This is a genomic window from Pseudomonas trivialis (assembly GCF_036864995.1).
GTDB classification, from domain to species: Bacteria; Pseudomonadota; Gammaproteobacteria; order Pseudomonadales; family Pseudomonadaceae; genus Aquipseudomonas; species Aquipseudomonas trivialis.
In genome coordinates, this window is sequence record NZ_CP142151.1 from 4,821,501 (window position 1) to 4,877,431 (window position 55,931).

Annotated in this window: 60 protein-coding genes, 6 tRNA genes, 3 rRNA genes and 1 pseudogene (2 of these 70 cut by a window edge); 10 read left to right on the top strand and 60 right to left on the bottom strand. The window is 56.4% G+C overall.

Annotated elements, in window-relative coordinates:
- The 53 genes and pseudogenes from rpsM to tyrS all read right to left on the bottom strand — a co-directional run.
- A protein-coding gene (gene rpsM, locus VRB54_RS21265) for a 30S ribosomal protein S13 (RefSeq protein ID WP_003210063.1) crosses the window boundary here: on the bottom strand, positions 1-53 show its start. It extends 304 nt beyond the left edge of the window; the window shows 53 of its 357 coding nt (coding positions 1-53); it begins with the start codon at positions 51-53; its stop codon lies beyond the left edge, outside the window.
- A gap of 129 nt (positions 54-182) precedes the next feature.
- Positions 183-299: a 50S ribosomal protein L36 gene (gene rpmJ / locus VRB54_RS21270; RefSeq protein WP_002555468.1), complete on the bottom strand. Its 117-nt coding sequence runs from the start codon at positions 297-299 to the stop codon at positions 183-185.
- A 28-nt stretch (positions 300-327) separates the two neighbouring features.
- Positions 328-1,656 carry a preprotein translocase subunit SecY gene (gene secY / locus VRB54_RS21275; RefSeq protein WP_338478659.1) on the bottom strand — a complete coding sequence of 443 codons (1,329 nt, stop codon included), beginning with the start codon at positions 1,654-1,656 and terminating at the stop codon, positions 328-330.
- Positions 1,657-2,094: a 50S ribosomal protein L15 gene (gene rplO, locus VRB54_RS21280; protein WP_003176407.1), complete on the bottom strand. Its 438-nt coding sequence runs from the start codon at positions 2,092-2,094 to the stop codon at positions 1,657-1,659.
- A gap of 3 nt (positions 2,095-2,097) precedes the next feature.
- Positions 2,098-2,274, bottom strand: a complete 177-nt coding sequence (gene rpmD, locus VRB54_RS21285; RefSeq protein ID WP_003176408.1) for a 50S ribosomal protein L30 — start codon at positions 2,272-2,274, stop codon at positions 2,098-2,100.
- A 2-nt stretch (positions 2,275-2,276) separates the two neighbouring features.
- A complete protein-coding gene (rpsE, locus tag VRB54_RS21290; protein WP_003176409.1) occupies positions 2,277-2,777 on the bottom strand; it encodes a 30S ribosomal protein S5 in 501 nt (166 codons plus the stop codon).
- Between the two features lie 3 nt (positions 2,778-2,780).
- Positions 2,781-3,131 (bottom strand): 50S ribosomal protein L18, encoded by a 351-nt coding sequence (gene rplR, locus VRB54_RS21295; RefSeq protein ID WP_003176410.1) that lies wholly within the window; start codon positions 3,129-3,131, stop codon positions 2,781-2,783.
- Positions 3,132-3,141: 10 nt separating this feature from the next.
- Positions 3,142-3,675, bottom strand: a complete 534-nt coding sequence (rplF, locus tag VRB54_RS21300) for a 50S ribosomal protein L6 (RefSeq protein ID WP_003176412.1) — start codon at positions 3,673-3,675, stop codon at positions 3,142-3,144.
- 11 nt (positions 3,676-3,686) lie between these two features.
- Positions 3,687-4,079: a 30S ribosomal protein S8 gene (gene rpsH / locus VRB54_RS21305; RefSeq protein ID WP_003176413.1), complete on the bottom strand. Its 393-nt coding sequence runs from the start codon at positions 4,077-4,079 to the stop codon at positions 3,687-3,689.
- A 208-nt stretch (positions 4,080-4,287) separates the two neighbouring features.
- On the bottom strand, positions 4,288-4,593 hold the full coding sequence (gene rpsN / locus VRB54_RS21310; RefSeq protein ID WP_003176414.1) for a 30S ribosomal protein S14: 306 nt from the start codon (positions 4,591-4,593) through the stop codon (positions 4,288-4,290).
- 13 nt (positions 4,594-4,606) lie between these two features.
- Positions 4,607-5,146: a 50S ribosomal protein L5 gene (gene rplE, locus VRB54_RS21315; protein WP_003176415.1), complete on the bottom strand. Its 540-nt coding sequence runs from the start codon at positions 5,144-5,146 to the stop codon at positions 4,607-4,609.
- Positions 5,147-5,166: 20 nt separating this feature from the next.
- Complete coding sequence (gene rplX, locus VRB54_RS21320) at positions 5,167-5,481, bottom strand: 50S ribosomal protein L24 (RefSeq protein WP_003176416.1); 315 nt, start codon at positions 5,479-5,481, stop codon at positions 5,167-5,169.
- Positions 5,482-5,492: 11 nt separating this feature from the next.
- On the bottom strand, positions 5,493-5,861 hold the full coding sequence (rplN, locus tag VRB54_RS21325; RefSeq protein WP_002555479.1) for a 50S ribosomal protein L14: 369 nt from the start codon (positions 5,859-5,861) through the stop codon (positions 5,493-5,495).
- Positions 5,862-5,884: 23 nt separating this feature from the next.
- The gene (gene rpsQ / locus VRB54_RS21330) at positions 5,885-6,151 is read right to left on the bottom strand and encodes a 30S ribosomal protein S17 (protein ID WP_003176419.1); all 267 of its coding nucleotides are present in this window, start codon (positions 6,149-6,151) and stop codon (positions 5,885-5,887) included.
- Between the two features lie 2 nt (positions 6,152-6,153).
- Positions 6,154-6,345 (bottom strand): 50S ribosomal protein L29, encoded by a 192-nt coding sequence (gene rpmC, locus VRB54_RS21335; protein WP_102673696.1) that lies wholly within the window; start codon positions 6,343-6,345, stop codon positions 6,154-6,156.
- Positions 6,345-6,758, bottom strand: coding sequence for a 50S ribosomal protein L16 (gene rplP, locus VRB54_RS21340; RefSeq protein WP_003232424.1), 414 nt, complete (start codon positions 6,756-6,758; stop codon positions 6,345-6,347). Before rplP ends, rpmC begins: the two co-directional genes overlap by 1 nt.
- A gap of 12 nt (positions 6,759-6,770) precedes the next feature.
- A complete protein-coding gene (rpsC, locus tag VRB54_RS21345; protein WP_003176422.1) occupies positions 6,771-7,457 on the bottom strand; it encodes a 30S ribosomal protein S3 in 687 nt (228 codons plus the stop codon).
- Between the two features lie 13 nt (positions 7,458-7,470).
- Positions 7,471-7,803, bottom strand: coding sequence for a 50S ribosomal protein L22 (gene rplV / locus VRB54_RS21350; protein ID WP_003103908.1), 333 nt, complete (start codon positions 7,801-7,803; stop codon positions 7,471-7,473).
- A gap of 11 nt (positions 7,804-7,814) precedes the next feature.
- Complete coding sequence (gene rpsS, locus VRB54_RS21355; protein WP_003232420.1) at positions 7,815-8,090, bottom strand: 30S ribosomal protein S19; 276 nt, start codon at positions 8,088-8,090, stop codon at positions 7,815-7,817.
- Positions 8,091-8,106: 16 nt separating this feature from the next.
- The gene (rplB, locus tag VRB54_RS21360; protein WP_057010373.1) at positions 8,107-8,931 is read right to left on the bottom strand and encodes a 50S ribosomal protein L2; all 825 of its coding nucleotides are present in this window, start codon (positions 8,929-8,931) and stop codon (positions 8,107-8,109) included.
- Positions 8,932-8,945: 14 nt separating this feature from the next.
- A complete protein-coding gene (gene rplW, locus VRB54_RS21365; protein ID WP_338478660.1) occupies positions 8,946-9,245 on the bottom strand; it encodes a 50S ribosomal protein L23 in 300 nt (99 codons plus the stop codon).
- Entirely contained in the window at positions 9,242-9,844 is a 603-nt protein-coding gene (rplD, locus tag VRB54_RS21370) for a 50S ribosomal protein L4 (RefSeq protein ID WP_003176424.1), read from the bottom strand. The genes rplW and rplD overlap by 4 nt, the downstream gene beginning before the upstream one ends.
- Before the next feature lie 12 nt (positions 9,845-9,856).
- Positions 9,857-10,492, bottom strand: a complete 636-nt coding sequence (rplC, locus tag VRB54_RS21375) for a 50S ribosomal protein L3 (protein WP_003194649.1) — start codon at positions 10,490-10,492, stop codon at positions 9,857-9,859.
- Between the two features lie 81 nt (positions 10,493-10,573).
- On the bottom strand, positions 10,574-10,885 hold the full coding sequence (gene rpsJ / locus VRB54_RS21380) for a 30S ribosomal protein S10 (protein ID WP_003232414.1): 312 nt from the start codon (positions 10,883-10,885) through the stop codon (positions 10,574-10,576).
- A gap of 159 nt (positions 10,886-11,044) precedes the next feature.
- Positions 11,045-12,238 (bottom strand): elongation factor Tu, encoded by a 1,194-nt coding sequence (tuf, locus tag VRB54_RS21385; protein WP_057010371.1) that lies wholly within the window; start codon positions 12,236-12,238, stop codon positions 11,045-11,047.
- Positions 12,239-12,268: 30 nt separating this feature from the next.
- A complete protein-coding gene (gene fusA, locus VRB54_RS21390; protein WP_003232412.1) occupies positions 12,269-14,374 on the bottom strand; it encodes an elongation factor G in 2,106 nt (701 codons plus the stop codon).
- Between the two features lie 30 nt (positions 14,375-14,404).
- Positions 14,405-14,875: a 30S ribosomal protein S7 gene (rpsG, locus tag VRB54_RS21395; protein ID WP_002555493.1), complete on the bottom strand. Its 471-nt coding sequence runs from the start codon at positions 14,873-14,875 to the stop codon at positions 14,405-14,407.
- 118 nt (positions 14,876-14,993) lie between these two features.
- Positions 14,994-15,365, bottom strand: coding sequence for a 30S ribosomal protein S12 (rpsL, locus tag VRB54_RS21400; RefSeq protein WP_002555494.1), 372 nt, complete (start codon positions 15,363-15,365; stop codon positions 14,994-14,996).
- A 216-nt stretch (positions 15,366-15,581) separates the two neighbouring features.
- The gene (rpoC, locus tag VRB54_RS21405; RefSeq protein ID WP_209985410.1) at positions 15,582-19,781 is read right to left on the bottom strand and encodes a DNA-directed RNA polymerase subunit beta'; all 4,200 of its coding nucleotides are present in this window, start codon (positions 19,779-19,781) and stop codon (positions 15,582-15,584) included.
- A gap of 64 nt (positions 19,782-19,845) precedes the next feature.
- Complete coding sequence (rpoB, locus tag VRB54_RS21410) at positions 19,846-23,919, bottom strand: DNA-directed RNA polymerase subunit beta (RefSeq protein WP_338478661.1); 4,074 nt, start codon at positions 23,917-23,919, stop codon at positions 19,846-19,848.
- Between the two features lie 219 nt (positions 23,920-24,138).
- Positions 24,139-24,504, bottom strand: a complete 366-nt coding sequence (rplL, locus tag VRB54_RS21415) for a 50S ribosomal protein L7/L12 (RefSeq protein WP_053138313.1) — start codon at positions 24,502-24,504, stop codon at positions 24,139-24,141.
- 78 nt (positions 24,505-24,582) lie between these two features.
- Positions 24,583-25,083, bottom strand: a complete 501-nt coding sequence (rplJ, locus tag VRB54_RS21420) for a 50S ribosomal protein L10 (RefSeq protein WP_003232405.1) — start codon at positions 25,081-25,083, stop codon at positions 24,583-24,585.
- A gap of 199 nt (positions 25,084-25,282) precedes the next feature.
- Positions 25,283-25,978, bottom strand: coding sequence for a 50S ribosomal protein L1 (gene rplA, locus VRB54_RS21425; RefSeq protein ID WP_003232403.1), 696 nt, complete (start codon positions 25,976-25,978; stop codon positions 25,283-25,285).
- Complete coding sequence (gene rplK / locus VRB54_RS21430) at positions 25,978-26,409, bottom strand: 50S ribosomal protein L11 (protein WP_003176435.1); 432 nt, start codon at positions 26,407-26,409, stop codon at positions 25,978-25,980. The genes rplA and rplK overlap by 1 nt, the downstream gene beginning before the upstream one ends.
- Positions 26,410-26,526: 117 nt before the next feature.
- Positions 26,527-27,060, bottom strand: a complete 534-nt coding sequence (gene nusG / locus VRB54_RS21435) for a transcription termination/antitermination protein NusG (RefSeq protein ID WP_003232401.1) — start codon at positions 27,058-27,060, stop codon at positions 26,527-26,529.
- A gap of 9 nt (positions 27,061-27,069) precedes the next feature.
- A complete protein-coding gene (gene secE, locus VRB54_RS21440; protein ID WP_003232399.1) occupies positions 27,070-27,438 on the bottom strand; it encodes a preprotein translocase subunit SecE in 369 nt (122 codons plus the stop codon).
- 45 nt (positions 27,439-27,483) lie between these two features.
- Positions 27,484-27,559, bottom strand: a tRNA-Trp gene (locus VRB54_RS21445).
- Positions 27,560-27,720: 161 nt separating this feature from the next.
- Positions 27,721-27,796: transfer RNA gene (locus tag VRB54_RS21450), tRNA-Thr, on the bottom strand.
- A 25-nt stretch (positions 27,797-27,821) separates the two neighbouring features.
- Positions 27,822-27,895 (bottom strand) — tRNA-Gly (locus tag VRB54_RS21455).
- Positions 27,896-27,919: 24 nt separating this feature from the next.
- Positions 27,920-28,004: transfer RNA gene (locus tag VRB54_RS21460), tRNA-Tyr, on the bottom strand.
- A 142-nt stretch (positions 28,005-28,146) separates the two neighbouring features.
- Complete coding sequence (locus VRB54_RS21465) at positions 28,147-28,593, bottom strand: hypothetical protein (protein WP_338478662.1); 447 nt, start codon at positions 28,591-28,593, stop codon at positions 28,147-28,149.
- 7 nt (positions 28,594-28,600) lie between these two features.
- Positions 28,601-29,349, bottom strand: a pseudogene (locus VRB54_RS21470) (pantothenate kinase).
- On the bottom strand, positions 29,339-30,298 hold the full coding sequence (gene birA / locus VRB54_RS21475) for a bifunctional biotin--[acetyl-CoA-carboxylase] ligase/biotin operon repressor BirA (RefSeq protein ID WP_338478663.1): 960 nt from the start codon (positions 30,296-30,298) through the stop codon (positions 29,339-29,341). The pseudogene VRB54_RS21470 and the gene birA overlap by 11 nt, the downstream one beginning before the upstream one ends.
- 113 nt (positions 30,299-30,411) lie before the next feature.
- Positions 30,412-30,990 carry a plasmid pRiA4b ORF-3 family protein gene (locus VRB54_RS21480; protein ID WP_338478664.1) on the bottom strand — a complete coding sequence of 193 codons (579 nt, stop codon included), beginning with the start codon at positions 30,988-30,990 and terminating at the stop codon, positions 30,412-30,414.
- A 3-nt stretch (positions 30,991-30,993) separates the two neighbouring features.
- Entirely contained in the window at positions 30,994-32,499 is a 1,506-nt protein-coding gene (gene tnpC / locus VRB54_RS21485; protein ID WP_338478665.1) for an IS66 family transposase, read from the bottom strand.
- A gap of 37 nt (positions 32,500-32,536) precedes the next feature.
- Positions 32,537-32,881, bottom strand: a complete 345-nt coding sequence (gene tnpB, locus VRB54_RS21490) for an IS66 family insertion sequence element accessory protein TnpB (RefSeq protein WP_078824259.1) — start codon at positions 32,879-32,881, stop codon at positions 32,537-32,539.
- Positions 32,878-33,255 (bottom strand): IS66-like element accessory protein TnpA, encoded by a 378-nt coding sequence (gene tnpA / locus VRB54_RS21495; protein ID WP_338478666.1) that lies wholly within the window; start codon positions 33,253-33,255, stop codon positions 32,878-32,880. Before tnpA ends, tnpB begins: the two co-directional genes overlap by 4 nt.
- Positions 33,256-33,427: 172 nt before the next feature.
- Positions 33,428-33,543 (bottom strand): 5S ribosomal RNA (gene rrf, locus VRB54_RS21500).
- Positions 33,544-33,716: 173 nt separating this feature from the next.
- Positions 33,717-36,608 (bottom strand): 23S ribosomal RNA (locus VRB54_RS21505).
- A 247-nt stretch (positions 36,609-36,855) separates the two neighbouring features.
- Positions 36,856-36,931: transfer RNA gene (locus tag VRB54_RS21510), tRNA-Ala, on the bottom strand.
- A gap of 30 nt (positions 36,932-36,961) precedes the next feature.
- Positions 36,962-37,038, bottom strand: a tRNA-Ile gene (locus tag VRB54_RS21515).
- Positions 37,039-37,201: 163 nt separating this feature from the next.
- Positions 37,202-38,738: ribosomal RNA gene (locus VRB54_RS21520) — 16S ribosomal RNA — on the bottom strand.
- Together the 16S, 23S and 5S rRNA genes with 2 tRNA genes alongside form the textbook arrangement of a ribosomal RNA operon.
- A gap of 552 nt (positions 38,739-39,290) precedes the next feature.
- Positions 39,291-40,490 (bottom strand): tyrosine--tRNA ligase, encoded by a 1,200-nt coding sequence (tyrS, locus tag VRB54_RS21525; RefSeq protein ID WP_338478667.1) that lies wholly within the window; start codon positions 40,488-40,490, stop codon positions 39,291-39,293.
- A 209-nt stretch (positions 40,491-40,699) separates the two neighbouring features.
- On the opposite strand from tyrS, the gene VRB54_RS21530 reads away from it, so the two are divergent.
- Together VRB54_RS21530 and VRB54_RS21535 are read left to right on the top strand one after the other, a co-directional pair.
- Complete coding sequence (locus tag VRB54_RS21530; protein WP_338478668.1) at positions 40,700-42,109, top strand: peptidoglycan DD-metalloendopeptidase family protein; 1,410 nt, start codon at positions 40,700-40,702, stop codon at positions 42,107-42,109.
- Between the two features lie 3 nt (positions 42,110-42,112).
- A complete protein-coding gene (locus tag VRB54_RS21535; protein WP_338478669.1) occupies positions 42,113-43,204 on the top strand; it encodes an anhydro-N-acetylmuramic acid kinase in 1,092 nt (363 codons plus the stop codon).
- 91 nt (positions 43,205-43,295) lie between these two features.
- On the opposite strand, the gene erpA is transcribed toward VRB54_RS21535, so the two are convergent.
- Together erpA and argC are read right to left on the bottom strand one after the other, a co-directional pair.
- Complete coding sequence (gene erpA / locus VRB54_RS21540) at positions 43,296-43,646, bottom strand: iron-sulfur cluster insertion protein ErpA (protein ID WP_003176443.1); 351 nt, start codon at positions 43,644-43,646, stop codon at positions 43,296-43,298.
- Between the two features lie 163 nt (positions 43,647-43,809).
- Positions 43,810-44,844: an N-acetyl-gamma-glutamyl-phosphate reductase gene (argC, locus tag VRB54_RS21545; protein WP_209985429.1), complete on the bottom strand. Its 1,035-nt coding sequence runs from the start codon at positions 44,842-44,844 to the stop codon at positions 43,810-43,812.
- Between the two features lie 133 nt (positions 44,845-44,977).
- Between argC and hemJ the strand changes: the two genes are divergently transcribed.
- The 6 genes from hemJ to coq7 all read left to right on the top strand — a co-directional run bounded on the left by hemJ (position 44,978) and on the right by coq7 (position 49,407).
- A complete protein-coding gene (hemJ, locus tag VRB54_RS21550) occupies positions 44,978-45,406 on the top strand; it encodes a protoporphyrinogen oxidase HemJ (protein WP_003232547.1) in 429 nt (142 codons plus the stop codon).
- 24 nt (positions 45,407-45,430) lie between these two features.
- Positions 45,431-46,381: a nitronate monooxygenase family protein gene (locus VRB54_RS21555; protein WP_338478670.1), complete on the top strand. Its 951-nt coding sequence runs from the start codon at positions 45,431-45,433 to the stop codon at positions 46,379-46,381.
- Positions 46,382-46,449: 68 nt separating this feature from the next.
- Positions 46,450-47,406, top strand: a complete 957-nt coding sequence (locus VRB54_RS21560) for a DUF805 domain-containing protein (RefSeq protein WP_338478671.1) — start codon at positions 46,450-46,452, stop codon at positions 47,404-47,406.
- A 61-nt stretch (positions 47,407-47,467) separates the two neighbouring features.
- Positions 47,468-48,256: an SDR family oxidoreductase gene (locus VRB54_RS21565; RefSeq protein WP_338478672.1), complete on the top strand. Its 789-nt coding sequence runs from the start codon at positions 47,468-47,470 to the stop codon at positions 48,254-48,256.
- Positions 48,257-48,302: 46 nt separating this feature from the next.
- On the top strand, positions 48,303-48,641 hold the full coding sequence (locus tag VRB54_RS21570) for a histidine triad nucleotide-binding protein (protein ID WP_338478673.1): 339 nt from the start codon (positions 48,303-48,305) through the stop codon (positions 48,639-48,641).
- Positions 48,642-48,759: 118 nt separating this feature from the next.
- Complete coding sequence (gene coq7 / locus VRB54_RS21575; protein ID WP_057006692.1) at positions 48,760-49,407, top strand: 2-polyprenyl-3-methyl-6-methoxy-1,4-benzoquinone monooxygenase; 648 nt, start codon at positions 48,760-48,762, stop codon at positions 49,405-49,407.
- A 28-nt stretch (positions 49,408-49,435) separates the two neighbouring features.
- Here the strand turns inward: coq7 and VRB54_RS21580 are convergent, their stop codons facing one another.
- The gene (locus tag VRB54_RS21580) at positions 49,436-49,858 is read right to left on the bottom strand and encodes an OsmC family protein (RefSeq protein ID WP_003210947.1); all 423 of its coding nucleotides are present in this window, start codon (positions 49,856-49,858) and stop codon (positions 49,436-49,438) included.
- A gap of 215 nt (positions 49,859-50,073) precedes the next feature.
- Here VRB54_RS21580 and crp point away from each other — a divergent pair, with 215 nt between their 5' ends.
- Positions 50,074-50,718 carry a cAMP-activated global transcriptional regulator CRP gene (crp, locus tag VRB54_RS21585; RefSeq protein ID WP_338478674.1) on the top strand — a complete coding sequence of 215 codons (645 nt, stop codon included), beginning with the start codon at positions 50,074-50,076 and terminating at the stop codon, positions 50,716-50,718.
- Here crp and VRB54_RS21590 read toward each other — a convergent pair.
- From VRB54_RS21590 to VRB54_RS21605, 4 genes are all read right to left on the bottom strand, one after another.
- Positions 50,715-51,410 (bottom strand): lipoate--protein ligase family protein, encoded by a 696-nt coding sequence (locus VRB54_RS21590; protein ID WP_338478675.1) that lies wholly within the window; start codon positions 51,408-51,410, stop codon positions 50,715-50,717. The genes crp and VRB54_RS21590 overlap by 4 nt on opposite strands.
- A 139-nt stretch (positions 51,411-51,549) precedes the next feature.
- Entirely contained in the window at positions 51,550-52,386 is an 837-nt protein-coding gene (trpC, locus tag VRB54_RS21595; protein WP_209985449.1) for an indole-3-glycerol phosphate synthase TrpC, read from the bottom strand.
- Positions 52,383-53,432, bottom strand: coding sequence for an anthranilate phosphoribosyltransferase (gene trpD, locus VRB54_RS21600; RefSeq protein WP_338478676.1), 1,050 nt, complete (start codon positions 53,430-53,432; stop codon positions 52,383-52,385). Before trpD ends, trpC begins: the two co-directional genes overlap by 4 nt.
- A 9-nt stretch (positions 53,433-53,441) precedes the next feature.
- Positions 53,442-54,035 (bottom strand): aminodeoxychorismate/anthranilate synthase component II, encoded by a 594-nt coding sequence (locus VRB54_RS21605; RefSeq protein ID WP_338478677.1) that lies wholly within the window; start codon positions 54,033-54,035, stop codon positions 53,442-53,444.
- A gap of 418 nt (positions 54,036-54,453) precedes the next feature.
- Here VRB54_RS21605 and estP point away from each other — a divergent pair, with 418 nt between their 5' ends.
- Positions 54,454-55,931 carry the 5' portion of an esterase EstP gene (gene estP / locus VRB54_RS21610; protein ID WP_338478678.1) on the top strand. 445 nt of this gene lie beyond the right edge of the window, so only the first 1,478 of its 1,923 coding nucleotides appear in the window; the start codon lies at positions 54,454-54,456; the stop codon falls past the right edge of the window.

The following is a 55,931-nucleotide window of genomic DNA, read 5'->3' on the forward strand; positions in this document are numbered from 1 at the left end:
GAGATAACAGTGTGCTTGTTATCTGGAATGTTAACGCCTGCAATACGGGCCATTCAGTGGGACTCCAATTGACAGCTACCTACGCCCCGGAAGCCAAGAAATAGGGCGCGAGATAATATCGCTGTAATAACAAATAATCAACCCGGCAGCGCACTAGCTGCCGGGCTTCAAGCGGATCACACTCAGCCTTGGCGCTGTTTGTGACGCGGTTCCGCGCTGCAAATTACTCGAACAACACCTTCGCGGCGAATAATCTTGCAGTTACGGCACAGCTTTTTCACCGATGCACGAACTTTCATCACCAACTCCTCGAACCTTATGGGGTACTCAGCGCAACATGCCGCTGCCGTAGCCCTTCAGGTTGGCTTTCTTCATCAGGGATTCGTACTGGTGCGAAACGAGGTGCGATTGTACTTGGGACATGAAGTCCATCACAACCACGACCACGATCAGCAACGAGGTCCCGCCAAGGTAGAACGGAACGTTTGCTGCAACCACCAGGAACTGGGGCAACAGGCACACGGCCGTCATATATAGAGCACCGAACAGGGTCAAGCGAGTCAAAACGCCATCAATGTAGCGTGCAGACTGCTCACCTGGACGGATGCCCGGAATAAAGGCACCGGACTTCTTCAGGTTTTCCGCTACGTCTTTCGGATTGAACATCAACGCCGTATAGAAGAAGCAGAAGAAAATAATCCCTGCACTAAACAGCAGAATATTCAACGGCTGACCAGGAGCGATCGACTGAGAGAGGTCCTGCAGCCAGCCCATATTTTCAGACTGACCAAACCAGGTACCCAACGAAGCCGGAAACAGCAAAATGCTGCTCGCGAAAATTGCCGGGATAACACCGGCCATATTCACTTTCAGCGGCAAGTGGCTGGTCTGCGCAGCAAAGACCTTGCGGCCCTGCTGACGCTTGGCGTAGTGAACAGCAATACGACGCTGGCCACGCTCAATGAACACCACAAAACCGATAATCGCTACTGCCAGCAAACCGATAGCAACCAAGGCGAAGATATTGATATCACCCTGACGTGCAGACTCGAAAGACTGCCCGATCGCTCTCGGAAGACCGGCGACGATACCTGCGAAAATCAACATCGAGATACCGTTACCAACACCACGTTCAGTAATCTGCTCACCCAGCCACATCATGAACATCGCACCAGCCACAAAAGTGGATACCGCGACGAAATGGAAGCCAAAGTCACCAGTGAACGCAACGCCCTGCCCTGCCAGGTCAACGGACATGCCGATAGCTTGAACAAGGGCGAGGACGACAGTGCCGTAGCGGGTGTACTGGCTAATCTTGCGACGACCAGCTTCACCTTCCTTCTTCAACTGCTCCAGCTGCGGGCTGACGGCGGTCATCAGTTGCATGATGATCGATGCCGAAATGTACGGCATGATCCCCAGTGCAAAGATGCTCATCCGCTCCAGCGCGCCGCCGGAAAACATGTTGAACAAGCTAAGAATGGTCCCCTCATTCTGTCGAAACAGGTCTGCGAGTCGGTCCGGGTTGATACCTGGAACCGGGATGTGTGCGCCTATTCGGTAGACGATAATCGCCAGGAACAGAAAACGCAGACGAGCCCAAAGTTCAGACATACCGCCTTTGCCGAGCGCTGAGAGAGCACCTTGCTTAGCCATTTATTCCTCGAACTTGCCGCCAGCTGCTTCGATAGCCGAACGCGCACCTTTGGTGGCGCCGATTCCCTTGCCGATAGTGACAGCGCGAGTCACTTCACCGGACAGCATGATTTTCACACGCTGTACGTTGACGTTGATCACGTTGGCATCTTTCAGGGTCTGCACAGTAACGATGTCGCCTTCCACTTTAGCCAGCTCGGACAGACGCACTTCTGCGCGATCCATGGCTTTCAGGGAAACGAAACCGAACTTGGGCAGGCGACGATGCAGCGGCTGTTGACCGCCTTCAAAGCCTGGAGCGATGGTGCCACCGGAGCGGGAGGTTTGACCTTTGTGGCCACGGCCACCAGTCTTACCCAAACCGCTACCGATACCACGGCCCGGACGATGCTTTTCGCGACGGGAACCCGGCGCTGGACTCAGATCATTGAGTTTCATCGATTAACCCTCTACACGCAGCATGTAGTAAGCCTTGTTGATCATCCCGCGATTCTCGGGAGTATCCTGGACTTCTACAGTGTGACCGATGCGACGCAGACCCAAACCTTTAACACACAGTTTGTGGTTAGGAATGCGGCCGGTCATGCTTTTGATCAGCGTTACTTTAACGGTAGCCATGATCAGAAGATCTCCTTGACGGTCAAGCCACGCTTGGCGGCAATGGACTCAGGAGATTGCATGGCTTTCAGACCCTTGAACGTGGCGTGAACCACGTTTACCGGGTTAGTCGAGCCGTAGCACTTGGCCAGAACGTTCTGAACGCCAGCAACTTCGAGGACAGCGCGCATAGCGCCGCCAGCGATGATACCGGTACCTTCAGAAGCAGGCTGCATGTACACCTTCGAAGCGCCATGGGCGGACTTCATTGCGTACTGCAGGGTGGTGCCGTTCAGATCAACTTGGATCATGTTGCGACGAGCAGCTTCCATTGCCTTCTGGATCGCAGCAGGCACTTCACGTGACTTGCCACGGCCGAAGCCAACACGCCCTTTACCATCACCCACCACGGTCAACGCGGTGAAAGTGAAGATACGGCCGCCTTTAACGGTTTTGGCTACGCGGTTAACTTGAACCAGCTTCTCAATGTAGCCTTCGTCGCGCTTTTGGTCGTTATTTGACATAACTTAGAACTCCAGCCCAGCTTCACGAGCAGCATCAGCCAGCGCTTTAACGCGGCCGTGGTACTTGAAGCCAGAGCGGTCGAAAGCCACTTGCGAGACGCCAGCGGCCTTAGCACGCGTAGCGACCAGCTGGCCAACCTTTGTGGCCGCGTCGATGTTGCCGGTGGCACCATCACGCAGTTCTTTATCCAAAGTCGAGGCGCTTGCCAGGACCTGGTTGCCGTCGGCCGAGATGACCTGGGCGTAAATGTGCTGCGACGAGCGATACACGCAGAGACGCACGACTTCGAGTTCGTGCATTTTCAGGCGTGCTTTGCGAGCGCGACGCAGTCGAGTAACTTTTTTGTCGGTCATTTGCTATGCCCTACTTCTTCTTGGCTTCTTTACGACGGACGACTTCGTCCGCGTAGCGCACACCTTTGCCTTTGTACGGCTCTGGTGGACGGAAGTCGCGGATCTCAGCGGCCACCTGACCTACCAGCTGCTTATCGATGCCCTTGATCAGGATATCGGTTTGGCTAGGGGTCTCAGCGGTGATGCCTTCCGGCAGTTCGTAATCCACTGGGTGCGAGAAGCCAAGGGCCAGGTTCAAAACCGTGCCTTTTGCTTGCGCTTTGTAACCAACACCGACCAGCTGGAGCTTGCGCTCGAAGCCTTGGCTTACGCCTTGGACCATGTTATTTACCAACGCACGCGTGGTACCGGCCATTGCGCGAGTTTGTTGATCGCCATTGCGAGCAGCGAAACGCAACTCACCAGCTTCTTCAACGATCTCAACGGACGAATGGATGTTCAGTTCAAGAGTGCCCTTGGCACCCTTCACCGAAAGCTGTTGGCCTGCGAATTTGACTTCGACACCGGCTGGCAGCTTAACGGGGTTCTTAGCGACGCGAGACATGCTTATCCCCCTTAGAACACAGTGCAAAGAACTTCGCCGCCGACACCGGCAGCGCGCGCAGCACGATCCGTCATCACACCTTTGTTGGTGGAGACGATAGACACGCCCAGACCGCCACGAACTTTCGGCAGATCTTCAGCGGACTTGTACTGACGCAGGCCTGGACGGCTAACGCGCTTCACTTCCTCGATGACCGAACGGCCTTCGAAGTACTTCAGCTCGATGGACAGCAGTGGCTTGATTTCGCTGCTGATCTGATAACCCGCAATGTAGCCTTCGTCTTTCAGGACTTTGGCAACAGCTACCTTCAACTTGGAAGATGGCATGCTTACGACGGACTTTTCAGCCATCTGGGCATTACGGATACGAGTTAGCATGTCCGCTAACGGGTCCTGCATACTCATGGGCTAGACGCTCCTAATACAAAAAAATTAGCCTTGCGGCTACATATGTCGCCGAGAATCTCCGGCCATAAAAAACACGGGCTCAGGCGAGCCGCGTATTTTAGACACACTCCGGAAATGAAACAAGCCCCAAAAGGGGCTTGTTCCAGATTCAAGGTCACCGGCGGTCAGTATCTTGCGATAAAGGACGCCCGGACGCTGAACGTACTTACCAGCTGGCTTTAACCAGACCTGGTACGTCACCACGCATTGCCGCTTCACGCAGCTTGTTACGGCCGAGGCCGAACTTGCGGTAAACGCCGTGTGGACGACCAGTCAGGCGGCAGCGGTTACGCATGCGCGAAGCGCTTGCGTCACGTGGCTGCTTCTGCAGAGCTACTGTCGCTTCCCAACGTGCTTCTGGACTTGCGTTCAGATCCACGATGATTGCTTTCAGTGCTGCACGCTTCTTGGCGTACTTGGCAACCGTGAGCTGACGCTTCAGCTCGCGGTTTTTCATGCTCATCTTGGCCATGGTCCTACTCCAATCAGTTGCGGAACGGGAATTTGAAAGCACGCAGCAGGGCGCGACCTTCATCATCGTTCTTGGCAGTGGTGGTCAGGGTGATGTCCAGACCGCGGAGAGCATCGATCTTGTCGTAGTCGATTTCCGGGAAGATGATCTGCTCTTTCACGCCCATGCTGTAGTTACCACGACCATCGAAGGACTTGGCATTCAGGCCGCGGAAGTCGCGAACCCGAGGCAGGGAGATCGACAGCAGACGATCCAGGAATTCATACATACGCTCACGGCGCAGAGTCACTTTGACGCCGATCGGCCAACCTTCACGGACTTTAAAGCCAGCGATGGATTTCCGAGCGTAAGTCACAACGACTTTCTGACCGGTGATCTTTTCCAGGTCAGCAACAGCGTGCTCGATGACTTTTTTGTCACCGACCGCTTCGCCCAGACCCATGTTCAGGGTGATTTTGGTAACGCGTGGAACTTCCATCACGTTCGAAAGCTTAAGTTCTTCCTTAAGTTTCGGTGCGATTTCTTTCCAGTAAATCTCTTTTAGTCGTGCCATGGTCTTCTACCTAGCAGTGTTCAAGCATCAACCGCTTTTTGGGTCGACTTGAAGACACGAATTTTCTTGCCGTCTTCTACTTTGAAACCAACGCGATCAGCCTTGTTGGTTTCGCCGTTGAAAATGGCGACGTTAGAAGCGTCCAGTGGAGCTTCTTTTTCGACGATACCGCCTTGCACGCCCGACATCGGGTTTGGCTTGGTATGACGCTTGACCAGGTTCAGACCACCGATAACCAGACGGTTATTAGCGAGAACCTTGAGCACCTTACCGCGCTTACCTTTGTCTTTGCCGGCGATCACGATGATCTCGTCGTCACGACGAATCTTTTGCATGTCGGATCTCCTTACAGCACTTCTGGGGCGAGCGAGACGATCTTCATGAACTTCTCAGTACGAAGTTCACGGGTCACTGGCCCAAAGATACGGGTGCCGATCGGCTCTTGCTTGTTGTTCAGAAGAACAGCAGCGTTGCCATCAAAGCGGATAATGGAGCCATCAGCACGACGTACGCCGTGACGAGTGCGGACTACAACAGCAGTCATCACTTGGCCTTTTTTCACTTTACCGCGAGGAATTGCTTCCTTGACGGTAACCTTGATGATGTCACCGATACCAGCGTAACGACGATGGGAGCCACCCAGCACCTTGATGCACATAACACGGCGAGCGCCGCTGTTATCGGCCACATCGAGCATGGATTGAGTCTGAATCATATAATTTCTCCGACCCCTAGTCCTTAGACTTCCACAGCGCGTTCGAGAACATCAACCAGTGCCCAAGACTTGGTCTTGGCCAGCGGACGAGTTTCACGAATAGTGACTTTGTCGCCGATGTGGCACTGATTGGTTTCGTCGTGCGCGTGCAGCTTAGTCGAACGCTTAACATATTTACCGTAGATCGGGTGCTTAACGCGACGCTCGATCAAAACGGTGATGGTTTTGTCCATCTTGTCGCTGACAACACGGCCAGTCAGCGTACGGACAGTCTTTTCGGCTTCAGCCATGATCACTTACCTGCCTGCTGGTTGAGCACAGTCTTCACGCGAGCGATGTCACGCTTAACTTGCGAGAGCAGATGAGACTGCCCCAACTGGCCAGTTGCTTTCTGCATACGCAGATTGAACTGGTCGCGCAGCAGGTCGAGCAGTTGCTCGTTCAGCTGCTGTGCGGATTTTTCACGAAGTTCATTCGCTTTCATCACATCACCGTCCGTTTAACAAAGGCGGTGGCGAGCGGCAGCTTTGCAGCAGCCAGGGCAAAAGCCTCACGCGCCAGCTCTTCAGTTACACCCTCGATTTCATACAGGACTTTGCCTGGCTGAATCTGGGCTACCCAGTATTCCACGTTACCCTTACCTTTACCCATCCGAACCTCGAGAGGTTTTTTGGAGATCGGCTTGTCCGGGAATACACGGATCCAGATCTTGCCGCCACGTTTAACGTGACGGGTCAGAGCACGACGCGCTGACTCGATCTGACGAGCGGTGAGACGACCACGAGCTACAGACTTCAGCGCGAACTCGCCGAAGCTGACTTTGCTACCGCGCTGAGCCAGACCACGGTTGTGGCCTGTCATCTGCTTGCGGAACTTCGTACGCTTTGGTTGCAACATTTGGCGTACCCCTTACTTAGCAGCTTTTTTACGAGGCGCTGGTGCTTGTGGTTTCAGTTCTTCTTGGCGACCACCAATTACTTCGCCTTTGAAGATCCAAACCTTTACACCGATCACACCATAAGTGGTGTGAGCTTCGTAGTTGGCATAGTCGATGTCGGCACGCAGGGTGTGCAGTGGCACACGACCTTCGCGATACCATTCAGTACGTGCGATTTCAGCACCGCCGAGACGACCGCTCACTTGGATTTTGATGCCTTTGGCACCAATGCGCATGGCGTTCTGTACAGCGCGCTTCATAGCGCGACGGAACATTACACGACGCTCCAGCTGCTGAGCTACGCTCTGCGCAACCAGCATACCGTCGAGCTCCGGCTTGCGGATCTCTTCGATATTGATGTGCACAGGCACACCCATTTGCTTGGTCAGGTCCTGACGCAGTTTCTCAACATCTTCACCTTTCTTCCCGATAACGATACCTGGACGAGCGGTGTGGATGGTGATACGTGCGGTTTGCGCCGGGCGATGGATATCGATACGGCTTACGGACGCGCTTTTTAGTTTGTCTTGGAGATACTCACGCACCTTCAGATCAGCGAACAAATAGTCCGCATAAGTCCGGCCGTCTGCATACCAGACGGAGGTGTGTTCCTTGACGATTCCCAGGCGAATGCCAATGGGATGTACTTTCTGACCCATCTCTTCGACTCCGTTACTTGTCAGCAACCTTGACAGTGATATGGCAAGACCGCTTGACGATGCGATCAGCACGGCCTTTGGCACGTGGCATGATTCGCTTCAGCGAACGCCCTTCGTTGACGAAAACGGTGCTGACCTTCAGGTCATCAACGTCTGCGCCTTCGTTATGCTCGGCGTTGGCTACGGCCGACTCCAGCACTTTCTTCATGATCTCGGCGGCTTTCTTACTGCTGAAAGCCAACAGGTTGAGCGCTTCGCCCACCTTCTTCCCGCGGATCTGGTCGGCGACCAAGCGGGCTTTCTGGGCGGAGATTCGAGCGCCCGACAACTTAGCGGCTACTTCCATTTCCTAACCCCTTAACGCTTGGCTTTCTTGTCTGCCACGTGCCCACGATAAGTGCGGGTACCGGCAAACTCGCCTAGTTTGTGGCCGACCATGTCTTCGTTCACGAGAACTGGGACGTGCAAGCGACCGTTGTGTACAGCGATGGTCAGACCGACCATTTGTGGCAGGATCATCGAACGACGCGACCAGGTTTTCACCGGCTTGCGATCATTCTTTTCCGCCGCCACTTCGATCTTCTTCAGTAGGTGAAGATCAATAAAAGGACCTTTTTTCAGAGAACGTGGCACTGTCGTATCCCTCTATTTACTTGCGACGACGGACGATCATTTTGTCGGTACGCTTATTACCACGAGTCTTCGCGCCCTTAGTCGGGAAGCCCCATGGCGATACCGGATGACGACCACCAGAGGTACGACCTTCACCACCACCGTGTGGGTGGTCAACCGGGTTCATGGCAACACCACGAACGGTTGGGCGAACGCCACGCCAGCGTTTGGCACCGGCTTTACCCAACGAACGCAGGCTGTGCTCGGAGTTCGAGACTTCGCCCAGGGTCGCACGGCATTCAGCCAATACTTTACGCATCTCACCAGAACGCAGACGCAGGGTCACGTAGACACCTTCACGAGCGATCAGCTGAGCCGAAGCACCAGCGGAACGAGCGATTTGCGCGCCTTTACCTGGCTTCAATTCGATGCCGTGTACGGTGCTACCAACTGGAATGTTACGCAGCTGCAGAGCGTTGCCCGGCTTGATCGGTGCCAGGGCACCTGCGATCAGCTGGTCGCCAGCACTCACGCCTTTAGGCGCGATGATGTAGCGACGCTCGCCATCTGCGTACAACAGCAGAGCGATGTGAGCAGTACGGTTTGGATCGTATTCAATACGCTCAACAGTGGCAGAGATGCCATCTTTGTCGTTGCGACGGAAATCGACCATACGATAATGCTGCTTATGGCCACCACCGATGTGACGAGTGGTAATGCGACCATTGTTGTTACGACCACCAGTCTTCGATTTCTTCTCGAGCAGCGGTGCGTGAGGAGCGCCTTTATGCAGCTCCTGGTTGACCACCTTGACCACGAAACGGCGGCCAGGGGAAGTCGGTTTGCATTTAACGATTGCCATGATGCACCCCTTCCTTACTCAGCACTGCTGCTGAAATCGAGATCTTGGCCTGGCTGAAGGGAGATAACTGCCTTCTTCCAGTCATTACGCTTGCCCATACCGCGAGCAGTGCGCTTGCTCTTACCCAGAACATTCAGGGTAGTAACACGCTCTACTTTCACGCTGAACAGGCTTTCGACGGCCTTCTTGATTTCCAGCTTGGTTGCGTCAGTTGCAACCTTGAAAACGAACTGGCCTTTCTTGTCAGCCAGAACCGTAGCCTTTTCGGAAACGTGCGGGCCAAGCAGAACTTTAAATACGCGTTCCTGGTTCATCCCAGCAGCTCCTCGAATTTCTTCACGGCCGACACGGTGATCAACACCTTGTCGTATGCGATCAGACTAACTGGATCGGAACCTTGCACGTCACGTACATCAACGTGTGGCAGGTTGCGAGCAGCCAGGTACAGGTTCTGATCAACAGCTTCAGACACGATCAAAACGTCGGTCAGGCTCATGTTGTTCAGTTTGCCCAGCAGATCTTTGGTTTTTGGACTTTCAACAGCGAAGTCCTGAACCACGACCAGACGATCAGTACGCACAAGTTCAGCAAGGATGGAGCGCAGAGCTGCGCGGTACATCTTCTTGTTGAGCTTCTGAGAGTGATCCTGTGGGCGTGCTGCGAAAGTGGTACCGCCGCCACGCCAGATTGGGCTACGGATAGTACCGGCACGAGCACGGCCAGTGCCTTTCTGACGCCAAGGGCGCTTACCGCCACCACGTACGTCGGAACGGGTCTTTTGCTGCTTGCTACCTTGACGGCCGCCGGCCATGTAGGCCACGACTGCTTGGTGAACCAGCGTCTCGTTGAATTCGCCGCCAAATGTCAGTTCGGAAACTTCGATCGCTTGAGCGTCATTTACATTTAATTGCATGTCAGCTTCCCCTTAACCGCGAGCCTTGGCCGCTGGACGTACAACCAGGTTGCCGCCAGTAGCGCCAGGAACAGCACCCTTGACCAACAACAGATTGCGTTCAGCGTCGACGCGCACTACTTCGAGGGACTGCACGGTCACGCGCTCAGCGCCCATATGACCGGACATTTTTTTGCCCTTGAATACACGACCAGGAGTCTGGCACTGGCCAATAGAGCCCGGGACGCGGTGGGAAACGGAGTTACCGTGAGTGTTGTCTTGACCACGGAAATTCCAACGCTTAATCGTACCCTGGAAGCCTTTACCTTTGGACTGACCGGTCACATCAACCAGTTGACCAGCGGCGAAGATTTCAGCGTTGATCAGATCGCCAGCCTGGTAGTCGCCGTCTTCAAGACGGAACTCCATGACAGTACGACCAGCTGCAACGTTTGCTTTAGCGAAGTGACCTGCTTGAGCAGCAGTCACACGCGAAGCGCGACGCTCGCCGACAGTGACTTGCACTGCACGATAGCCATCGGTTTCTTCAGTTTTGAACTGGGTGACGCGATTCGGCTCGATCTCAATGACCGTGACCGGAATGGAGACACCTTCTTCGGTGAAAATACGGGTCATACCGCATTTACGACCGACTACACCAATAGTCATGTTGTAAACCTCATGAGTGTACGGGGCTTTCACCCGCTATGGCCGCCCATTTCAGAGCGTTACACGACTAAGACCCAAGTCTTAGCCGAGGCTGATCTGTACTTCCACACCGGCTGCCAGATCTAGCTTCATAAGTGCATCAACGGTTTTATCCGTTGGCTGGACGATGTCCAGTACGCGCTTATGAGTACGGATCTCGTACTGGTCGCGCGCGTCTTTGTTGACGTGCGGAGAGACCAGAACGGTGAACCGCTCTTTACGAGTAGGCAGTGGGATAGGACCACGCACCTGAGCCCCAGTACGTTTCGCGGTTTCCACGATTTCCTGGGTGGATTGGTCGATCAGGCGATGGTCGAAAGCCTTCAACCTGATACGAATTTTCTGATTTTGCATTGGATTTCAGACTCCGGCTGCTTTTCCCAGCGAGCGCAATACGCCCGTTAAAAGGAGGCGCAATTCTATAGACGCTCCAGATAGGTGTCAACTCAATAAAAAAGGCCCCCGCTGAGCGGGGGCCTTCTCAAACATCCGAAGCTATCTCAGAAGAGATGCTTACTCGATGATTTTAGCTACAACACCAGCACCAACAGTACGGCCGCCTTCACGAATCGCGAAGCGCAGACCGTCTTCCATTGCGATGGTCTTGATCAGGGTAACTTCCATTTGGATGTTATCGCCTGGCATTACCATTTCAACGCCTTCTGGCAACTGGCAGTTACCAGTCACGTCAGTAGTACGGAAGTAGAACTGTGGACGGTAGCCTTTGAAGAACGGAGTGTGACGACCGCCTTCTTCCTTGCTCAGAACATAAACTTCTGCGGTGAACTTGGTGTGCGGCTTAACCGAACCTGGCTTAACCAGAACCTGGCCACGCTCAACGTCGTCACGCTTGGTACCACGCAGCAGAACGCCGCAGTTCTCGCCAGCACGACCTTCGTCGAGCAGCTTGCGGAACATTTCAACACCAGTGCAGACGGTGTTGGTGGTGTCACGCAGACCAACGATTTCCAGTGCATCCTGCACGCGAACGATACCGCGCTCGATACGACCAGTGACAACAGTACCGCGACCGGAGATCGAGAATACGTCTTCGATTGGCATCAGGAACGGCTTGTCGGTCAGACGAACTGGTTCTGGGATGTAGCTGTCCAGAGTCTCTACCAGCTTCTTAACAGCGGTAGTGCCCATTTCGTTGTCGTCTTTGCCTTCCAGAGCCATACGAGCAGAACCGATGATGATCGGAGTGTCGTCGCCTGGGAAGTCGTAAGTGCTCAGCAGATCGCGCACTTCCATCTCAACCAGTTCCAGCAGCTCAGCGTCGTCTACCAGGTCAGCCTTGTTCAGGAAAACCACGATGTACGGAACGCCTACCTGACGGGACAGCAGGATGTGCTCACGGGTTTGTGGCATCGGACCATCAGCGGCCGAGCAAACCAGGATTGCGCCGTCCATCTGGGCAGCACCGGTGATCATGTTCTTCACATAGTCAGCGTGACCTGGGCAGTCAACGTGAGCGTAGTGACGAATCGAAGAGTTGTACTCTACGTGCGCGGTGTTGATGGTGATACCACGAGCTTTTTCTTCTGGAGCGCTGTCGATTTTATCGAAATCAACGACTGCGGAACCGAAAACTTCGGAGCAGACGCGAGTCAGAGCTGCGGTCAGAGTGGTTTTACCGTGGTCAACGTGACCGATAGTGCCAACGTTGACGTGCGGTAGGGAACGATCAAATTTTTCTTTAGCCACGACAATTAACTCCTTGCCTAAAGGACTGAATCAGCCTTGTTTTTTGGATACAGTTTCAGCGATGTGCGCCGGAGCTGTGTTGTATTTTTTGAATTCCATAGAGTAGCTTGCGCGACCCTGGGACATGGAGCGAACGTCGGTCGCATAACCGAACATCTCACCCAACGGAACCTCGGCGCGAATCACTTTGCCGGAAACCGTGTCTTCCATACCCAAGATCATGCCGCGACGACGGTTAAGGTCGCCCATGACATCACCCATATAGTCTTCAGGTGTAACAACTTCTACCGCCATGATTGGCTCAAGCAACTCACCACCGCCCTTCTGGGCCAGTTGCTTGGTTGCCATGGAAGCAGCCACCTTGAACGCCATCTCGTTGGAGTCGACGTCGTGGTAAGAACCGTCAAAAACGGTTGCTTTCAGGCCGATCAGCGGATAGCCGGCAACAACACCGTTCTTCATCTGCTCTTCGATACCCTTCTGGATAGCAGGGATGTATTCCTTGGGAACAACACCACCCACTACTTCGTTCACGAATTGCAGACCTTCCTGACCTTCGTCAGCAGGAGCAAAACGGATCCAGCAGTGACCGAACTGACCACGACCGCCGGACTGACGAACGAACTTGCCTTCGATTTCACAGTTCTTCGTGATGCGCTCACGATAGGAAACCTGAGGCTTACCGATGTTGGCTTCGACGTTGAACTCACGGCGCATCCGGTCAACCAGGATGTCCAGGTGAAGCTCGCCCATGCCGGAGATGATCGTTTGACCAGTCTCTTCATCAGTCTTGACGCGGAAAGATGGATCTTCCTGAGCAAGCTTGCCCAGAGCGATACCCATTTTTTCCTGGTCATCCTTGGTCTTGGGCTCTACGGCAACCGAAATAACCGGCTCCGGGAAGTCCATGCGAACGAGGATGATTGGCTTGTCAGCGTTGCACAAGGTTTCACCAGTGGTGACGTCCTTCATGCCGATCAGGGCCGCGATGTCACCAGCGCGTACTTCCTTGATCTCTTCACGGGCGTTTGCGTGCATTTGCACCATACGACCCACGCGCTCTTTCTTGCCTTTAACCGAGTTGATCACGCCGTCGCCGGAGTTCAACACGCCCGAGTAAACACGGACGAAGGTCAAGGTACCCACGAATGGGTCAGTGGCAATTTTAAATGCCAGAGCGGAGAACGGTTCTGCGTCGTCTGCATGACGCTCCAGCTCGATAGTCTCGTCATCAGGGTCGGTACCCTTGATGGCCGGAATATCAACCGGGGCCGGCAGATAGTCGATAACAGCATCGAGAACCAGGGGAACGCCCTTGTTCTTGAACGAGGAACCGCAAACAGCCAGGACGATTTCGCCAGCGATAGTACGCTGACGCAGAGCGGCCTTGATTTCCACGTTGGTGAGTTCTTCACCTTCGAGGTACTTGTTCATCAGTTCTTCATTGGCTTCGGCGGCAGCCTCAACCATATTGTTGCGCCACTCGTCAGCCAGCTCCTGCATATCAGCAGGGATAGGCTTACGAACAGGAACCATACCCTTGTCAGCATCGTTCCAGTAAACAGCTTCCATGGTCAGCAGATCGATCTGGCCCTGGAAGTTGTCTTCGGAACCGATAGCCAACTGGATAGGCACCGGAGTGTGACCCAGACGCTGCTTGATCTGACCGATCACGCGCAGGAAGTTGGCACCAGCACGGTCCATCTTGTTTACATAAACAAGACGTGGAACGCCGTATTTGTTGGCTTGACGCCATACGGTTTCCGACTGCGGCTCAACACCCGAGGTACCGCAGAACACAACGACAGCGCCGTCGAGTACGCGCAGGGAACGTTCAACTTCAATGGTGAAGTCTACGTGGCCAGGGGTATCGATTACGTTGAAGCGGTGCTCATCTTTGTACTGCTTCTCGGAACCTTTCCAGAAGGCGGTAATAGCAGCAGAAGTAATGGTAATACCACGCTCCTGCTCCTGAACCATCCAGTCTGTGGTCGCGGCGCCGTCATGCACCTCGCCCATTTTGTGACTTTTGCCGGTGTAAAACAGCACGCGCTCGGTGGTGGTGGTTTTACCAGCATCCACGTGAGCGACGATACCGATGTTACGGTAACGGCTAATCGGTGTAGTACGAGCCATAAAGCCCTCGCAAAATTAGTGAAGCTAAGATTAGAAGCGGTAGTGCGAGAAAGCTTTGTTGGCTTCAGCCATACGGTGCACGTCTTCACGCTTCTTAACAGCAGCACCTTTACCTTCAGCAGCGTCCAACAGCTCGCCGGCCAAACGCAGAGCCATAGACTTCTCGCCGCGCTTGCGGGCGAAGTCTACCAACCAGCGCATTGCCAGGGCGTTACGACGGGACGGACGAACTTCGACCGGAACCTGGTAAGTAGCACCGCCTACACGGCGCGACTTCACTTCGACCAGCGGAGCGATGGCGTCGAGAGCTTTCTCGAAGATTTCCAGGGGATCGCTGTTCTTGCGTTCTTTAACCTTTTCCAGCGCGCCATAAACGATACGCTCGGCAACGGCTTTTTTACCGCTTTCCATTACGTGGTTCATGAACTTGGCCAGAATTTGGCTTCCGTATTTTGGATCGTCAAGCACTTCGCGCTTGGCTGCTACGCGTCTTCTTGGCATGGATAAGCCCTCAAACGGTCTTCAGGTTCGCTCGGAATCAGTGCCCTCTCGGGGCGCCTCCGACCTTACTCTTATCGACTCAGAAAATAAGATGATTCAGTTTTACAAAAAGCCGCTACTACTTAGGCTTCTTGGTACCGTACTTCGAACGACCCTGGTTACGGCCTTTAACGCCGGAAGTATCCAAGGAGCCGCGTACGGTGTGGTAACGAACACCTGGCAAGTCTTTTACACGACCGCCGCGGATCAGTACCACGCTGTGCTCTTGCAGGTTGTGACCTTCACCGCCGATGTACGAGGAAACCTCGAAACCGTTGGTCAGGCGCACACGGCATACTTTACGCAGTGCCGAGTTAGGTTTTTTCGGCGTGGTGGTATACACACGGGTGCATACGCCACGACGTTGCGGGCAGTTCTGCAGCGCAGGCACGTCGGATTTCTCGACGATACGCTTACGCGGCTGACGTACCAGCTGGTTGATAGTTGCCATCTACTAGCTCCACTGTTGTCTTGCGACGCTATTGTCTTGCAAGAAAAGCAAAATGGCAGGAACGAATTCCCGCCAAATTTAGGGGTACAAGAGTCTAAAGAGGATCTTGCCCCCAGTCAAGGCAAGGCCCCGACCTCCCCGCCCGTCGAATCGGGGCATAAATGCCTCGATCCGACGAATGGAGCTGCCAGGGCCCAGTCTCATCTATCGCAGAACTCAGTTACCGCTTGAGTTCAGCGCTTCGGTCAGCGCAGCTTCCACTTCACTGGCGCTTACGCGCAGCGGCTTGTCAGCATCACGGCGGCGCTTGCGCTCGCTGTGGTAAGCCAAACCGGTACCAGCCGGGATCAGACGACCCACGACCACGTTTTCTTTCAGGCCACGCAGGTAATCGCGCTTGCCGGTTACCGCTGCTTCGGTCAGTACGCGAGTGGTCTCCTGGAAGGAGGCCGCCGAGATGAACGATTCAGTGGACAACGACGCCTTGGTTATACCCAGCAACACACGAGTGAACTTGGAGACAAACTTGTCATCCGCGCCCAGACGCTCGTTCTCTACCAGCACGTGAGTCAGTTCCATCTGGTCGCCCTTGATGAAACTGGAATCGCCGGATTCAGCGATTTCAACTTTACGCAGCATCTGACGCAGGATGGTCTCGATGTGCTTGTCGTTGATCTTCACGCCTTGCAGGCGGTAAACGTCCTGGATCTCGTTGACGATGTACTTGGCCAGCGCACTCACACCCAGCAAACGCAGGATGTCGTGTGGATCGCTCGGGCCGTCGGAGATAACTTCGCCGCGGTTTACCTGTTCGCCTTCGAAGACGTTCAGGTGACGCCACTTCGGAATCAGCTCTTCGTACGGATCGGTACCGTCGTTCGGGGTAATGACCAGACGGCGCTTGCCCTTGGTCTCTTTACCGAACGCGATGGTGCCGCTGACTTCAGCCAGAATCGACGCTTCCTTCGGACGACGCGCTTCGAACAAGTCGGCAACACGCGGCAGACCACCGGTGATGTCGCGGGTCTTCGAAGTTTCCTGCGGGATACGCGCGATAACATCACCGATCGCGATCTTCGCACCATCCGCCACACCGACCAGGGCGTTGGCTGGCAGGAAGTACTGAGCGATTACGTCAGTGCCTGGCAGCAACAAGTCCTTGCCGTTGTCGTCGACCATCTTCACGGCAGGACGGATGTCTTTACCGGCAGCTGGACGATCTTTCGCATCGAGTACTTCAATGTTGGTCATACCGGTCAATTCGTCGGTCTGACGCTTGATCGTGATGCCTTCTTCCATGCCCACGTAGGTCACGGTACCTTTCATTTCGGTAACGATTGGGTGAGTGTGCGGATCCCACTTGGCCACGATTGCGCCAGCGTCGACCTTGTCACCCTCTTTAACCGAAATCACAGCACCGTACGGCAGCTTGTAACGCTCACGCTCACGACCGTAGTCATCAGCGATTGCCAGCTCACCGGAACGGGACACAGCAACCAGGTGGCCATCCACTCGCTCAACGTGTTTCAGGTTGTGCAGACGGACAGTACCGCCATTCTTCACCTGAACGCTGTCGGCTGCAGAGGTCCGGCTTGCCGCACCACCGATGTGGAACGTACGCATGGTCAGCTGGGTACCCGGCTCACCGATGGACTGGGCAGCGATAACGCCGACCGCTTCACCGATGTTCACCTGGTGACCACGAGCCAAATCACGGCCATAGCACTTGGCGCAGATGCCGTAGCGGGTTTCGCAGCTGATCGGCGAGCGAACGATCACTTCATCGATGCTGTTGAGTTCGATGAACTCGACCCACTTCTCGTCAACCAGGGTGCCAGCAGGAACGATAACTTCCTCAGTACCCGGCTTGAACACGTCACGGGCAATGACTCGACCCAGTACGCGCTCACCCAGCGGCTCTACAACGTCACCGCCTTCAATGTGCGGCGTCATTAGCAAGCCGTGTTCGGTGCCGCAGTCGATCTCGGTAACAACCAGATCCTGTGCAACGTCTACCAGACGACGAGTCAGGTAACCGGAGTTAGCCGTCTTCAACGCGGTATCCGCCAGACCTTTACGAGCACCGTGAGTGGAGATGAAGTACTGAAGTACGCTCAAACCTTCACGGAAGTTCGCAGTAATCGGCGTTTCAATGATGGAGCCGTCCGGCTTGGCCATCAGGCCACGCATACCGGCGAGCTGACGGATCTGCGCAGCAGAACCCCGTGCGCCCGAGTCGGCCATCATGTACATGGAGTTGAAGGACTCCTGGTCAACTTCGTCGCCATGGCGGTCGATGACTTTCTCTTTCGAGAGGTTGGCCATCATTGCCTTGGACACTTCGTCGTTGGCCTTGGACCAAAGGTCGATCACCTTGTTGTACTTCTCGCCCTGGGTTACCAGGCCGGAGGCGTACTGGCTTTCGATCTCTTTCACTTCATCGGTGGCGGCACTGATGATGCGAGCTTTTTCATCCGGGATAACGAAGTCGTTAACACCGATGGAAACGCCGGAGATGGTCGAATAAGCAAAACCTGTGTACATCAACTGGTCAGCGAAGATCACGGTCTCCTTCAAACCAACCACGCGGTAGCACTGGTTGATCAGCTTGGAGATCGCCTTTTTCTTCATCGGCAGGTTGACGACGTCATACGACAGACCTTTTGGCACAACCTGATACAACAGCGCACGACCAACAGTGGTGTCGACGATACGCACGTTGCTCACACTGCCGCCGTCACGGTCGTTGACGGTTTCGTGGATCCGCACTTTGACCTTGGCGTGCAGTGCGGCTTCGCCGGCACGGAACACACGGTCAACTTCCTGCAGATCCGCGAACACACGACCTTCGCCCTTGGCGTTGATCGCTTCACGGGTCATGTAATACAGACCCAATACAACGTCCTGCGACGGAACGATGATTGGCTCACCGTTGGCTGGCGACAGAATGTTGTTGGTCGACATCATCAACGCACGCGCTTCCAACTGAGCTTCCAGTGTCAGCGGTACGTGCACGGCCATTTGGTCGCCGTCGAAGTCGGCGTTGTACGCAGCACAGACCAGCGGGTGCAGCTGGATAGCCTTACCTTCGATCAGTACCGGTTCAAACGCCTGGATACCCAGACGGTGAAGGGTCGGTGCACGGTTGAGGAGAACCGGGTGTTCGCGAATCACTTCAGCGAGAACGTCCCAAACCTCTGGCAGTTCACGCTCGACCATTTTCTTGGCCGCTTTGATGGTGGTCGCGAGACCGCGCATTTCCAGCTTGCCGAAGATGAATGGCTTGAACAGCTCGAGTGCCATCTTCTTGGGCAGACCGCACTGGTGCAGACGCAGGGTCGGGCCTACGGTAATTACCGAACGGCCGGAGTAGTCAACACGCTTACCGAGCAAGTTCTGACGGAAACGACCTTGCTTACCCTTGATCATGTCAGCCAGGGACTTCAAAGGACGCTTGTTCGAACCAGTGATAGCGCGGCCACGACGACCGTTGTCGAGCAAGGCGTCGACGGCTTCCTGCAACATACGCTTTTCGTTGCGCACGATGATGTCCGGAGCGGACAGATCAAGCAGGCGCTTCAAGCGGTTGTTACGGTTGATCACGCGGCGGTACAGGTCGTTGAGGTCGGACGTCGCGAAACGACCACCGTCCAACGGTACCAGCGGGCGCAGGTCTGGCGGCAGAACCGGCAGAACGGTCAGCACCATCCACTCTGGCAGGTTGCCGGAACCCTGGAAGGCTTCCATCAACTTCAGACGCTTGGACAGTTTCTTGATCTTGGTTTCGGAGTTGGTTTGCGGAATCTCTTCGCGCAGACGGCCAATCTCGTGTTCCAGGTCGATAGCGTGCAGCAGTTCACGGACAGCTTCGGCACCCATGCGGGCATCGAAATCGTCACCGAATTCTTCCAGCGCTTCGAAGTACTGCTCGTCGTTCAGCAGTTGACCTTTTTCAAGAGTGGTCATGCCTGGATCGATAACGACATAGCTCTCGAAGTAGAGAACGCGTTCGATATCACGCAGGGTCATGTCCATCAGCAAGCCGATACGGGACGGCAGCGATTTCAGGAACCAGATGTGGGCAACCGGCGAAGCCAGTTCGATGTGCGCCATACGCTCACGACGAACCTTGGCCAGTGCAACTTCAACGCCGCACTTCTCGCAGATCACACCACGGTGCTTCAAGCGCTTGTACTTACCGCACAGGCACTCGTAATCCTTTACCGGGCCAAAGATCTTGGCGCAGAACAGGCCGTCACGCTCAGGTTTGAACGTACGGTAGTTGATGGTTTCCGGTTTTTTAACTTCACCGAACGACCACGAACGGATCATCTCAGGCGATGCCAATCCAATACGGATGGCGTCGAACTCTTCGACTTGACCCTGGTTTTTCAGCAAATTCAGTAGGTCTTTCAAGGCCTTTCCTCCTGGCGGAGCAGAGAGCGGGCATCGCTGCCACGCTCTCGATTCGCGTCACGTGTTATTCGGTTTCCAGATCGATATCGATGCCGAGGGAACGAATTTCTTTGATCAACACGTTGAAGGACTCGGGCATGCCCGGCTCCATACGGTGATCGCCGTCCACGATGTTTTTGTACATCTTGGTACGACCGTTCACATCGTCCGACTTCACTGTGAGCATTTCTTGCAGAGTGTATGCGGCACCGTATGCTTCCAGTGCCCAGACCTCCATCTCCCCGAAACGCTGACCACCGAACTGAGCCTTACCACCCAGCGGCTGCTGGGTAACCAGGCTGTAAGAACCGGTAGAACGAGCGTGCATCTTATCGTCTACCAAGTGGTTCAGCTTCAGCATGTACATGTAGCCAACAGTAACCGGGCGCTCAAACTTGTTGCCGGTACGGCCGTCGAACAGCTGCATCTGGCCACTTTCCGGCAGGTCTGCCAGTTTCAGCATGGCCTTGATTTCGCTTTCCTTGGCACCGTCGAACACCGGGGTAGCCATTGGAACGCCGCCGCGCAGGTTCTTCGCCAGATCCAGGATTTCCTGGTCGGAGAAGGTGTCCAGCTCTTCGTTGCGACCGCCGATCTCGTTGTAGATCTCGTGCAGGAACTTGCGCAGGTCTGCGACCTTGCGCTGCTCTTCGATCATACGGTTGATCTTCTCGCCCAGACCTTTAGCCGCGAGGCCCAGGTGGGTTTCAAGGATCTGACCAACGTTCATACGCGAAGGTACGCCCAACGGGTTGAGGACGACGTCGACCGGGGTGCCATTGGCATCGTGCGGCATGTCTTCAACCGGCATGATCACAGAGACCACACCCTTGTTACCGTGACGACCGGCCATCTTGTCGCCCGGCTGGATGCGGCGACGGATTGCCAGGTAAACCTTGACGATTTTCAGCACGCCTGGAGCCAGGTCATCGCCCTGCTGCAGTTTGCGCTTCTTGTCTTCGAACTTGTCGTCCAGCAGACGACGACGATCAACGATGTAGGCCTGAGCCTTCTCGAGCTGCTCGTTCAGAGCATCTTCAGCCATGCGCAGTTTGAACCACTGGCCGTGCTCAAGACCGTCGAGTACTTCGTCGGTGATGTCCTGGCCTTTCTTCAGACCTGCGCCGCCTTCGGCCTTGTGGCCTACCAGAGCGGAACGCAGACGTTCGAAGGTTGCGCCTTCAACGATACGGAACTCTTCGTTCAGATCCTTGCGGATCTCGTCGAGTTGAGTCTTCTCGATGGACAGTGCACGAGCATCACGCTCAACGCCGTCACGGGTGAAGACCTGTACGTCGATGACAGTGCCCTTGGTACCGGTAGGTACACGCAGGGAAGTGTCTTTAACGTCGCTGGCTTTTTCACCGAAGATGGCACGCAACAGCTTTTCTTCCGGTGTCAGTTGGGTCTCGCCTTTCGGAGTGACCTTACCCACCAGAATGTCGCCTGCGCCAACTTCAGCACCTACGTAAACGATACCGGCTTCGTCCAGCTTGTTCAGCGCAGCTTCACCCACGTTCGGGATGTCTGCAGTGATCTCCTCTGGGTCAAGCTTGGTGTCACGCGCCACACAGGTCAGTTCCTGAATGTGGATCGTGGTGAAGCGGTCTTCCTGAACAACACGCTCGGACAGGCAGATGGAGTCTTCGAAGTTGAAGCCGTTCCATGCCATGAACGCGATGCGCATGTTCTGACCCAGTGCCAGTTCACCCATGTCGGTGGACGGGCCGTCGGCCATGATGTCGCTGCGCTGAACGCGATCACCCTTACGCACCAGCGGACGCTGGTTGATACAGGTGTTCTGGTTCGAGCGGGTGTATTTGGTCAGGTTGTAGATGTCGACACCGGCTTCGCCAGTTTCAACTTCGTCATCGGCAACACGAACCACAATACGGCTGGCATCAACGGAGTCGATCACGCCGCCACGACGAGCCACGACGCAAACGCCGGAGTCACGGGCTACGTTACGCTCCATGCCGGTACCTACCAGCGGCTTGTCAGCGCGCAGGGTTGGTACAGCTTGACGCTGCATGTTGGAACCCATCAACGCACGGTTGGCGTCATCGTGCTCCAGGAACGGGATCAGCGACGCTGCAACCGACACTACCTGCTTGGGCGATACGTCCATCAAGGTGACGTCTTCCGGCGCCTTGACGGTGAACTCGTTCAAGTGACGAACCGCTACCAGCTCGTCGGTCAGCACTTTCTTGTCGTTCATCGTGGCCGAAGCCTGAGCGATCACGTGATCAGCTTCTTCAATGGCGGACAGGAACACGATCTCGTCGGTGACCAGAGCGTCTTTCACCACTCGGTACGGGCTCTCGAGGAAGCCGTACTGGTTGGTGCGCGCATAAGCGGCCAGGGAGTTGATCAGACCGATGTTCGGACCTTCCGGCGTTTCGATCGGGCAAACACGACCGTAGTGCGTCGGGTGAACGTCACGCACTTCAAAGCCAGCACGTTCACGGGTCAGACCGCCCGGGCCCAGTGCGGAAACACGGCGTTTGTGGGTGATCTCGGAGAGCGGATTGTTCTGGTCCATGAACTGCGAGAGCTGGCTGGAACCGAAGAACTCTTTCACCGCAGCAGCCACTGGCTTGGCGTTGATCAGGTCTTGCGGCATCAGGCCTTCGCTTTCGGCCATCGACAGACGCTCTTTGACCGCACGCTCAACACGTACCAGGCCAACGCGGAACTGGTTTTCGGCCATTTCGCCGACACAGCGAACACGACGGTTACCCAGGTGGTCGATGTCATCGACGATGCCTTTACCGTTACGGATGTCGACCAAGGTCTTCAGTACGGCAACGATGTCTTCCTTGCACAGCACACCCGAACCTTCGATCTCGGTACGACCGATACGACGGTTGAACTTCATCCGGCCGACCGCAGACAGGTCATAGCGCTCAGGGCTGAAGAACAGGTTGTTGAACAGGGTCTCGGCAGCGTCTTTGGTAGGTGGCTCGCCAGGACGCATCATGCGATAGATCTCGACCAGCGCTTCCAATTGGTTGCTGGTGGAGTCGATCTTCAGGGTGTCGGAGACGAACGGACCGCAGTCGATGTCGTTGGTGTACAGGGTTTCGATGCGAACAACCTGGGCCTTGGCGATTTTTGCCAGGATCTCGGTGTTCAGCTCGGTGTTGCACTCAGCCAGGATTTCGCCTGTAGCCGGGTGAACAATAACCTTGGCGGTAGTGCGACCCAGGACGTAGTCCAAAGGCACGTCCAGCGAGGTAATACCGGCTTTTTCGATCTGGTTGATGTGGCGCGCAGTGATACGACGGCCAGCCTCAACAATGACCTTGCCCTTCTCGTCCTGGATATCCAGAACGGCAATCTCACCACGCAGGCGCGATGGCACCAACTCCAGGCTGAGGGTTTCATCCTTCAGACTGAATACGTTAGTGGTATAGAAAGCGTCCAGTACCTGTTCGGTGGTGTAGCCGAGCGCGCGCAGCAGTACCGAGGCCGGCAGCTTGCGACGACGGTCGATACGTACGAACACGCAGTCTTTCGGGTCGAACTCGAAGTCCAGCCACGAACCGCGGTACGGAATGATCCGCGCGGAGTACAGGAGTTTGCCGGAGCTGTGCGTCTTGCCGCGGTCGTGGTCGAAGAACACGCCCGGGGAACGGTGCAGCTGGGAAACGATTACACGCTCGGTACCGTTGATAACGAAGGTACCGTTCTCGGTCATCAATGGGATTTCGCCCATGTAGACTTCTTGCTCTTTGATGTCCTTGATCGCTTTGTTCGACGACTCTTTGTCGAAAATGATCAGACGGACTTTTACCCGCAAAGGTACGGCGTACGTTACGCCACGCAACACGCATTCTTTGACATCAAATGCCGGTTCGCCCAGGCGATAACCGACGTACTCCAGCGCAGCATTGCCGGAGTAGCTGATGATCGGGAAAACGGATTTGAAGGCCGCATGCAGGCCCACGTCGCGGAACTGATCTTTGGTCGCTCCCGCCTGCAAGAATTCACGATACGAATCCAGCTGGATAGCCAGAAGGTACGGGACATCCATGACGTCCGGCAACTTGCTAAAGTCCTTGCGGATACGTTTTTTCTCAGTATATGAGTAAGCCATCAGCGTTCCCCAGCTTGGTCACCTGCTTGTTTGGCCCCTCCGACGGGAGCAGCCAGAAAATCTTGCAAACCCCATGGTTTGCACCACCGCTTCGGGTGGCTACAGCGCGTTAATGGCGGCGACCGAGTCGACAGCCAAGAACGGAAAAAGGCCGGTGGCAAGAGCCACCAGCCATCAGCCTTAAGCTTGACGCTTGGGCTGGAGACGCAAGGTCGATGCTTACTTCAGCTCGACTTTAGCGCCTGCTTCTTCCAGAGTTGCCTTGGCTTTGTCGCCGGCATCTTTGGTCACTGCTTCCAGAACCATGGCAGGAGCGCCGTCAACTACAGCCTTGGCTTCTTTCAGGCCCAGACCGGTCAGTTCACGTACTGCCTTGATCACGTTTACTTTCTTCTCGCCAGCTTCCAGCAGCATGACGTTGAATTCGGTTTGCTCTTCAACAACGGCAGCAGCAGCAGCTGGACCGGCGGAAGCAGCGGCAGCGGAAACGCCGAATTTTTCTTCGAAAGCTTTGATCAGCTCAACAACCTGCAGAACCGACATTTCAGCTACGGCGTTGAGGATATCGTCTTGGGAGATAGACATTGCTGTATTTCCTGAATTGGGGGACGGCCTACGCGGCCATCGAAATAAACAAAAATACGCGAGAGGAGTGACTCAGCCTTAGGCTGCGGCAGCTTCTTTTTGCTCGCGAACTGCAGCCAGAGTACGAGCCAGCTTGCTGGTAGCGCCTTGAATCACGCTCATCAGCTGCGAAATGGCTTCGTCGCGGGTCGGCAGTGTTGCCAGTACGTCGATTTGGTTAGCTGCGAGGAACTTGCCCTCGAACGCAGCTGCCTTGATCTCGAACTTATCCTGACTCTTGGCGAATTCCTTGAACAAACGGGCAGCAGCGCCTGGATGGTCCTTGGAGAACGCGATCAGAGTCGGGCCGGTGAACACGTCGTTGAGAACACTGTATTCAGTATCAGCAACGGCGCGCTTGAGCAGGGTGTTACGTACAACACGTACGTATACGCCAGCTTCACGAGCCTCTTTACGGAGTCCGGTCATAGCGCCTACTGTCACACCACGGGCATCAGCCACGACAGCGGACAGAGCAGCTTTGGCAGCCTCGTTGACTTCAGCGACGATGGCCTTCTTGTCTTCGAGATTAATTGCCACGGGTTTAACTCCTGCTTGTTACCGTTTCATCTGGCCGGAGCCGGATGTCGTTTTGGTGTCTGATTCGGTAAGGAACCGGGAGCACCATCTGCGTAGGCTTGTTGGTTTAAGACTTGCGTCGCCTACGGTCTTGGATAGCCCCCGCCAGGCAGGGACCCCAATCTTTCAATTGGCGCAATCACTTGCGCCAACCTGTGTCTTATACGTCCAGCGAGCCTTGGTCGATGACCAGACCTGGGCCCATAGTGGTGCTCAGGGTAACGCGCTTGACGTAGATGCCTTTCGAGGAAGCTGGCTTGATACGCTTGAGATCAGCGATCAGCGCTTCAACGTTTTCCTTCAGCTTGACGGCGTCAAAGCCGACTTTGCCAACGGAGGTGTGAATGATGCCGTTTTTGTCGGTGCGATAACGAACCTGACCAGCCTTGGCGTTTTTAACAGCGGTGGCTACGTCTGGAGTTACGGTGCCGACTTTAGGGTTAGGCATCAGGCCGCGTGGACCCAGGATCTGACCCAACTGACCTACAACGCGCATTGCATCCGGGGAAGCAATAACTACGTCGTAGTTCAGGTCGCCGCCTTTCATTTCGGCAGCCAGGTCGTCCATGCCAACGCGATCTGCGCCGGCGGCCAGAGCAGCTTCAGCTGCCGGGCCTTGGGTGAAGACAGCTACACGTACAGTCTTGCCAGTACCGTGTGGCAGCACAGTAGCGCTACGAACGACCTGGTCGGATTTACGTGGGTCAACACCCAGGTTTACAGCAACGTCAACCGACTCGCTGAACTTGACAGTCGACAGCTCGGTCAGCAGGGCAGCAGCGTCTACAAAGTTGTAGGCCTTGCCTGCTTCGATTTTGCCGGCGATAGCCTTTTGGCGCTTGGTCAGCTTAGCCATTACACACCCTCCACGTTAAGGCCCATGCTACGAGCAGAACCGGCGATGGTACGCACGGCTGCATCCATATCAGCTGCAGTCAGATCCGCGTTTTTGGTTTTCGCGATTTCTTCCAGCTGAGCACGGGTAACGGTGCCAACCTTAACGGTGTTAGGACGAGCGGAACCGCTAGTCAGACCAGCAGCTTTCTTCAACAGAACCGAAGCCGGGGTCGACTTGGTTTCGAAAGTGAAGCTACGGTCGCTGTATACAGTGATGATCACTGGGGTCGGCAGACCTGGCTCAAGACCCTGAGTACGGGCGTTGAAAGCCTTGCAGAACTCCATGATGTTCACGCCGTGCTGACCCAGAGCTGGACCGACGGGTGGGCTAGGGTTGGCCTGAGCGGCCTTCACTTGCAGCTTGATGTAAGCGGTAATCTTCTTGGCCATGAGGCACTCCAATTACGGGTTCGAACGCCTCGAAAGGCTCCCCGGTTACTTGCGCGTTTATCCCAGTGACGACAAAACCCCACAGCCTAAGGCTGCGGGGTTGGGATGCTTTGCCAGCTAGACCTTTTCGACCTGGCTGAACTCCAACTCCACCGGAGTGGAGCGACCGAAAATGAGCACTGCCACCTGGACACGACTCTTTTCGTAGTTAACTTCTTCAACAGTACCGTTGAAATCAGCGAACGGACCGTCTGTGACACGAACAACCTCACCCGGCTCGAACAACGTCTTCGGCTTGGGCTTGTCGCTACCATCAGCAACACGACGCAGAATCGCTTCCGCCTCCTTGTCGGTGATCGGAGCAGGCTTATCAGCAGTACCACCGATGAAGCCCATTACACGAGGAGTGTCCTTGACCAAGTGCCAAGTACCTTCATTCATGTCCATCTGAACCAGCACGTAGCCAGGGAAGAACTTGCGCTCACTCTTGCGCTTCTGGCCATTCCGCATTTCAACCACTTCTTCAGTGGGAACCAGAATTTCGCCAAAGCCATCTTCCATGCCTGCGAGCTTTACACGCTCCAGCAAAGAGCGCATCACATGCTTCTCGTAACCCGAGTAAGCATGCACAACGTACCAACGCTTAGCCACGGGACACCCTTAGCCAACAATCAAGGAAACAAGCCAGCCGAGCAGGGAATCGAGCCCCCACAACAGCAACGCCATAACCAGAACAACAGCCACAACAATCAATGTGGTTTGTGTGGTTTCTTGGCGAGTCGGCCAAACGACTTTACGGATTTCGGTGCGAGCTTCCTTCACCAATACTGCGAAAGACTTACCCTTTGCGGTCTGCAGACCGACAAATGCAGCTACAGCAGCCAGGGCGAGCAAAGCGAGTACGCGGTACAGGATCGGCGAAGCAGAATAGTACTGATTGCCAACAACGCCTACGACCACCAAAGCGACTACAACAAGCCACTTGACCAGATCGAAACGAGAGCTTTGAGCTTCAGCCTTAGGAGTCATCTATGAAGATCCTGTGAAAAGAAAGCCAGACACATTACGTGAATCTGGCAGGTCAGGAGGGAATCGAACCCCCAACCTACGGTTTTGGAGACCGTCGCTCTGCCAATTGAGCTACTGACCTAAAACAAAATCAGGCCGACCATTATGCAGGCCTGAAAAAGACTTTACAACAACCAACCCCACGAGACTCGAATCCAACCAGCATTAAAGCCGGAAGCAACACAATCAAGCCGAGGTAGCCGTTAAAACAAAGGCAGATATTTTCATATCTGCCTTGTCATATGGAGCTCTTGAGCGGATTTGAACCGCTGACCTCACCCTTACCAAGGGTGTGCTCTACCAACTGAGCTACAAGAGCAAAACACCGTGCACAACCTGCAATCTGGAGCGGGTAGCGGGAATCGAACCCGCATCATCAGCTTGGAAGGCTGAGGTTCTACCACTAAACTATACCCGCGGAGCTTGCAGCTCACGCTAAAAATGGTGGAGGGGGAAGGATTCGAACCTTCGAAGTCGTAGACGTCAGATTTACAGTCTGATCCCTTTGGCCGCTCGGGAACCCCTCCTAAGCGAGCCGGCATTTTACATTAGGCCGGCCTTCTGTCAAGCATTTTCTCATTTAAAAATATGAGGTTAGCTGCGTTGACGTGTCTCGCACCGAAGTTTTTAAAAGCTCTTCACTGCGAAGCGGGCGCCATTCTATGCAAACTATTCGCGAGTTGCAATGCCTTCGCACAGCATTATTTTATGTTTTAACTCATTGAATTCCTTAGCAAGGTTTTCAAAGGGTAGATCATTAGCCAGGCGCCGACTTTCGGGGGCGACTCTAAGCCAGTAACCCGAAGCATCAGACGTACCTAGCAGTTGAACCTTGACTTTTATATCCAGACTGATCAGCCGCTGCTCGAGGGCCTGCGCCTGACGCTTGTCAGTGAAACCACCTATGTACATACAGGTATTTTGCACTTCTGGCGCTTTTGCTTTATCCGCGCGCGCCGTAGCGTCAGTAGACTCGCTCAAAAGGCGAATGTCCTGCTGGGTGCCCCGATACAAATTCAGCGGAGTGACGTCCTTGGCACGCAGCGGCGCCTCTTGCTGATGCCATATGTAATAAAAAATGTTGAGAACGAGCAAAAGCAAAAACAGCCAACGCATAATTACCTCAAGATAAAGGGCATGCCATTGCCAACCCGACGAATACAAGGTCAGGAACCAACCGAGCTTGTGGAACCGCATCAGCTACCAGGTTCGCATCCCCCCCGTCAGGAAGACCGTGAAGTCATCCCCCCAATAGTTACGGGCCAGCTCAAGCTGGGTCAGTACAAACCCGCGGAGCATCAGACTACACCCGCGCTCGACAGCCTCGACGGTTGTTCGACCAGGATGAAGGCATTCCAGGGCTTTTTCGGCCGCCGCGTCGTCGTAGCGTATCTTGCGGGTATGGGTGCGCAACTGATTGCGCATCAGCGGCATGCCAGGACAAATGAACCCGCCCAGGTGCTCGCCATCGGCTGTAACGAAATCTGCAGTTGCAGCGGTTCCGAAATCGAGTACAAGGCATGCGCCCGAAGCCAGCCTATATCCGCCAAGCACCGCGAGCCAGCGATCAAGCCCAAGCCGCTCGTAATCTTCGTAGCCATTGCGCACTCCGGCCATCTCCCTGGAGGAAACCGCACAGGACACAACAACTCCAAACGCCTCCTCCAACGTCGCGACCAACTTGTTGGTTTCCTCCAGCGCGCGGACGCTCACAAGCCGGCAGCGCGTAAGGAGCAGGCCCGGAAGGGCCAACAGACTGTCAATCAGTGCGCTATCCGAGCTTACAATGCCTTCCGCACAGGCACTCGCTTTATCCGCGCCCATCACGCGCCACTTGATAAAGCTATTCCCACAGTCGAGCTCAAGAATCATCACGCAACCTCAGGCTTAACTCACCGCCACTGTATATTTTTTCGACACCACCAACATCCAGGCGTAAAGCACCTTGACGATCCACCCCCAATACAACTCCATCTATGTGATTGACACCCGCAATAAGAGACACCGCCTTACCTTGCCACAGGTGATTCAGCTCCCACTCCTCCTGAAGTGCTGAGAACCCGGAGGCCCTATGTCTCTCGAGATAGCTATTTAGCTGCAGACTCAGTTGCGCGACCAGGTGATTACGATCAATGGAAGCGCCAGTCTGTAACTGCACCGATGTCCACTCCTGATCAACATCGGTCGCCTTCTGCATATTCACGTTGATACCAATACCTAAGACAACGTGGCAGATGTCAGCGGGATCGCCCACCAGCTCCAACAAGATGCCGGCAATTTTCTTCTTCCCCACCAGAACGTCGTTCGGCCACTTCAGGGCAGCACCTTGCACCCCCGATTCTCGCAAGGCGTGCATTACAGCCAACCCGACAACCAGACTCAACCCTTCAAGCTGCCGCAAGCCACCTTCAATGCGCAGTACGAGGCTGTAATAGATGTTCTGCGCAAATGGACTGACCCACTTGCGGTCGCGCCTGCCTCTACCCGCTGTCTGCTGCTCCGACAGTACAATAAATGGAGCCTGTACATCGGCACTGACAAGGCGAAGGGCCTCCGCATTGGTAGAGTCGATTGAATCGAAAACCTGAACCGCCCACGAAAGAGAAGCCGTATTCAGCGCGACCTCTTCAGCATTCAGGAACACCAGCGGCGAGGCCAATTGATATCCGCGGCCGCGGACTTTATGGATGGGTAAATTCAGCTCGGCCTCAAGATTCTGCAGCTGCTTCCAGACAGCACTGCGACTAATCCCCAAGGCAGCGCCAAGCGATTCTCCCGAGTGGAATCGACCATCTTTTAGAAGTTTCAACAACGTCAGCATGCAAGTATCGCCTCACAAAGAGGCACGCATGATAGCCATGCGCAGAGTCATTGCATAGAAAGGCCGGACACTGCCACTGAGAAGTAAGCGTCCGAGCTACACCGCCTTGCAACTCAAACCTTAATCCGTTTAAACCACTGGTTCACGCGCTCGCACTCAAATGCCGCTGGATCAAAAACATCGCCATGCCATTCAACCATGGCGTCATGCTCTGGATGATTGGGGTTGGCCATCGCCTCCAGAAACTCCTCGTAACCAGGCCCGCCACCCACGTCTTCCGGTGGGCAAGCATTGGCGCCGTCGATGCAATACGGCATCTGAGGACAGGCAATAGCGGGTAGCGTTTTTTCGACCTTGATACTGTGATGCCAACTGTTACCAAAGTCGTAGAGATAATTAAATGTCCGCTTTCCGTTCAGCGCCTTGATCAGCGTTTTACGGGCTTCCGGGTTTACCGTCGGCCCCCAGCCATCAGGGTCGGGCATGCCGTAATTCTCACCGGCAATTTCAAACTCATGCAGATGGCTATCACTCCAGCCCATCACGACCTGGATGACATGGTGCAATTTTCCCAAGGTGATGTTTTCAGGCACCGCGAACCGACGCCAAATCTTCGGAGTGATCCACTTCAGCTCGATGTGCAGCAGCAACAGGTCGGGGGCGGGTTTGGGTAAACGGACAGTTTTAACCATGAATCAGGCGGCCTCACAGTGTTCAGTGTGGTTCAAGGATATATTCCAGGGCAGCAACTCGCTCACCCGATTGATCGGGTGTTCGGCAATGTGTTCAAGCACGTAGGTCAGATAGCCCTGTGGGTTTAACCCGTTTAGCTTGGCAGTACCCACCAGGCTGTAAATCGCTGCGGCTCGTTCTCCGCCGGCATCGGAACCGGCAAACAGGTAGTTTTTGCGGCCCAGCGCGACGGCGCGTAGCGCCCGTTCGGCAGCGTTGTTGTCGATTTCGATTCGGCCGTCATCGCAGTAGCGCATTAAGGCCTGCCACCGGTTGAGGGCATAGAGGATTGCACCGCCCAATGCCGACTTTTTCGACAGTTGAGTCAGCGTCTGATTAAGCCATGCGTGCAGGTGTACCAGCAGCGGACTGGCCCGGCTTTGCCGAATCGCTTTGCGTTGGTCGGGCGGTTGCCCTCGAATTTCGCTCTCGATGGCATACAGGGCCGCAATCCGTTGCAGCGCCTCGGCGGCAAGGGGTGAAGCCTGGTCTTTGTAGACATCGTAAAACTTGCGTCGGGCATGAGCCCAGCAGGCGGCTTCCTCAATAGTGCCTGTCGCATACAGTTGAGCAAAACCGGCGTAGCCGTCAGCCTGCAAGATCCCGCTGAAACTCTTGAGATGAGCGCGCGGATGTTGCCCCTTGCGATCCGGCGAATAGGCAAACCAGACCGCCGCCGGTGTCGAGTCACCCGCAGGTCGGTCGTCGCGCACGTATGTCCACAGGCGAGCCGTTTTGATCTTGCCGTTGCCCGGCGCGAGCACGCCAATCGGCGTGTCGTCGGCATGGACTTTGTGACCGCTCATGACGTGGTGCTCAAGCGCGTTGACCAGTGGCCTGAGCAATTGGCTGCTCTGGCCCAACCAGTCGGCCAGGGTTGAGCGCTCCAGCTCCACGCCCTCACGGGCGTAGATCTCGGACTGCCGGTACAGCGGCAGATGATCGACAAACTTGGAGACCAGCACATGGGCCAACAACCCCGGGCCTGCAAGGCCTCGGGCTATTGGACGACTCGGCGCCGGCACCTGGGCGATGTGCTCGCAGCAACTGCAAACCATCTTCGGACGGACATGGCGAATGACTTTGAAACGTGCCGGAACGTACTCCAGCACTTCGGAAACATCCTCACCCAAATAGCGAAGCTTCCCACCGCAGCCCGTGCATTGCGACTCAGGCTGATGCACGTGAGTTTCGCGAGGCAGGTGTTCGGGCAATGGTTTGCGGCGCGAAACTGCGCGAGGTGCCGGTTCGACTGGCGGTGTCATTTCGGCTTGGCTGACTTGCAGCTCTTCAAGGCTCAACTGAAGTTGATCGATCATCGCGTCCAGTTGCTCGGAGCTGCGACCGAACTGCGTACGACGCAGCTTGGCGATCATCATTCTCAAGCGCTCAATCTCTGCCCGCTGGGCAGAGACCAGAGTCTTCAAGGCTTGAATATCGTTCGGCAGGGAGTCGGTCACGAGAGTCATGACCGCATGTTACTGGGGATTTTTTCAGCGCGGCAAGTCAGACCGCGAGGACGGGTGCTGTACGAATTGGCCTGCGCCAATCAATACCTTCCAACAGCATCGATAACTGCGCAGCCGTCAGCGACACGCTGCCGCTGGTTGCTTGCGGCCAGACGAAGCGCCCTTGTTCCAACCGTTTGCAAAACAGACACAAGCCGTCGCCATCCCACCACAACAGCTTGATCCGGTCACCGCGCCGTCCGCGAAAGGCAAAGATCTGACCGGAAAACGGGTCGGCTTCCAACTGTGTCTGCACCTGTGCCGCTAAACCATCGAAGCCACGGCGCATATCCGTGACGCCGGCGGCGATCCAGATACGGGTTCCAGCGGGCGGAGCAATCATCGCAGCAACTGCTGCAAGACGAATTGCAGCGTCTGCGGATCGGGTGCGCCCGTGATACGCAGCCTGGCTTTTCCAACCTCAACTGCGATCTCGGAATGACACTCCGCCTGTGGCTGGACGACGTGTGGCAGATCGATTGGCGCCTCAATCACCTGGACGGGCAAAAGCGTTGCGCTCTGGCTGACGGTGCCGAATAACCCCTCCTGATATTGATGCCGCCAGCGAAACACTAGGTTGGCATTGACGTCATGTTCACGAGCGATCAACGACACGGAGGCGCCAGGCTGGAGGGTCGCCTCGACGACTTGGCGTTTGAACGCCAGCGAGAAGTTGGGGCGGCGACCGGTTCGACGAGCGGGGGCAACGTTATCCAAGATAGTGTCCACTAAAAAATGGTGTCCACTATTTTGGCTAATTTGGAGGGCTGTCAGGAGAGGGTGCTGGCCGGACGGTTACACTGAGAATGACAGCAGACGCATCATTAGATTTTCCAATCGCCCAAAACAAAACCCCATCTGCTTTCGCAAATGGGGTTCTGGAATTTAATCTTGACGATGACCTACTCTCACATGGGGAAACCCCACACTACCATCGGCGATGCATCGTTTCACTGCTGAGTTCGGGATGGGATCAGGTGGTTCCAATGCTCTATGGTCGTCAAGAAATTCGGGTACTGAGTCGTGACCAGATGGCCTCGCTTCAGCAAATTGGGTATGTGACAGCTTTCGGTGTTTTGTGAGCGTCGAACTTTCGGTTCATTCTCGTCTTCACACACCGCAATCTGATGCTTCTACTTGTTTCCAAGTCAGGAGTAGTCAAATTGCTTGGGTGTTATATGGTCAAGCCTCACGGGCAATTAGTATTGGTTAGCTCAACGCCTCACAGCGCTTACACACCCAACCTATCAACGTCGTAGTCTTCGACGGCCCTTCAGGGAACTCAAGGTTCCAGTGAGATCTCATCTTGAGGCTAGTTTCCCGCTTAGATGCTTTCAGCGGTTATCTATTCCGAACATAGCTACCCGGCAATGCCACTGGCGTGACAACCGGAACACCAGAGGTTCGTCCACTCCGGTCCTCTCGTACTAGGAGCAGCCCCTCTCAAATCTCAAACGTCCACGGCAGATAGGGACCGAACTGTCTCACGACGTTCTAAACCCAGCTCGCGTACCACTTTAAATGGCGAACAGCCATACCCTTGGGACCGGCTTCAGCCCCAGGATGTGATGAGCCGACATCGAGGTGCCAAACACCGCCGTCGATATGAACTCTTGGGCGGTATCAGCCTGTTATCCCCGGAGTACCTTTTATCCGTTGAGCGATGGCCCTTCCATACAGAACCACCGGATCACTAAGACCTACTTTCGTACCTGCTCGACGTGTCTGTCTCGCAGTCAAGCGCGCTTTTGCCTTTATACTCTACGACCGATTTCCGACCGGTCTGAGCGCACCTTCGTACTCCTCCGTTACTCTTTAGGAGGAGACCGCCCCAGTCAAACTACCCACCATACACTGTCCTCGATCCGGATAACGGACCTGAGTTAGAACCTCAAAGTTGCCAGGGTGGTATTTCAAGGTTGGCTCCACGCAGACTGGCGTCCACGCTTCAAAGCCTCCCACCTATCCTACACAAGCAAATTCAAAGTCCAGTGCAAAGCTATAGTAAAGGTTCACGGGGTCTTTCCGTCTAGCCGCGGATACACTGCATCTTCACAGCGATTTCAATTTCACTGAGTCTCGGGTGGAGACAGCGCCGCCATCGTTACGCCATTCGTGCAGGTCGGAACTTACCCGACAAGGAATTTCGCTACCTTAGGACCGTTATAGTTACGGCCGCCGTTTACCGGGGCTTCGATCAAGAGCTTCGCGTTAGCTAACCCCATCAATTAACCTTCCGGCACCGGGCAGGCGTCACACCCTATACGTCCACTTTCGTGTTTGCAGAGTGCTGTGTTTTTAATAAACAGTCGCAGCGGCCTGGTATCTTCGACCGGCATGAGCTTACGGAGCAAGTCCTTCACCCTCACCGGCGCACCTTCTCCCGAAGTTACGGTGCCATTTTGCCTAGTTCCTTCACCCGAGTTCTCTCAAGCGCCTTGGTATTCTCTACCCAACCACCTGTGTCGGTTTGGGGTACGGTTCCTGGTTACCTGAAGCTTAGAAGCTTTTCTTGGAAGCATGGCATCAACCACTTCGTGTTCTAAAAGAACACTCGTCATCAGCTCTCGGCCTTAAGATCCCGGATTTACCTAAGATCTCAGCCTACCACCTTAAACTTGGACAACCAACGCCAAGCTGGCCTAGCCTTCTCCGTCCCTCCATCGCAATAACCAGAAGTACAGGAATATTAACCTGTTTTCCATCGACTACGCTTTTCAGCCTCGCCTTAGGGACCGACTAACCCTGCGTCGATTAACGTTGCGCAGGAAACCTTGGTCTTTCGGCGTGGGTGTTTTTCACACCCATTGTCGTTACTCATGTCAGCATTCGCACTTCTGATACCTCCAGCAAGCTTCTCAACTCACCTTCACAGGCTTACAGAACGCTCCTCTACCGCATCACTTACGTGATACCCGTAGCTTCGGTGTATGGTTTGAGCCCCGTTACATCTTCCGCGCAGGCCGACTCGACTAGTGAGCTATTACGCTTTCTTTAAAGGGTGGCTGCTTCTAAGCCAACCTCCTAGCTGTCTAAGCCTTCCCACATCGTTTCCCACTTAACCATAACTTTGGGACCTTAGCTGACGGTCTGGGTTGTTTCCCTTTTCACGACGGACGTTAGCACCCGCCGTGTGTCTCCCATGCTCGGCACTTGTAGGTATTCGGAGTTTGCATCGGTTTGGTAAGTCGGGATGACCCCCTAGCCGAAACAGTGCTCTACCCCCTACAGTGATACATGAGGCGCTACCTAAATAGCTTTCGAGGAGAACCAGCTATCTCCGAGCTTGATTAGCCTTTCACTCCGATCCACAGGTCATCCGCTAACTTTTCAACGGTAGTCGGTTCGGTCCTCCAGTTAGTGTTACCCAACCTTCAACCTGCCCATGGATAGATCGCCCGGTTTCGGGTCTATTCCCAGCGACTAGACGCCCTATTAAGACTCGCTTTCGCTACGCCTCCCCTATTCGGTTAAGCTCGCCACTGAAAATAAGTCGCTGACCCATTATACAAAAGGTACGCAGTCACCCAACAAAGTGGGCTCCCACTGCTTGTACGCATACGGTTTCAGGATCTATTTCACTCCCCTCTCCGGGGTTCTTTTCGCCTTTCCCTCACGGTACTAGTTCACTATCGGTCAGTCAGTAGTATTTAGCCTTGGAGGATGGTCCCCCCATATTCAGACAAAGTTTCTCGTGCTCCGTCCTACTCGATTTCATGACTAAGAGATTTTCGCGTACAGGGCTATCACCCACTATGGCCGCACTTTCCAGAGCGTTCCGCTAATCTCAAAGCCACTTAAGGGCTAGTCCCCGTTCGCTCGCCACTACTAAGGGAATCTCGGTTGATTTCTTTTCCTCAGGGTACTTAGATGTTTCAGTTCCCCTGGTTCGCCTCTTACGCCTATGTATTCAGCGTAAGATAACCATCTTATGATGGCTGGGTTCCCCCATTCAGACATCTCCGGATCAAAGTCTGTTTGCCGACTCCCCGAAGCTTTTCGCAGGCTACCACGTCTTTCATCGCCTCTGACTGCCAAGGCATCCACCGTATGCGCTTCTTCACTTGACCATATAACCCCAAGCAATCTGGTTATACTGTGAAGACAACATTCGCCGAAAATTCGAATTTCTCAGTTAAGAGAACTCACAAATTTTACCTTAGCCTGATCCGTTACCAGTGAAAGTAACGTTCAGTCTATCTTTCTATCACATACCCAAATTTTTAAAGAACGATCTAATCAAAGACTAGAAATCAACATTCACCATCATCACAATGGAATGCTCATTTCTAAGCTTTCATACAACAGAAGCAGTAGTGGTGGAGCCAAACGGGATCGAACCGTTGACCTCCTGCGTGCAAGGCAGGCGCTCTCCCAGCTGAGCTATGGCCCCGTATTTCTACAGGCGTTTCCCACACAAAATTGGTGGGTCTGGGCAGACTCGAACTGCCGACCTCACCCTTATCAGGGGTGCGCTCTAACCAACTGAGCTACAGACCCAATTTCGAGCTGCTAAGGCCGACCTCACCCTGCTCTTTACCACAGAGCATGGGGTGCGCTCCAACCAACTAAGCTACAACCCTATTTAGGCTGCTTCTTATCGTCTTCTTCAATGAATCAAGCAATTCGTGTGGGAACTTATGGAGCAGCTGATGTCGTCGATTAAGGAGGTGATCCAGCCGCAGGTTCCCCTACGGCTACCTTGTTACGACTTCACCCCAGTCATGAATCACACCGTGGTAACCGTCCTCCCGAAGGTTAGACTAGCTACTTCTGGTGCAACCCACTCCCATGGTGTGACGGGCGGTGTGTACAAGGCCCGGGAACGTATTCACCGCGACATTCTGATTCGCGATTACTAGCGATTCCGACTTCACGCAGTCGAGTTGCAGACTGCGATCCGGACTACGATCGGTTTTGTGGGATTAGCTCCACCTCGCGGCTTGGCAACCCTCTGTACCGACCATTGTAGCACGTGTGTAGCCCAGGCCGTAAGGGCCATGATGACTTGACGTCATCCCCACCTTCCTCCGGTTTGTCACCGGCAGTCTCCTTAGAGTGCCCACCATTACGTGCTGGTAACTAAGGACAAGGGTTGCGCTCGTTACGGGACTTAACCCAACATCTCACGACACGAGCTGACGACAGCCATGCAGCACCTGTCTCAATGTTCCCGAAGGCACCAATCTATCTCTAGAAAGTTCATTGGATGTCAAGGCCTGGTAAGGTTCTTCGCGTTGCTTCGAATTAAACCACATGCTCCACCGCTTGTGCGGGCCCCCGTCAATTCATTTGAGTTTTAACCTTGCGGCCGTACTCCCCAGGCGGTCAACTTAATGCGTTAGCTGCGCCACTAAAAGCTCAAGGCTTCCAACGGCTAGTTGACATCGTTTACGGCGTGGACTACCAGGGTATCTAATCCTGTTTGCTCCCCACGCTTTCGCACCTCAGTGTCAGTATTAGTCCAGGTGGTCGCCTTCGCCACTGGTGTTCCTTCCTATATCTACGCATTTCACCGCTACACAGGAAATTCCACCACCCTCTACCATACTCTAGTCAGTCAGTTTTGAATGCAGTTCCCAGGTTGAGCCCGGGGATTTCACATCCAACTTAACAAACCACCTACGCGCGCTTTACGCCCAGTAATTCCGATTAACGCTTGCACCCTCTGTATTACCGCGGCTGCTGGCACAGAGTTAGCCGGTGCTTATTCTGTCGGTAACGTCAAAACAATCACGTATTAGGTAACTGCCCTTCCTCCCAACTTAAAGTGCTTTACAATCCGAAGACCTTCTTCACACACGCGGCATGGCTGGATCAGGCTTTCGCCCATTGTCCAATATTCCCCACTGCTGCCTCCCGTAGGAGTCTGGACCGTGTCTCAGTTCCAGTGTGACTGATCATCCTCTCAGACCAGTTACGGATCGTCGCCTTGGTGAGCCATTACCCCACCAACTAGCTAATCCGACCTAGGCTCATCTGATAGCGCAAGGCCCGAAGGTCCCCTGCTTTCTCCCGTAGGACGTATGCGGTATTAGCGTCCGTTTCCGAACGTTATCCCCCACTACCAGGCAGATTCCTAGGCATTACTCACCCGTCCGCCGCTCTCAAGAGAAGCAAGCTTCTCTCTACCGCTCGACTTGCATGTGTTAGGCCTGCCGCCAGCGTTCAATCTGAGCCATGATCAAACTCTTCAGTTCAAACATCTTTGGGTTTTTAAGAAACCCTAAACTTGGCTCAGCAATCGTTGGTTATTCTTTGATTTCTCGCGGAGTAACTTGTGATGCTGATAATCTTGTTGACTATCAGTCTGACTCCACAAGCACCCACACGAATTGCTTGATTCAGTTGTTAAAGAGCGGTTGGTTAAGATCTTTCGTCTCAACCGAGGCGCGCATTCTACAGCAGCCTCATTTGCTGTCAAGTGATTATTTTCAGAAGCTTTCGAAGAATTCTTCAACAACTTCAACCACTTGCGCTTCCGATCTCTCGTCAGCGGGAGGCGAATTCTACAGCGTTACACGCTGCTGTCAACACCTCTTTTTCTGCGCTTTCGACCGAGAAGATCGAAACGTTAATAGCGCCAAACAACACCGCACTATCAACTCTTTCTGGGCTTCGATGAACTGAAGCAATTCGCTGTCGAATCCTACATAACTACTTGTTTACCAAGGAGTTTTCCGTTTCGACTGCGCCGGAAGTGGGGCGAATTATAGACACATATAATTCGCCGTCAACACCTAATTTCAGGTTTATTCGGATTTGAGCGTAATACGCGCAAATGCCTTCTTCCCGGCCTGGCAAACGTGGGTAGCGCCCAGCTCGTATATAAAGGTGCGATCAACAACCTCACCATCTATGCGCACACCACCGGACCCCAGCAGGTCACGTGCAACCGCAGAGTTCTTCACCAGCCCCGCCTTATTAAGGACAGCCGCTATAGGCATCGCCTCTGCAGCAGTCAGCTCGATCTCCGGCAGGTCATCCGGCAACTCGCCATCCTTCATGCGGTTACCCGCCGCACGATGAGCATTGGCCGCAGCCTCTTCACCATGGAAGCGAGCAACGATTTCCTCAGCCAGCTTGATCTTCACATCTCGTGGATTGGCACCCGCTTCGACCTCAGCCCGCAGCTCATTGATCTCATCCATGGAACGGAAGCTCAACAGCTCAAAATAGCGCCACATAAGCGCATCCGGGATCGACACCAGCTTGCCATACATCACCCCTGGGGCTTCCTGAATACCCACATAGTTACCCAAGGACTTGGACATCTTCTTGACACCATCCAACCCCTCCAGCAACGGCATGGTCAGAATGCACTGAGCCTCCTGCCCATACGCGCGCTGCAACTCGCGCCCCATCAGCAGGTTGAACTTCTGATCGGTACCCCCCAGCTCAACATCCGCGCGCAACGCTACCGAGTCATACCCTTGAACCAACGGGTAAAGGAACTCATGAATGGCAATAGGCTGATTGGTGGAATAACGCTTGTCGAAATCATCACGCTCAAGCATGCGCGCCACTGTGTACTGGGACGTCAGGCGAATGAAGTCCGCCGGGCCCATCTGATCCATCCAGGTAGAGTTGAACGCAACTTCCGTCCTGGCCGGATCAAGAATCTTGAACACCTGAGTCTTGTAGGTCTCGGCATTATCGAGCACCTGCTCGCGAGTCAGCGGAGGACGCGTGGCACTCTTGCCACTCGGATCACCAATCATCCCGGTGAAGTCACCTATAAGGAAGATGACCTGATGCCCCAGCTCCTGAAACTGACGCAGCTTATTAATAAGCACGGTATGACCCAGGTGCAGATCCGGCGCCGTGGGATCAAAGCCAGCCTTGATACGCAGGGGCTGGCCACGCTTGAGCTTTTCGATCAGCTCGGCCTCGACCAACAGTTCTTCCGCACCACGTTTTATCAGCGCTAGCTGCTCTTCAACCGACTTCATAACAGACCCGCAAGGCTCAGATTCAAAAGGGAACCAACCATACAAGATCAGGGACTAATTACAAGTTTTGCCCTGCGCACGGACACCGTTCAGCAAGCCCAGCGTTCGCGAGCTTGCGCCACAGATGATTTGGTTATATTTTATACAGTTATTTCATCTTCATCATGTCATTCATCTTTTCCATTTCATCTTCAAAGTCAAAATTACCTATGACCACTGAACCGTCTAAAGCGCCGCCGCTTTACCCGAAGACCCACCTGCTCGCTGCAAGTGGTATCGCCGCCCTTCTTAGCCTGGCACTCCTGGTATTCCCTTCCAGTGACGTAGAAGCCAAACGAACCTCCCTGAGCCTTGAGCTGGAAAGTCCCGCTGATCAACTGACACAAGATCAAGACGCTTCTGACGCACAACAAGCCACAAACGCTTCGACAGAATCGCCATTTGCCCAGATAGAAAACACGCCCGAAGATACCCGGCAAGCCGAGGCAAAGCCCGCAGCAGACAGCCTCAGGAACCCGCAACACCGCGAAGTCATCGTGGCCAAAGGCGACACGCTTTCCACTCTGTTCGAAAAGGTCGGCCTTCCCTCCACCACTGTTGGCGAAGTATTGGCGACCGACAAGCAAGCCAAACAATTCACCCAACTCAAGCGCGGTCAGAAGCTTGAGTTCGAACTGACCCCAGACGGCCAGCTGAACAACCTGCATACCGCTCTCAGCGACCTGGAAAGCATCAGCCTGAGCAAAGGCGCCAAAGGTTTTGCATTCAATCGCGTCACCACCAAACCGGTGATGCGCTCTGCCTACGTGCACGGCGTGATCAACAGCTCTCTATCGCAGTCTGCGGCACGCGCGGGACTGTCCCACAGCATGACGATGGACATGGCCAGCGTGTTCGGCTACGACATCGACTTCGCTCAGGACATCCGCCAGGGTGACGAATTCGACGTGATCTACGAGCAGAAAGTCGCCAATGGCAAAGTGGTGGGCACCGGCAATATTCTCTCCGCACGCTTTACCAACCGCGGTAAAACCTACACCGCCGTGCGCTACACCAACAAACAGGGCATCAGCAGCTACTACACCGCCGATGGCAACAGCATGCGCAAGGCGTTCATCCGCACCCCGGTGGACTTCGCTCGTATCAGCTCGCGCTTCTCCATGGGCCGCAAGCATCCAATCCTGAACAAGATTCGCGCGCACAAAGGTGTCGACTACGCAGCCCCCCGCGGCACGCCCATCAAAGCGGCAGGTGACGGCAAGGTCTTGCTGGCCGGACGTCGTGGCGGCTACGGCAACACCGTGATCATCCAGCACGGCAACACTTACCGCACCCTGTACGGCCACATGCAAGGCTTCGCCAAAGGCGTCAAGACCGGCGGTTCGGTCAAACAGGGCCAAGTGATTGGCTACATCGGTACTACCGGCCTGTCCACCGGCCCGCACTTGCACTATGAATTCCAGGTCAACGGCGTGCACGTCGATCCATTGGGCCAGAAGCTGCCGATGGCCGACCCGATCGCCAAGGCCGAGCGCGCGCGCTTCATGCAGCAGAGCCAGCCACTGATGGCGCGCATGGATCAGGAACGCACCACCTTGCTCGCCTCGGCGAAGCGTTAAGGTATGCCGCGCTATATAGGTGTGATGTCCGGGACCAGCCTCGATGGCCTGGATATCGCGCTGATCGAACAGGACTCGGCGATCAACCTGATCGCCACCCACTACATCCAAATGCCGGACACCCTGCGCGCCGAGCTGCTCAGCCTGTGCGCCAGTGGCCCGGACGAAATTGCCCGCTCGGCCATCGCCCAACAGCACTGGGTGGAACTTGCCGCTCAAGGCATCCACGCATTGCTGGGCCAGCAAAACCTCAAGCCTCAGGATATTCGCGCGATTGGCAGCCACGGCCAGACCATTCGTCACGAACCCGCCCGTGGCTTCACCGTGCAGATAGGCAACCCGGCGCTGCTCACCGAGCTCACCGGCATCACCGTGGTCAGCGACTTCCGCAGCCGTGACGTGGCGGCCGGTGGCCAGGGCGCGCCCCTCGTTCCCGCGTTCCACGAAGCGCTGTTTGGCGAGCGCGCCGGCAACCGTGCGGTGTTGAATGTGGGAGGCTTCAGCAACCTCAGCCTGATCGAGACGGGCAAACCTGTAGCCGGTTTCGACTGCGGCCCAGGCAATGTGCTGCTTGATGCGTGGATTCACCAGCAACAAGGCAAGCACTTTGACCGTGACGGCCAATGGGCAGCCAGTGGCAAGGTAGAGCCAGCGCTACTCAGCGCACTGCTCAGCGATCCGTTCTTCCTGACCCAAGGCCCGAAAAGTACCGGTCGAGAAGTATTCAACCTGTCATGGTTGCAACAACACCTCGCACGGCTGCCCGCCTTCCAGCCCGAGGATGTGCAAGCGACTTTGCTGGAGCTGACCGCTCTGACCATTGTCGAGTCCCTGCAGGCAGCTCAACATCAGACCGAAACCCTGCTGATCTGCGGAGGCGGCGCCCATAACGCAACGCTGATGAAGCGCCTGGCCGTCCTGCTTCCTGCCACCCAAGTCAGCAGCACAGCCGTCTATGGCGTCGACCCGGACTGGGTGGAGGCCATGGCGTTCGCCTGGCTGGCCCACTGCTGTCTGGAGGGCATCGCCGCCAATCGCCCGAGCGTCACCGGCGCCCGTGGGTTGCGAGTATTGGGCGCAATCTACCCTGCCTGACTGCCCCGCAAAATCGGCAGACAGCAAAACGCCGCTTGGCCGATCAAAGCCAAGCGGCGTTTTTTGTACGCGATGCAGTCTCGGTTATGGATCAGATCGAAAACGAAGACCCACAACCACAGGTCGTGGTCGCGTTAGGGTTCTTGATCACGAAACGCGAACCTTCCAGACCTTCCTGATAATCCACCTCGGCACCTGCCAGGTACTGGAAACTCATCGGGTCCACGACCAGGCTCACGCCCTCGCGCTCGACGATGGTGTCATCGTCGGCCACATCCTCATCGAAGGTAAAACCATACTGAAACCCTGAACAACCGCCGCCCGTAACAAATACGCGCAGCTTCAAGCGATCATTACCCTCTTCATCGACCAGGCTCTTCACCTTGTGCGCAGCACCGTGGGTGAATTGCAAAGCCGTGGGGGTGAAGGACTCAACGCTCATGCTGATAATCTCCCGGCGTAGTGCCGTCATATGCGTAATGACCGGCATTATCCGCTTCTCCTAGAAAAGCGGTCAACTATTGTTACGGTATATCAATCGGCCACACCCCCATAAAGACACAAAAGGCCCGATTAACGAGCCTTTGCGTTTCTACAGCAAAGTCCTAAGGCAACATTCCCGCGTGGGAAAGACCCAGCTTCTCATCCAGACCAAACAGGATGTTCATGTTCTGCACCGCCTGGCCCGACGCGCCCTTGACCAGATTGTCGATCACCGACAGCACCACCACCAGGTCGCCATCCTGCGGACGGTGTACCGCAATTCGGCACACATTGGCACCGCGCACACTGCGGGTTTCCGGATGACTGCCAGCCGGCATGACATCGACGAACGGCTCATTGGCATAGCGCTTTTCAAACAGCGCCTGCAGATCGACCGAGCGATCGACCACGGTCGCGTACAGCGTCGAATGAATACCGCGAATCATCGGCGCAAGGTGCGGCACAAAGGTCAGGCCCACGTCCTTGCCCGCTGCCCGGCACAGGCCCTGGCGGATTTCCGGCAAATGACGATGCCCTTTAACGGCATAAGCCTTCATGCTTTCTGCGGTCTCGGAGTACAGCGAACCTACCGCCGCACCACGACCGGCGCCGCTCACTCCCGACTTGCAGTCTGCGATCAGGCGCGAAGCATCGGCCAGCCCGGCTTCCAGCAACGGCAGAAAGCCCAACTGGGTTGCGGTCGGGTAGCAACCTGGCACCGCAATCAAGCGGGCTTGCTTGATCTGCTCACGATTGACTTCCGGCAGGCCATACACCGCCTCCTCCAACAACTGCGGCGCGCCATGCGGCTGGCCGTACCACTTGGCCCATTCATCGGCGTCCTGCAGGCGGAAGTCGGCGGAGAGGTCGATAACCCGGGTACCGGCAGCCAGCAGTTCGCCGGCCAACGCATGGGCAACCCCGTGAGGGGTGGCAAAAAACACCACGTCACAGGCGCCCAGGGTCTTGACGTCCGGCACGCTGAACGCCAGGCCGTCGTAATGGCCGCGCAGGTTAGGGTACATATCCGCCACAGCCAGGCCGGCCTCGGATCGAGAGGTGATGACCACCACCTCAGCCTGCGGATGCTGAGCCAACAGACGCAGCAATTCGACACCGGTGTAACCCGTGCCGCCGACGATACCGACCTTGACCATAACTCTGCCCTCAACGAACCACTGGAAAGCCGTCGATAATAGGGGTCGTATCGCCCTGCGACAACCGTCAACGTGACGTATGGGCGCATCAGCCACTACTATCGTCCTACCGTGAACCTGGGAATAACTAGAAATGCTCTATCTATGGATCAAAGCCTTCCACATCATCAGCATCGTCTGCTGGTTTGCCGGGCTGTTCTACCTGCCGCGCCTGTTCGTCTACCACGCTCAAAGCGAGGACACCGTCAGCAAGGAACGCTTCAGCGTCATGGAGCGCAAGTTGTACCGCGGCATCATGGGGCCGGCGATGATCGCCTCTCTGGTCTTTGGCATCTGGCTGATCGTCCTCAACCCGGGCATCTTTCAATCCGGCGGCTGGATCCACGCCAAGCTGACCCTGGTAGTGCTGCTGATCGGCTATCACCATATGTGCGGCGCGCAGGTAAAGCGCTTCGCTCGTGGTGAAAATACCCGCAGCCACGTGTTTTATCGCTGGTTCAACGAAGTGCCTGTGCTGATGTTGCTGGCCATCGTAATTCTGGTCGTGGTCAAACCGTTCTAACTTCAATCACTCGGAGTTGCGCCAATGTCACTGCCCGCCTTGCTCGAACAGCGTCTGCACCTGCCCCTGGTGGTAGCGCCGATGTTCCTGATCTCCAACCCGCAGTTGGTACTGGCGTGTTGTCGCAATGGGGTGGTGGGCAGCTTCCCGGCGCTCAACCAGCGCGAAAGCAGCGGCTTCAAGGCCTGGCTGGAGGAAATAGAAGCAGGCCTGGCTCAGTTGGATAACCCCGCGCCGTACGCCGTGAACTTGATCGTGCACAACAGCAACCCACGGCTGCAGGCCGACCTCGCGATCTGCGTCGAACACAAGGTCCCCATCGTCATCACCAGCCTCGGTGCGGTAAAGGAGCTGGTGGACGCCGTGCACAGCTACGGCGGCCTGGTATTCCACGATGTCACCACCCGGCGCCATGCCGAAAAGGCCGCCGAAGCGGGTGTCGATGGTTTGATCGCCGTGGCTGCAGGCGCCGGAGGCCATGCCGGCACCTGGAGTCCTTTCGCGCTGATTGCCGAAATTCGTCAGTTCTTCGACAAAACCCTGCTGCTGACCGGCTGCCTCAACCATGGGCACGAGATGCTCGCCGCGCAAATGCTGGGCGCAGACGTGGCGTATTTCGGCACACGCTTTATCGGCACCACCGAAAGCCAAGCCCCGGATGCCTATAAAGAGATGCTGCTCACATCACACGCCGCCGACATCGTGCACACTCCGGCTGTTTCCGGTGTGCCCGCAAGCTTCATGCGCCAGAGCCTGGAAAACGCCGGCTTCGACCCCGCGGCCCTGCAAGGCAAAGGCGGCTCCACGCTCAAGCCGTTGAGCGACGAGGCCAAGGCCTGGAAGACCGTATGGTCCGCCGGCCAGGGTGTCGGCGAGATCAATGATCTGCCCGGCGTCGATGAACTCGTTGCGCGCCTGGATGCCGAATACCGCACGGCGCGCGAGCAGGCCGCACAGTTACGCTGGCCACGCTGATACACTCGCCGGGGCCGCCGATAAAGCAGGCCGGCCCACCTTCCCTTACCACTGACAAGGATGCCCGCATGAGCGACAACCGTTTCAAGATTGTGTTTGACGGAGCCCTGCTCCCGGGTGTCGAAAGCACCACTGCCAAGCTGAATCTGGCCGAGTTGTTCAAGAGCGACGTGGCCGCGATCGAGAAGCTCTTTACCGGCCGCCCGGTTGCGCTCAAGCGCGACCTGTCGCGTGCCGATGCCGAGACTTACCTCACCGCCCTGAAGAACGCAGGGGTTGATGCCCGCATCGAGGCCGAGCAACCCGTTGCTTTCAGTCTGGCTGAAGCCCACGAAACCGGCTCTGCAGATTTCTCCCGCCCTGCCGCTTCACCCTATGCGCCACCACGCGCCGCCGTCGGTGATGACCTGCCGGAATTCGCCGACCTGAAGGTGTTCACCATCAATGGCCGCATCGGGCGCCTGCGCTACCTGGCCTGGACGCTGGTGCTAACCCTCGCCATGCTGGTGGCTGGCGGCATCATCAGTACCGCCAGTTTCGCCGTGGCGACCGCCTCTCCCACAGCAGCCATCATTCTCGGTGGTGTGCTGGGTTTTGCGCTGTTTGTCGCACTGGTCGTGGTCAGCGTACAGATCGGTGTGCAGCGCCTGCACGACCTGGGCTGGTCCGGCTGGCTTTACCTGCTCAACCTGGTGCCGCTGGTCAACAGTGTGTTCCCGCTGCTGATGCTGGTGCTGCCGGGCAACACAGGCGCCAACCAATATGGCGCGCCACCTCCGCGCAACTCCACCGCAGTCAAAGTCCTCGCGACCCTGTGGCTGGCGTTCATTCCGGTGATGCTGGCTATCGTGGTGACCTTGGGCATGAACGGCTACCTGGATCAGCTCGAAGCCAACATGGACAGCAGCTATGAAAGCAGTTCGATCACCACCGATGAAGCCGGCGACCAGAGCGTCATCATGGAGGATGAAGGCGCGCAAAGTGCTGACGACGCGGGCGAACCTGTAGACTCTCCGGAACAGTAAAGAAACGCCCGCCGCCTGTGACGCCTCCGTCACAGGCGGCGGCGTTGCGATGGAGAAAGGCATGACCCGTTACGCTCTGATCACCGGTGCCTCCAGCGGCATCGGCCTGGCCCTGGCCGAAGCCCTGGCGCGGCGCGGCCGCAGCTTGATTCTGGTGGCCCGCCAGCGTGATCAGTTGGAAAGCATTGCACTGGAATTGACTCAACGCTTTGGCGTCGAGGTGCTGTTTCGAGCCTGCGATCTGGGCGAGCCCTTGCGCTTGTCCGGATTTTTGCTGGAGCTGGAAGAAGGCGAGCGGCAGATCGACCTGCTGGTCAATTGCGCCGGCATCGGCACCAGCGGGCCGTTCCTGGCCCAGGACTGGATGACCGAGCAGGACCTGATCGAAGTCAACATCCTCGCCCTCACCCGCCTGTGTCACGCATTGGGCAACGCCATGGCACTGCAGGGCGGCGGGCAGATTCTGAATGTGGCGTCCGTCGCGGCGTTCCAACCCGGCCCGTGGATGAGCAGCTATTACGCCAGCAAGGCCTATGTGCTGCACTTCTCCGAAGGCTTGCGTGAAGAACTCAAAACCTGCGGCATCAAAGTGTCCGTGTTGTGCCCCGGCCCCACGCGCACCGCATTCTTCGGCACCGCACAAATGGACACTGCCAGGCTCGACCGCAGCCAGCAACTGATGAGCCCCGAAGAAGTTGCGCTGTACACCGTGCGCGCTCTGGAAAAAAACAAAGCCATCATCATTCCCGGTCGACGCAATCGCTGGCTGACGTTCAGCTCGCGTCTAAGCCCGCGCTGGCTGACGCGCAAGATTGCCGGCGCAATCAATAAGGCCTATTGCCCGCGCTGACCGGCTGGTTACACTCAATCGCACATAAATAAAGGGAGAAACAGCTGTGGATACTCTGTTCACCAAAATCATCAACAGAGAAATACCGGCCAACATCATCTACGAAGATGAACAGGTTCTGGCCTTCCACGATATTGCACCGCAGGCGCCGGTACATTTTCTGGTGATTCCGAAAAAACCCGTCCGCACCCTGAACGACCTGACCGAGGACGACAAGGCGCTGGCCGGCCATATCCTGTTCACCGCTCAGCGTCTGGCGCTGGAACTGGGCTGTGAGGAAGGGTTTCGGGTCGTGATGAACTGCAACGAGATGGGCGGCCAGACCGTTTATCACATCCATATGCATGTGCTCGGTCAGCGCCAGATGAACTGGCCGCCGGGCTGAAACGGCCTGCGCAGGTAGGTCGTGGCCGCTGACCGCGACCTCGTGCCCCAGACCACACGCAAACGCTTCGCTCTTTCTTGCGGTAGACTGGCCGCTGAGATTTTTCCCGGAGGTCTGCATGACTACCCAACGTCACTACTCGCCGATTGACCGCCTGCTGCTGCAAGCCGACACCGCCATGCGCACGCTGCTGCCCTTCAGCGGCCAGCCTCACCGCCCCTCGCCGGCCATCGTGCAGCCCGATGCCCAGATGAGCGCGACCGAGACCCGCCATGTCGCCGGCCTGATGCGCATCAACCATACCGGCGAAGTCTGTGCCCAGGCGCTGTATCAGGGCCAGGCCCTGACCGCCAAGCTGCCGCAGGTGCGCGCAGCGATGGAGCATTCGGCCGAGGAAGAAGTCGACCACCTGGCCTGGTGCGAACAACGCATCCGCCAGTTGGGCAGTCATCCCAGCGTGCTCAATCCGCTGTTCTATGGTTTGTCATTCGGCATCGGCGCTGCCGCCGGCCTGATCAGCGACAAGGTGAGCCTGGGCTTCGTCGCCGCCACCGAGCATCAGGTGTGCAAGCATCTGGATGAGCACCTCGAGCAATTGCCGGCAGAGGACGAAAAATCCCGGGCAATCCTCGAACAGATGCGCATAGATGAAGCCCACCATGCAGACAGCGCGCTGGATGCCGGCGGTTTCCGCTTCCCGGCGCCGGTACGATTCGGCATGGGCCTGCTGGCCAAAGTGATGACCAAAAGTACCTACCGTATCTAGCAGGAGCGAGCGTGCTCGCTCCTGGCGCTCAACCCAGTTCGATAATCTCGTAATCATGGGTGATGGCCACGCCGGCCGCGCCCAGCATGATCGACGCCGAGCAATACTTCTCTGCCGACAGCTCGATAGCCCGCTTGACCTGGGCCTCCTTCAGCGCACGCCCCTTCACCACAAAATGCATGTGAATCCTGGTAAACACCTTGGGATCTTCCGTGGCGCGCTCGGCCTCCAGAAACGCTTCGCAGCTCTCCACTGCCTGACGGGACTTTTTCAGGATACTGACCACGTCGAAATTGCTGCAGCCGCCCACGCCCAGCAGAAGCATTTCCATCGGCCGCACGCCGAGGTTGCGGCCGCCCGCTTCCGGCGGACCGTCCATCACCACCACATGGCCGCTGCCCGATTCACCGAGGAACATGGCTTCGCCCGCCCATTGGATGCGTGCCTTCATCGCCCAGACTCCACTGCTAAAAAAGGGTCGCCAGCTTAGCACAGGGCCCGGCAGCGTCAGCGTCTGGCGCGAACGCGATCAATAAAAGCGTTTACTCGATAAATTCGCTAATCGAGACAGAATGTGTCTGGTAAGCTGGCGCCAATTCGATGGCGTATTGCCACTGTCGGAGACCATAACTCCAATTCCTTAGCGTCGCCTTTCGGGAAACAACCATGGTTGCCCTTACTCCCACACCCAAGATCAAGAATCTCGACAAGCTGTTGATGCATTGCCAGCGCCGGCGCTACCCGGCCAAGCACAACATCATCTGCGCAGGCGAACGCTCCGAAACACTGTTTTTCATCATCAAGGGCTCGGTCACCATCCTGATCGAGGACGACGACGGTCGCGAGATGATCATCGCCTACCTCAACACCGGCGACTTCTTCGGCGAGCTGGGCCTGTTCGAACAAGCCGGCAGGGAACAGGAACGCAGCGCCTGGGTGCGCGCTAAGGTCGAATGCGAAGTGGCCGAGATCAGCTACACCAAGTTTCGCGAACTGTCCCAGCAAGACCCCGACATCCTCTATGCCCTGAGCGGTCAGATCGCCCAGCGTCTGCGCGACACCACCCGCAAGGTCGGCGACCTGGCGTTCTTCGACGTCACCGGCCGCGTGGCCCGGTGCCTGCTGGAGTTGTGCAAGCAACCCGATGCCATGACCCACCCGGATGGCATGCAGATAAAAGTCACGCGCCAGGAAATCGGGCGCATTGTCGGCTGTTCACGGGAAATGGTCGGTCGCGTACTCAAGGACCTGGAAGAACGCAACCTGGTGCACGTCAAAGGCAAGACGATGGTGGTGTTCGGCACGCGTTAAGCGGGCATGAAACCGGCGAGCATCTGACGGTACAAGGTGTCGAGCCGGCCGATGGCATCGGGCGCGGCAAAGGCTTCATGCAGGGCAATATGGCTGTCGGCGCGCACCCGCTGCTCCAGACCACAGGCTTGATTGAAACGGTTGACTGCCGCAATCAAGACCTCGCGCTCGTCATCCAGTAATAACGCACCGTGCACCAGTCCCACCGGGCGACCGCCGCTTTGCCGCCAGCGCTGGGCGGTACCAACCATCTTGCGACCGTTGAGATTGACGTTGTAACGCCCGTCGCAGAAGGCGCCATCGATTTCACCCACACTGGCATCACCGCCCAGTTCGATCAGCAAATCGCAGATCGGCTGGCACAAGCGCTGATAACCGGTTTCGATCCGCCCCTGGTCACCTTCGCTGCGGGGCGGCGCGTAGACCAGCGCGATATTCACCGTGGCGCCCGACTGCGGCACCGGCTCACCACCGGTTTCGCGCAGCAGCACCGGCCAACCGGCTTGTGCCGACACCTCGCTCGCCGCCTCGAACGCCGGCAACCGGCTCAAGCGACGCGGCATCACCAGCGCCTGGTCGGTAGGCCGCCAGAACAGCAACCCGAATGCCTGCTCACCTGCGCAAACGGCTGCCAGCAAATCCTGCTCGGCGGTAAGGCCGGTCTCAACAGTCATCGCCATCGGTTGAATCATGCGCCCACCTCCCTGAATACACCCACACCCAATGTGGGAGGGGGCTTGCTCCCGATAGCGGAGTATCAGTCGAAATACGCATCAACTGAACGAATGCCATCGGGAGCAAGCCCCCTCCCACAGGTTGACCGTGTTTCAATCAGTCCAGTGTCGAGCCGCCGACCGGCACGCCACGCTCCGGGAAGAACAGACGTTGCAGCTCCGCCCCCGGGTGCTCGGCGCGCATGAATGTCTCGCCCACCAGGAACGAATACACGCCATTGATTTCCATCAGTTCCACATCGGCACGGTTGGCGATGCCACTCTCGGTGATCACCAGGCGGTCACGCGGAATGCGCGGCAGCAGGTCGAGGGTGGTTTCCAGGCTGACTTCGAAGGTGTGCAGGTTACGGTTGTTCACGCCAACCAACCGCGTGTCGACGGTTTTCAGTGCGCGCTCCAGCTCATCGCCGTCGTGTACTTCAACCAACACGTCCAGACCGACGCTCTTGGCCACCGCCGCCAGTTCGGCCAGCTTTACGTCATCCAGCGCGGAGACGATCAGCAGTACACAGTCGGCGCCCAGGGCACGGGCTTCGATGATCTGGTACGGGTCAACCATGAAATCCTTGCGGATCACCGGCAGCTTGCACGCCGCGCGCGCCTGCTGCAGGAACAGGTCGGAGCCCTGGAAGTAGTCGATGTCGGTCAGCACGGAGAGGCACGTCGCCCCGCCCTTCTCGTAACTGGCGGCAATGTCGGACGGAACGAAGTGCTCACGAATTACGCCTTTGCTCGGCGAGGCCTTTTTCACCTCGGCAATCACCGCAGGCTGCTTGAGCTTGGCCTGGGCGATCAAGGCATTGGCAAAACCGCGCGGGGCATCGGCAACTTTCGCCTGCGCTTCCAGCTCGGCCAGGCTCACACGCGCGCGGCGCTCAGCGACTTCTTCTGCCTTGCGGGCCAGAATTTTTTGTAGAACGGTTGGCACACTCATCCTTCATTCTCCATCTTGAATACCGCAGTGAATGCTCCCAGCTCCTCGAGTTTTTCGCGAGCCAGACCGGTGTGAAGTGCATCGTGAGCCAAGGCGACACCCTCTTTAAGACTATAGGCATGGTCGGCGGCGTAAAGTGCCGCGCCAGCATTCAGAACAATCATCTCGGCCGCTTTTTGACCGTTCTCGGTCTTGCGACGCCCCAGGGCATCGCGGATCAACTCCAGGGACGCGGCCGGGCTTTCCACCGCCAGGTCATGCAGGCTCTGGCTCTTCATGCCGAGGTCTTCAGGTTCGACCCAATATTCGGTGATCTGGTCGTTCTTGAGCTCCGCCACAAACGTCGGCGCCGCCAGGCTGAATTCGTCCAGGCCATCCTTGGAATGCACCACCAGCACATGCTTGCTGCCCATGCGTTGCAACACTTCGGCCAGCGGCCGGCACAGGGCTTCGCTGAACACGCCCACCACCTGATGCTTCACACCGGCCGGATTCGTAAGCGGGCCAAGCATGTTGAACAGGGTGCGCAGGCCAAGGTCCTTGCGCGGGCCGGCGGCGTGCTTCATCGCACCGTGATGGGACTGGGCAAACATGAAGCCGATGCCGACGCTGTCGATGCAGCGCGCCACTTGCACCGGCGTCAGGTTCAGGTAGATGCCCGCCGCTTCCAGCAGATCGGCACTGCCGCTCTTGCCGGACACCGCACGGTTGCCGTGCTTGGCCACTGTGCAGCCCGCCGCCGCAACCACAAATGAAGACGCCGTGGACACGTTGAAGATATTCGCGCCATCGCCGCCAGTGCCGACCACGTCGACCACACCGTCGAGGGTCTTGAGTTCAACCTTGTCCGCCAGCTCGCGCATTACCGACACAGCGCCGACGATCTCGTCGATGCTCTCGCTCTTCATGCGCATGGCCATCATGAACGCACCGATCTGTGCGTCGGTGCACTGACCGGTCATGATCTCGCGCATCACATCGCTCATTTCCGCGGTACTCAGGTCCAGGTGGCCGACGATACGGCCCAGGGCAGTCTTGATATCCATGAAAAGTCCTTAGCGCGTGCCGCCGCTCTGCTTGAGAAAGTTGGCGAACAGCTCGTAACCCTGCTCGGTCAGGATCGACTCAGGGTGAAATTGCACCCCTTCGATATTCAGCGTCTTGTGGCGCAGGCCCATGATCTCGTCGACCGAGCCGTCTTCCAGCTGGGTCCAGGCGGTCGGTTCCAGGCACTCGGGCAGGGTTTCACGCTTGACCACCAGCGAATGGTAGCGGGTCACTGTTACCGGATTGTTCAAAGCCTGAAATACGCCCAAGTCCCTGTGGAACACCGGGCTGGTCTTGCCGTGCATCACCTGGCGCGCACGCACCACGTCACCGCCAAAGGCCTGGCCGATGGACTGATGGCCCAGGCACACGCCCAGGATAGGCAGCTTGCCGGCGAAATACTGAATGGCCTCGAGGGAGATGCCCGCCTCGGTCGGGGTGCAGGGGCCAGGCGAAACCACGATGCGTTCCGGGTTCAGCGCTGCGATCTGCACCACGCTCAGTTCGTCGTTGCGCACCACCTTGACCTCGGCACCGAGTTCGCCCAGGTACTGGACGACGTTGTAGGTAAAGGAATCGTAGTTATCAATCATCAGCAACATGTGGGTTCAAACCTCTTGAATTCACTGATTTCGAATGTCCGCCTTCCAGGGCGTGACCCGCTGTCGAACGCACGTTCCAGTGGCCGGCCGAGCCGACACGGGGCGTCAAACAAAGGGTGAAGAAGGCAAATCGGTACAGGTCCGGCGGGGCCGGCAGGGAACAGTCAGGCGCGCCAACGCCAACGGGCGTGAGCCTTGATGACGCGCATCAAGAGTTTGCTGATGATCAACACGGGGAGGGTCTCGTTCATACGTTGGGGCACAGTAGCGTAGCCTCGCGAGCGGTGCAATATAGTCGCGCAAATACGCGGGCAGACCTGCCTAGGTTTATCGGAAAAAGCTGTTTTCACTTGAAGAACATTCTCAATGTCTGGTTAATGTTTCGCTTCCGATACAACAAAACCAAATGGACTTTGTCATGCAAAAACCCGCCCTTCTGGCCCCGCTCGCCGGCTGCCTGTTGTCCCTGGCCTGTGCCCAGGCGCTTGCAGCCTCCTCGCCCTATTCAACCATGGTGGTGTTCGGTGACAGCCTGGCCGACGCCGGCCAGTTCCCGGATGGCAACGCCGGCTCGACACTGCGCTTTACCAACCGCACCGGGCCGAACTTCCAGGGTGACTTCGGCCTGGTCTCATCGACCTTGCTCGGTACCCGGCTGGGCGTTGCGCCCAACGACCTGAACGCCTCGACCTCGCCGGTTCGCGCGGCCCAGGGCCTGCCCGACGGCAACAACTGGGCGGTCGGCGGCTACCGTACCGACAACATCCTGGACTCGATCAACTCGGTGTCCAACGCCACGGTCCCGCCCAACAATCCCGGCGGCGGTACGGTATTGCGCAGCCGCCAGGGCTACCTGCCGGCCAACGGCGGGCGGGCGGATCCGAACGCGCTGTATTTTCTCTCCGGCGGCGGTAACGACTTCATTCAAGGCCGCGTGCTGAGCGCGGGCCAGGCTGTCGCTGCCGGCGGTCGCCTGGCCGACAGCGCCCAGGCCCTGCAACAGGCCGGCGCCCGCTACATCATGGTGTGGATGCTGCCCGACCTGGGGCTCACACCGGCCATCAACGGCACACTGCTGCAGGCGCCGAGTTCGGCCCTCAGCAGCCTGTTCAACCAATCTCTGGTGCAACGGCTGTCGCAGATCGACGCCCAGATCATCCCGCTGAACATTCCGCTGCTGCTCAATGAAACCTTCGCCGACCCCGGCCGCTTCGGCCTGGCCACCGGGCAAAACCTCACCGGCACCTGCTTCAGCGGCAACGGCTGCACCGCCAACCCGACCTACGGCATCGGCGGCACCACCCCGGACCCGACCAAGCTGATCTACAACGACGCCGTGCACCCCACCATCGCCGGGCAACGCCTGATTGCCGACTACGCCTATTCACTGCTGTCGGCGCCCTGGGAACTGACCCTGCTGCCCGAAATGGCCCAAGGCACCTTGCGCGCCCACCAGGATGAACTGCGCAACCAATGGCAGGCCGATAACGGCCGTTGGCAAGCGGTTGGCCAGTGGCGCGCGATTGTGGCCGCCGGTGGCCAGCATGTGGACTTCAACCACCAGGACAGCGCCGCGAGCGGCGATGGCACTGGCTACAACCTGAATGTCGGCGGCAGCTACCGGCTCAACGAGGACTGGCGTGTCGGCGTGGCGGCCGGTCTGTATCGCCAGACCCTGGAAGTCGGCGCCAACGATTCGGACTACAAGCTCAACAGCTACATGGGCACAGCCTTCGCCCAATATCAGCAAAACCACTGGTGGGCCGACGCGGCGTTGACCGGCGGCAAGCTGGACTTCGACAGCCTCAAGCGCAAGTTCGCCCTGGGCGTCAGCGAAGGCTCAGAAAAAGGCGACACCGACGGCTGGCTGTGGGCCTTGAGCAGCCGCGTAGGCTA

Excerpts from the sequence above, each read along its gene's own strand:
- rpmJ (WP_002555468.1), bottom strand. The coding sequence starts at position 299 with ATGAAAGTTCGTGCATCGGTGAAAAAGCTGTGCCGTAACTGCAAGATT.
- secY (WP_338478659.1), bottom strand. The coding sequence starts at position 1,656 with ATGGCTAAGCAAGGTGCTCTCTCAGCGCTCGGCAAAGGCGGTATGTCT.
- rplO (WP_003176407.1), bottom strand. The coding sequence starts at position 2,094 with ATGAAACTCAATGATCTGAGTCCAGCGCCGGGTTCCCGTCGCGAAAAG.
- rpmD (WP_003176408.1), bottom strand. The coding sequence starts at position 2,274 with ATGGCTACCGTTAAAGTAACGCTGATCAAAAGCATGACCGGCCGCATT.
- rpsE (WP_003176409.1), bottom strand. The coding sequence starts at position 2,777 with ATGTCAAATAACGACCAAAAGCGCGACGAAGGCTACATTGAGAAGCTG.
- rplR (WP_003176410.1), bottom strand. The coding sequence starts at position 3,131 with ATGACCGACAAAAAAGTTACTCGACTGCGTCGCGCTCGCAAAGCACGC.
- rplF (WP_003176412.1), bottom strand. The coding sequence starts at position 3,675 with ATGTCTCGCGTCGCTAAGAACCCCGTTAAGCTGCCAGCCGGTGTCGAA.
- rpsH (WP_003176413.1), bottom strand. The coding sequence starts at position 4,079 with ATGAGTATGCAGGACCCGTTAGCGGACATGCTAACTCGTATCCGTAAT.
- rpsN (WP_003176414.1), bottom strand. The coding sequence starts at position 4,593 with ATGGCCAAGATGAGCATGAAAAACCGCGAGCTGAAGCGTCAGCTCACG.
- rplE (WP_003176415.1), bottom strand. The coding sequence starts at position 5,146 with ATGGCACGACTAAAAGAGATTTACTGGAAAGAAATCGCACCGAAACTT.
- rplX (WP_003176416.1), bottom strand. The coding sequence starts at position 5,481 with ATGCAAAAGATTCGTCGTGACGACGAGATCATCGTGATCGCCGGCAAA.
- rplN (WP_002555479.1), bottom strand. The coding sequence starts at position 5,861 with ATGATTCAGACTCAATCCATGCTCGATGTGGCCGATAACAGCGGCGCT.
- rpsQ (WP_003176419.1), bottom strand. The coding sequence starts at position 6,151 with ATGGCTGAAGCCGAAAAGACTGTCCGTACGCTGACTGGCCGTGTTGTC.
- rpmC (WP_102673696.1), bottom strand. The coding sequence starts at position 6,345 with ATGAAAGCGAATGAACTTCGTGAAAAATCCGCACAGCAGCTGAACGAG.
- rplP (WP_003232424.1), bottom strand. The coding sequence starts at position 6,758 with ATGTTGCAACCAAAGCGTACGAAGTTCCGCAAGCAGATGACAGGCCAC.
- rpsC (WP_003176422.1), bottom strand. The coding sequence starts at position 7,457 with ATGGGTCAGAAAGTACATCCCATTGGCATTCGCCTGGGAATCGTCAAG.
- rplV (WP_003103908.1), bottom strand. The coding sequence starts at position 7,803 with ATGGAAGTAGCCGCTAAGTTGTCGGGCGCTCGAATCTCCGCCCAGAAA.
- rplB (WP_057010373.1), bottom strand. The coding sequence starts at position 8,931 with ATGGCAATCGTTAAATGCAAACCGACTTCCCCTGGCCGCCGTTTCGTG.
- rplW (WP_338478660.1), bottom strand. The coding sequence starts at position 9,245 with ATGAACCAGGAACGCGTATTTAAAGTTCTGCTTGGCCCGCACGTTTCC.
- rplD (WP_003176424.1), bottom strand. The coding sequence starts at position 9,844 with ATGCAATTAAATGTAAATGACGCTCAAGCGATCGAAGTTTCCGAACTG.
- rplC (WP_003194649.1), bottom strand. The coding sequence starts at position 10,492 with ATGACTATTGGTGTAGTCGGTCGTAAATGCGGTATGACCCGTATTTTC.
- rpsJ (WP_003232414.1), bottom strand. The coding sequence starts at position 10,885 with ATGCAAAATCAGAAAATTCGTATCAGGTTGAAGGCTTTCGACCATCGC.
- fusA (WP_003232412.1), bottom strand. The coding sequence starts at position 14,374 with ATGGCTCGTACTACACCGATTAGCCGTTACCGTAACATCGGTATCGTC.
- rpsG (WP_002555493.1), bottom strand. The coding sequence starts at position 14,875 with ATGCCAAGAAGACGCGTAGCAGCCAAGCGCGAAGTGCTTGACGATCCA.
- rpsL (WP_002555494.1), bottom strand. The coding sequence starts at position 15,365 with ATGGCAACTATCAACCAGCTGGTACGTCAGCCGCGTAAGCGTATCGTC.
- rpoB (WP_338478661.1), bottom strand. The coding sequence starts at position 23,919 with ATGGCTTACTCATATACTGAGAAAAAACGTATCCGCAAGGACTTTAGC.
- rplL (WP_053138313.1), bottom strand. The coding sequence starts at position 24,504 with ATGTCTATCTCCCAAGACGATATCCTCAACGCCGTAGCTGAAATGTCG.
- rplA (WP_003232403.1), bottom strand. The coding sequence starts at position 25,978 with ATGGCTAAGCTGACCAAGCGCCAAAAGGCTATCGCCGGCAAAATCGAA.
- rplK (WP_003176435.1), bottom strand. The coding sequence starts at position 26,409 with ATGGCCAAGAAGATTACCGCTTACATCAAGCTGCAAGTGAAGGCCGCT.
- secE (WP_003232399.1), bottom strand. The coding sequence starts at position 27,438 with ATGACTCCTAAGGCTGAAGCTCAAAGCTCTCGTTTCGATCTGGTCAAG.
- VRB54_RS21465 (WP_338478662.1), bottom strand. The coding sequence starts at position 28,593 with ATGCGTTGGCTGTTTTTGCTTTTGCTCGTTCTCAACATTTTTTATTAC.
- birA (WP_338478663.1), bottom strand. The coding sequence starts at position 30,298 with ATGCTGACGTTGTTGAAACTTCTAAAAGATGGTCGATTCCACTCGGGA.
- VRB54_RS21480 (WP_338478664.1), bottom strand. The coding sequence starts at position 30,990 with ATGGTTAAAACTGTCCGTTTACCCAAACCCGCCCCCGACCTGTTGCTG.
- tnpC (WP_338478665.1), bottom strand. The coding sequence starts at position 32,499 with ATGACTCTCGTGACCGACTCCCTGCCGAACGATATTCAAGCCTTGAAG.
- tnpB (WP_078824259.1), bottom strand. The coding sequence starts at position 32,881 with ATGATTGCTCCGCCCGCTGGAACCCGTATCTGGATCGCCGCCGGCGTC.
- tyrS (WP_338478667.1), bottom strand. The coding sequence starts at position 40,490 with ATGAAGTCGGTTGAAGAGCAGCTAGCGCTGATAAAACGTGGTGCGGAA.
- VRB54_RS21530 (WP_338478668.1), top strand. The coding sequence starts at position 40,700 with ATGACCACTGAACCGTCTAAAGCGCCGCCGCTTTACCCGAAGACCCAC.
- VRB54_RS21535 (WP_338478669.1), top strand. The coding sequence starts at position 42,113 with ATGCCGCGCTATATAGGTGTGATGTCCGGGACCAGCCTCGATGGCCTG.
- erpA (WP_003176443.1), bottom strand. The coding sequence starts at position 43,646 with ATGAGCGTTGAGTCCTTCACCCCCACGGCTTTGCAATTCACCCACGGT.
- argC (WP_209985429.1), bottom strand. The coding sequence starts at position 44,844 with ATGGTCAAGGTCGGTATCGTCGGCGGCACGGGTTACACCGGTGTCGAA.
- hemJ (WP_003232547.1), top strand. The coding sequence starts at position 44,978 with ATGCTCTATCTATGGATCAAAGCCTTCCACATCATCAGCATCGTCTGC.
- VRB54_RS21555 (WP_338478670.1), top strand. The coding sequence starts at position 45,431 with ATGTCACTGCCCGCCTTGCTCGAACAGCGTCTGCACCTGCCCCTGGTG.
- VRB54_RS21560 (WP_338478671.1), top strand. The coding sequence starts at position 46,450 with ATGAGCGACAACCGTTTCAAGATTGTGTTTGACGGAGCCCTGCTCCCG.
- VRB54_RS21565 (WP_338478672.1), top strand. The coding sequence starts at position 47,468 with ATGACCCGTTACGCTCTGATCACCGGTGCCTCCAGCGGCATCGGCCTG.
- coq7 (WP_057006692.1), top strand. The coding sequence starts at position 48,760 with ATGACTACCCAACGTCACTACTCGCCGATTGACCGCCTGCTGCTGCAA.
- VRB54_RS21580 (WP_003210947.1), bottom strand. The coding sequence starts at position 49,858 with ATGAAGGCACGCATCCAATGGGCGGGCGAAGCCATGTTCCTCGGTGAA.
- crp (WP_338478674.1), top strand. The coding sequence starts at position 50,074 with ATGGTTGCCCTTACTCCCACACCCAAGATCAAGAATCTCGACAAGCTG.
- VRB54_RS21590 (WP_338478675.1), bottom strand. The coding sequence starts at position 51,410 with ATGATTCAACCGATGGCGATGACTGTTGAGACCGGCCTTACCGCCGAG.
- trpC (WP_209985449.1), bottom strand. The coding sequence starts at position 52,386 with ATGAGTGTGCCAACCGTTCTACAAAAAATTCTGGCCCGCAAGGCAGAA.
- trpD (WP_338478676.1), bottom strand. The coding sequence starts at position 53,432 with ATGGATATCAAGACTGCCCTGGGCCGTATCGTCGGCCACCTGGACCTG.
- VRB54_RS21605 (WP_338478677.1), bottom strand. The coding sequence starts at position 54,035 with ATGTTGCTGATGATTGATAACTACGATTCCTTTACCTACAACGTCGTC.